Source organism: Marinobacter segnicrescens (assembly GCF_900111555.1).
In the GTDB taxonomy this organism is placed as follows: domain Bacteria; phylum Pseudomonadota; class Gammaproteobacteria; order Pseudomonadales; family Oleiphilaceae; genus Marinobacter; species Marinobacter segnicrescens.
This window is the reverse complement of the sequence record NZ_FOHZ01000009.1, coordinates 113,207-156,014: the sequence shown is the minus strand read 5'-3', so window position 1 is coordinate 156,014 and position 42,808 is coordinate 113,207. Positions and strand designations below refer to the sequence as shown.

At 60.1% G+C, this 42,808-nt stretch carries 38 protein-coding genes, 1 tRNA gene and 1 pseudogene (1 of these 40 only partly in view); 22 read left to right on the top strand and 18 right to left on the bottom strand.

The window, feature by feature from the left end:
- From BM036_RS11130 to BM036_RS11115, 4 genes are all read right to left on the bottom strand, one after another.
- A partial coding sequence (locus BM036_RS11130; protein ID WP_143066597.1) for a transposase occupies nucleotides 1-270 on the bottom strand: 270 nt, incomplete at its 3' end.
- Nucleotides 271-371: 101 nt separating this feature from the next.
- On the bottom strand, nucleotides 372-653 hold the full coding sequence (locus BM036_RS11125; RefSeq protein ID WP_091851828.1) for an Lpp/OprI family alanine-zipper lipoprotein: 282 nt from the start codon (nucleotides 651-653) through the stop codon (nucleotides 372-374).
- 224 nt (nucleotides 654-877) lie between these two features.
- Nucleotides 878-1,336 carry a L,D-transpeptidase family protein gene (locus BM036_RS11120; protein WP_413774441.1) on the bottom strand — a complete coding sequence of 153 codons (459 nt, stop codon included), beginning with the start codon at nucleotides 1,334-1,336 and terminating at the stop codon, nucleotides 878-880.
- Between the two features lie 238 nt (nucleotides 1,337-1,574).
- Nucleotides 1,575-3,290, bottom strand: coding sequence for a potassium/proton antiporter (locus BM036_RS11115; RefSeq protein ID WP_091851822.1), 1,716 nt, complete (start codon nucleotides 3,288-3,290; stop codon nucleotides 1,575-1,577).
- 139 nt (nucleotides 3,291-3,429) lie between these two features.
- Here BM036_RS11115 and BM036_RS11110 point away from each other — a divergent pair.
- Nucleotides 3,430-3,503, top strand: a tRNA-Gly gene (locus BM036_RS11110).
- A gap of 61 nt (nucleotides 3,504-3,564) precedes the next feature.
- Here BM036_RS11110 and BM036_RS11105 read toward each other — a convergent pair.
- The 3 genes from BM036_RS11105 to BM036_RS11095 form a co-directional block, all read right to left on the bottom strand.
- Entirely contained in the window at nucleotides 3,565-4,872 is a 1,308-nt protein-coding gene (locus BM036_RS11105; protein WP_091851820.1) for an NAD(P)/FAD-dependent oxidoreductase, read from the bottom strand.
- A 182-nt stretch (nucleotides 4,873-5,054) separates the two neighbouring features.
- Nucleotides 5,055-6,731, bottom strand: a complete 1,677-nt coding sequence (gene ilvD, locus BM036_RS11100; protein ID WP_091851817.1) for a dihydroxy-acid dehydratase — start codon at nucleotides 6,729-6,731, stop codon at nucleotides 5,055-5,057.
- A gap of 33 nt (nucleotides 6,732-6,764) precedes the next feature.
- Entirely contained in the window at nucleotides 6,765-7,376 is a 612-nt protein-coding gene (locus tag BM036_RS11095) for a TetR/AcrR family transcriptional regulator (protein WP_091851814.1), read from the bottom strand.
- Between the two features lie 108 nt (nucleotides 7,377-7,484).
- Between BM036_RS11095 and BM036_RS11090 the strand changes: the two are divergent.
- From BM036_RS11090 to BM036_RS11080, 3 genes and pseudogenes are all read left to right on the top strand, one after another.
- Nucleotides 7,485-8,043: pseudogene (locus BM036_RS11090) on the top strand (carboxymuconolactone decarboxylase family protein).
- Nucleotides 8,044-8,206: 163 nt separating this feature from the next.
- Nucleotides 8,207-8,884 carry a TVP38/TMEM64 family protein gene (locus BM036_RS11085; protein WP_245742582.1) on the top strand — a complete coding sequence of 226 codons (678 nt, stop codon included), beginning with the start codon at nucleotides 8,207-8,209 and terminating at the stop codon, nucleotides 8,882-8,884.
- Nucleotides 8,885-8,971: 87 nt separating this feature from the next.
- Nucleotides 8,972-9,595 carry a YbhB/YbcL family Raf kinase inhibitor-like protein gene (locus tag BM036_RS11080; protein ID WP_091851812.1) on the top strand — a complete coding sequence of 208 codons (624 nt, stop codon included), beginning with the start codon at nucleotides 8,972-8,974 and terminating at the stop codon, nucleotides 9,593-9,595.
- Nucleotides 9,596-9,682: 87 nt separating this feature from the next.
- On the opposite strand, the gene BM036_RS11075 is transcribed toward BM036_RS11080, so the two are convergent.
- A complete protein-coding gene (locus BM036_RS11075) occupies nucleotides 9,683-9,916 on the bottom strand; it encodes an anti-sigma factor family protein (protein ID WP_091851809.1) in 234 nt (77 codons plus the stop codon).
- Nucleotides 9,910-10,533, bottom strand: a complete 624-nt coding sequence (locus BM036_RS11070; protein ID WP_091851806.1) for an RNA polymerase sigma factor — start codon at nucleotides 10,531-10,533, stop codon at nucleotides 9,910-9,912. Before BM036_RS11070 ends, BM036_RS11075 begins: the two co-directional genes overlap by 7 nt.
- A 264-nt stretch (nucleotides 10,534-10,797) precedes the next feature.
- On the opposite strand from BM036_RS11070, the gene BM036_RS11065 reads away from it, so the two are divergent.
- Nucleotides 10,798-11,589, top strand: coding sequence for a C40 family peptidase (locus BM036_RS11065; RefSeq protein ID WP_091851803.1), 792 nt, complete (start codon nucleotides 10,798-10,800; stop codon nucleotides 11,587-11,589).
- Nucleotides 11,590-11,686: 97 nt separating this feature from the next.
- Here the strand turns inward: BM036_RS11065 and BM036_RS11060 are convergent, their stop codons facing one another.
- A complete protein-coding gene (locus tag BM036_RS11060; protein WP_091851799.1) occupies nucleotides 11,687-12,904 on the bottom strand; it encodes an MFS transporter in 1,218 nt (405 codons plus the stop codon).
- A gap of 161 nt (nucleotides 12,905-13,065) precedes the next feature.
- Here BM036_RS11060 and BM036_RS11055 point away from each other — a divergent pair, with 161 nt between their 5' ends.
- Genes BM036_RS11055 through BM036_RS11045 form a run of 3 tightly spaced genes read left to right on the top strand, consistent with a single transcriptional unit; the run spans nucleotide 13,066 to nucleotide 15,824 of the window.
- A complete protein-coding gene (locus BM036_RS11055) occupies nucleotides 13,066-13,722 on the top strand; it encodes an ArsR/SmtB family transcription factor (RefSeq protein WP_091851796.1) in 657 nt (218 codons plus the stop codon).
- Between the two features lie 14 nt (nucleotides 13,723-13,736).
- The gene (locus tag BM036_RS11050; protein WP_091851793.1) at nucleotides 13,737-14,600 is read left to right on the top strand and encodes a sterol desaturase family protein; all 864 of its coding nucleotides are present in this window, start codon (nucleotides 13,737-13,739) and stop codon (nucleotides 14,598-14,600) included.
- 48 nt (nucleotides 14,601-14,648) lie between these two features.
- Nucleotides 14,649-15,824 (top strand): ADP-ribosylglycohydrolase family protein, encoded by a 1,176-nt coding sequence (locus BM036_RS11045; protein WP_091851791.1) that lies wholly within the window; start codon nucleotides 14,649-14,651, stop codon nucleotides 15,822-15,824.
- A gap of 6 nt (nucleotides 15,825-15,830) precedes the next feature.
- Here BM036_RS11045 and BM036_RS11040 read toward each other — a convergent pair whose 3' ends face one another.
- Genes BM036_RS11040 through BM036_RS11030 form a run of 3 tightly spaced genes read right to left on the bottom strand, consistent with a single transcriptional unit; the run spans nucleotide 15,831 to nucleotide 18,218 of the window.
- Nucleotides 15,831-16,025 carry a hypothetical protein gene (locus tag BM036_RS11040; RefSeq protein WP_091851788.1) on the bottom strand — a complete coding sequence of 65 codons (195 nt, stop codon included), beginning with the start codon at nucleotides 16,023-16,025 and terminating at the stop codon, nucleotides 15,831-15,833.
- 17 nt (nucleotides 16,026-16,042) lie between these two features.
- On the bottom strand, nucleotides 16,043-17,254 hold the full coding sequence (locus BM036_RS11035; protein WP_091851785.1) for a YeeE/YedE family protein: 1,212 nt from the start codon (nucleotides 17,252-17,254) through the stop codon (nucleotides 16,043-16,045).
- A gap of 10 nt (nucleotides 17,255-17,264) precedes the next feature.
- Nucleotides 17,265-18,218 (bottom strand): sulfurtransferase, encoded by a 954-nt coding sequence (locus tag BM036_RS11030; RefSeq protein ID WP_091851783.1) that lies wholly within the window; start codon nucleotides 18,216-18,218, stop codon nucleotides 17,265-17,267.
- Nucleotides 18,219-18,430: 212 nt separating this feature from the next.
- On the opposite strand from BM036_RS11030, the gene BM036_RS11025 reads away from it, so the two are divergent.
- The 13 genes from BM036_RS11025 (at nucleotide 18,431) to BM036_RS10965 (ending at nucleotide 37,252) form a co-directional block, all read left to right on the top strand.
- Nucleotides 18,431-19,276 (top strand): UDP-2,3-diacylglucosamine diphosphatase, encoded by an 846-nt coding sequence (locus BM036_RS11025; protein WP_091851780.1) that lies wholly within the window; start codon nucleotides 18,431-18,433, stop codon nucleotides 19,274-19,276.
- A gap of 259 nt (nucleotides 19,277-19,535) precedes the next feature.
- Nucleotides 19,536-21,023, top strand: a complete 1,488-nt coding sequence (locus BM036_RS11020; RefSeq protein ID WP_091851777.1) for a SulP family inorganic anion transporter — start codon at nucleotides 19,536-19,538, stop codon at nucleotides 21,021-21,023.
- A 76-nt stretch (nucleotides 21,024-21,099) separates the two neighbouring features.
- On the top strand, nucleotides 21,100-21,951 hold the full coding sequence (locus BM036_RS11015; RefSeq protein WP_177186046.1) for a universal stress protein: 852 nt from the start codon (nucleotides 21,100-21,102) through the stop codon (nucleotides 21,949-21,951).
- Between the two features lie 204 nt (nucleotides 21,952-22,155).
- Nucleotides 22,156-23,271 carry an efflux RND transporter periplasmic adaptor subunit gene (locus BM036_RS11010; protein WP_091851771.1) on the top strand — a complete coding sequence of 372 codons (1,116 nt, stop codon included), beginning with the start codon at nucleotides 22,156-22,158 and terminating at the stop codon, nucleotides 23,269-23,271.
- Entirely contained in the window at nucleotides 23,268-26,333 is a 3,066-nt protein-coding gene (locus BM036_RS11005) for an efflux RND transporter permease subunit (protein WP_091851768.1), read from the top strand. Before BM036_RS11010 ends, BM036_RS11005 begins: the two co-directional genes overlap by 4 nt.
- Before the next feature lie 225 nt (nucleotides 26,334-26,558).
- Entirely contained in the window at nucleotides 26,559-28,757 is a 2,199-nt protein-coding gene (locus BM036_RS11000) for an FAD-dependent oxidoreductase (protein WP_091851765.1), read from the top strand.
- Between the two features lie 49 nt (nucleotides 28,758-28,806).
- Nucleotides 28,807-29,763 carry a radical SAM protein gene (locus BM036_RS10995; RefSeq protein ID WP_091851762.1) on the top strand — a complete coding sequence of 319 codons (957 nt, stop codon included), beginning with the start codon at nucleotides 28,807-28,809 and terminating at the stop codon, nucleotides 29,761-29,763.
- 217 nt (nucleotides 29,764-29,980) lie between these two features.
- Nucleotides 29,981-31,390 carry a sodium:solute symporter family transporter gene (locus tag BM036_RS10990; protein ID WP_091851759.1) on the top strand — a complete coding sequence of 470 codons (1,410 nt, stop codon included), beginning with the start codon at nucleotides 29,981-29,983 and terminating at the stop codon, nucleotides 31,388-31,390.
- Nucleotides 31,387-32,352, top strand: coding sequence for a hypothetical protein (locus tag BM036_RS10985; protein WP_091851756.1), 966 nt, complete (start codon nucleotides 31,387-31,389; stop codon nucleotides 32,350-32,352). The genes BM036_RS10990 and BM036_RS10985 overlap by 4 nt, the downstream gene beginning before the upstream one ends.
- A gap of 132 nt (nucleotides 32,353-32,484) precedes the next feature.
- Nucleotides 32,485-33,000, top strand: coding sequence for a diaminobutyrate acetyltransferase (ectA, locus tag BM036_RS10980; RefSeq protein ID WP_091851753.1), 516 nt, complete (start codon nucleotides 32,485-32,487; stop codon nucleotides 32,998-33,000).
- Between the two features lie 156 nt (nucleotides 33,001-33,156).
- A complete protein-coding gene (gene ectB, locus BM036_RS10975; RefSeq protein ID WP_091851750.1) occupies nucleotides 33,157-34,425 on the top strand; it encodes a diaminobutyrate--2-oxoglutarate transaminase in 1,269 nt (422 codons plus the stop codon).
- A gap of 128 nt (nucleotides 34,426-34,553) precedes the next feature.
- Nucleotides 34,554-35,996: an aspartate kinase gene (locus tag BM036_RS10970; RefSeq protein ID WP_091851747.1), complete on the top strand. Its 1,443-nt coding sequence runs from the start codon at nucleotides 34,554-34,556 to the stop codon at nucleotides 35,994-35,996.
- A 272-nt stretch (nucleotides 35,997-36,268) separates the two neighbouring features.
- The gene (locus tag BM036_RS10965; protein ID WP_091851745.1) at nucleotides 36,269-37,252 is read left to right on the top strand and encodes a sigma-70 family RNA polymerase sigma factor; all 984 of its coding nucleotides are present in this window, start codon (nucleotides 36,269-36,271) and stop codon (nucleotides 37,250-37,252) included.
- Here BM036_RS10965 and BM036_RS10960 read toward each other — a convergent pair.
- From BM036_RS10960 to pdxH, 5 genes are all read right to left on the bottom strand, one after another.
- Nucleotides 37,224-37,673 (bottom strand): DUF3429 domain-containing protein, encoded by a 450-nt coding sequence (locus tag BM036_RS10960; protein ID WP_091851742.1) that lies wholly within the window; start codon nucleotides 37,671-37,673, stop codon nucleotides 37,224-37,226. The two genes, BM036_RS10965 and BM036_RS10960, sit on opposite strands and share 29 nt — an antisense overlap.
- A complete protein-coding gene (locus tag BM036_RS10955) occupies nucleotides 37,670-37,975 on the bottom strand; it encodes a DUF6482 family protein (RefSeq protein WP_091851739.1) in 306 nt (101 codons plus the stop codon). Before BM036_RS10955 ends, BM036_RS10960 begins: the two co-directional genes overlap by 4 nt.
- A 68-nt stretch (nucleotides 37,976-38,043) precedes the next feature.
- Nucleotides 38,044-38,655: a DNA-3-methyladenine glycosylase I gene (locus BM036_RS10950; protein ID WP_091851736.1), complete on the bottom strand. Its 612-nt coding sequence runs from the start codon at nucleotides 38,653-38,655 to the stop codon at nucleotides 38,044-38,046.
- 20 nt (nucleotides 38,656-38,675) lie between these two features.
- The gene (locus tag BM036_RS10945) at nucleotides 38,676-39,440 is read right to left on the bottom strand and encodes a 4'-phosphopantetheinyl transferase family protein (RefSeq protein ID WP_245742580.1); all 765 of its coding nucleotides are present in this window, start codon (nucleotides 39,438-39,440) and stop codon (nucleotides 38,676-38,678) included.
- The gene (gene pdxH, locus BM036_RS10940) at nucleotides 39,409-40,044 is read right to left on the bottom strand and encodes a pyridoxamine 5'-phosphate oxidase (protein ID WP_091851733.1); all 636 of its coding nucleotides are present in this window, start codon (nucleotides 40,042-40,044) and stop codon (nucleotides 39,409-39,411) included. Before pdxH ends, BM036_RS10945 begins: the two co-directional genes overlap by 32 nt.
- Before the next feature lie 93 nt (nucleotides 40,045-40,137).
- Here pdxH and BM036_RS10935 point away from each other — a divergent pair, with 93 nt between their 5' ends.
- A protein-coding gene (locus BM036_RS10935) for a DUF748 domain-containing protein (protein WP_091851730.1) crosses the window boundary here: on the top strand, nucleotides 40,138-42,808 show its 5' portion. It continues 50 nt past the right edge of the window; only the first 2,671 of its 2,721 coding nucleotides appear in the window; it begins with the start codon at nucleotides 40,138-40,140; its stop codon lies beyond the right edge, outside the window.

Genomic DNA, 42,808 nt, shown 5'->3' with positions numbered 1-42,808 from the left:
CAGGTTGCGATGACATTCTTTTTCCAGCCGTCGGGTGCTGCTGGTCTGATTGAGGTAGGCGTATATGTATAGCTTGAGCAGATCGCCGGGATGATAAGGGCGTCGGCCTGTGTGAGCCGTCTGCGCTTTCCTGAAACCCATCTCAGACAGGTTCAGTGAATCCACAAAGGCATCAATGACGCGAACCGGGTGATCTTCGGGGACGTAATCTTCGACGCTGGGCGGAAGCAGAAGCGTCTGACTTCGGGGAGTGCCTTCCAGATGTCTCATAAAAAATAACCGCGAGCCATGTCGCGGTTATTTTGCCAGCTTGGGAGGCTGTTTTCACACAGCCTCCAATCGCCGGCCTTTTTCAACGAAGCTATCCGGCCTTACTTCTGGCTGGAACGCTGAAGCATGCGAGCAGCGCGCTCGTTGGCTTCGTCTGCAGCTTGCTTGGCTTCCTTGGCTTCTGCCAGGGCCTGCTCGGCGCGACGCAGGGCAGTGTTGGCCTTGCGGTCAGCGTTGTTGGCAGTGCTCAGGGCGTTGCTTGCAGTCTGCTCAGCAGAGCTTGCAGTTGCATTTGCCTCATCAATGGCAGCCTGGTCAGTAGTGGCACAGCCAGCAGTCAGTGCGGTGGCCAGTGCAAACCCTGCGATCGTCAACTTACGCATGTCTAGAATCCCCTTATTGGTCGTTATACTTCCTGTGGTGCAGAAGTTCTGAATAAATAACATCCTGTTAAATCGGGTCCGACGGCTTACCGCCGGATTCAATGACAGTGTAAAACACTCCCGATAAAAATGTTAACTCGGGATACGTAAAAATTCTTAGGTAATTACATAAACGTAAGTCTGTTGTCAGGAACTTTTTGAATATCTGGGTTTTTCGGCCGATTTCAGGGCAGAATCCGGATGGGCGTGCCCACCTCTACCAGTTGCCAGATCTCATCCATTTCTTCGTTGTTGACCGCGATGCAGCCATCGGTCCAGTCCAGCCCCTTATAGGCGAAGGCCATATCGCCCACGTCATTGGGCAGGCCGTGGATCATGATGTTGCCGCCGGGGCGCAGGCCCCAGGCTTCGGCCAGTTTCCGGTCCCTGGGACTGGGATAGGAAACACGGATCGACTTATAGAAGTCGCTGTTGGGATTGCGGAAGTCGAGGGTGTAGTCGCCTTCGGGTGTCCGGCTGTCGCCCTCGTAGAGCTTGTGGCCTTCCGGCGTCTTGCCGAGGGAAATCCGGTAGTCGCGAACCACCCGCTCGCCGGACAGCAGGTACAGGCGCCGCTCTGCCTTTCGTACTACGACTTCACTGACCGTGCCGATCTTGCTGATGGCCGGTTGGGGCTCTGCCATGGCCAGCGTCCGTAATTCCGCCCCCTGGGTCGTTGTGGCAAGCAGTGCCAGTGTAGCGAGCAACGCTGTTGTCAGGTAGCTGCGCAACATAGTCAGTGTATCCATCATGGTCCGTCAGGTGTTGATTGAAATGATCATAATTTCGCCACTTTATAGCACATTGTTGAGGTTACGCGTAGGTAACATTTGTGGGCATATGTCACAGAAGGTTTCAATGACCCGCAGTCTATTTCCCGGTTCAGGAGTCGGTCATCTTCAGGCCCACCTTGGTGACCCGGTCTGACTCCGTTGCCCGGGCGACCAGTACGACCGGCCCCAGGGTGACCTTGTCACCGACAACAGGGTGGCCCTTGGTGCGCTTTGCAAAACACTCTGCGAGGGAGAGTTCCGGGGGCAGCTCGTCGAATTCAATACCATAGACCTGCTCCACATCCCCCAACAGGGCATCACCATTGAGTACGAAGTCGCCGAAGAAGGCGCGTTCAGCAAGGTGACGCGGCGCCTGCTTGCCCGACAGGGATTTGCCCAGTTCCGACAGGGCGCCGGACACAGCGAATACGGCGACCACGTCACCTTTCGAGATAACCAGGTCGGGGCTCGGGGCGAGGCACTGTCGGTTGCGGAAGACGCCAGCAATCGAGGTGTTGTCAGGCAGCTGTAGTTGCCCCAGGGGGCGGGGATCATTCCACTGGTCGCCCCGTAATGGAAACAGCATCAACTCGTGATTACCGGCGGCGGGAACATCCAGAGGCAACCGGCGGTATGGCTCGCCGGTTGCGGGCACCTCCAGCTTGAGTTTGCGGGCCAGTGGGGCCAGCGTGCTGCCCTGTACTACCAGCGATACCAGCACGATAAAGAATGCGAAATGGAAGATATCCCGGGCTTCCGGCAGTCCCGCCATAATCGGGAATAGCGCCAGAACGATGGGTACCGCTCCGCGCAAGCCGACCCAACTGATGAACAGCAGTTCCCGTCGGTTGAAGCCGAAGGGCCATAACGTACTGAAAACGGCCAGTGGCCGGATCACGAAGATCAGCGTCAGGGCAAGGACCAGGCCACCCCCGATCAGTGGCAGCAAGTCCGATGGGCTTACCAGCAGCCCCAGCATCAGGAAGAGGCAGAGCTGGGCGAGCCAGGCCAGGCCGTCATGAACCTGGAGAATCATGGGCATCATCCGCACTGGTCGGTTACCCACGATCACGCCGGCCAGGTAGATGGCCAGGAAGCCGCTGCCTCCCAGGATATTGGTACCGGCAAATACACACAGGCCTGCTGCACCAACCATCAGAGGGTAAAGGGCCGCCGTGAGGCGTACACGGTTGGCCAGTTCAACGATCAGGAAGCCGCCCAGAATACCCGTGATCGAGCCGATGCCGAACTGGCTCACCAGCATCACCAGCCCATCGGCCAACGACGATGCCCCCCCGGCACTAAGCATGCTGACCAGCATCAGGGTCAGGAAGATGGCCATGGGGTCGTTACTGCCGGACTCGATCTCCAGCGTGGCACTGACCCGCTCGTTAAGGTGGAGGCCGTGCCCCTGTAGCAGCGAGAAAACCGCCGCTGCATCTGTGGAAGAGATGATGGCGCCAATCAGCAGGGCGACCATCCAGTGCAGGTCAAAAACCAGCCAGGCACAGAGCCCGGCGAGCACAGCGGTGATGAACACACCGACTGTCGCCAACAACAGGGCAGGCTTGAGTCCCACCCGGAAGGTTTCAGCCCGGGTGCGCATACCGCCATCAAGCAGGATCACCGCCAGGGCGAGGTTGCCGATGACAAAGGCCAGCTCGAAATCATCGAAGCGGATACCACCAGCCCCGTCCTCGCCCATCAACATCCCCACCCCAAGGAAGATCAGCAGCACCGGCATGCCCACCCGGCTGGAGAGCGGGCTGAGCAGTATGCTCATTACGAGCATGGCGGCGCCGATCAATATGAGGTAGGGATCCATGCACTCTCCGTTCAGGTTATACGATCAATAACAGCTGTCCCGAAAACCCCGGGTACCTTTCGCGTCACAACAGGTGCCACAGGGATGAATGCCGGTGGGTATTGCCTGTTTTCACATGCAGGCCTATATTGAGGCCAACGCGGGTGTAGCTCAATGGTAGAGCAGAAGCTTCCCAAGCTTAAGACGAGGGTTCGATTCCCTTCACCCGCTCCAGAATTTCACACACCCCACCTGGTCGGACCTTCTCTTAAACTGGTGTAGCACTGGTTGGAAATCAGTGCAGCTTCAACCTCGGCTGCATGGCCCGGCTGACCCGGTCCATGGCCCATATGATGGCAGTGCGGACTGGCCCGTGCAGGGCATTCTGGTGCATCCGGTAGAGAGACGCATAGAACAGCCGGGCTACTTTGCCTTCCACGTACATGGAACGCCCGGAGAGATTGCCCATCAGGTTGCCCACCGTGGTGTAGCGGCTGAAGTTAATCAGTGAGCCATGGTCGTGGTAGACAAACGGTACTGGCTCGCCACCATCCAGGCGATGACGCAGTGTCTTGAACAGGGTGTCGGCCTGCTGGTGGGCGGCCTGGGCCCGAGGTGGTACCGGTCGGTCGGAACCTGGTTGCGGGCAGGCCGCGCAGTCGCCAAAGGCAAAGATATCCGGATCGGTGACGGACTGCAGGGTCTGCTTGACGGCGACCTGGTTACCCCGGGTCGTTTCCACGTCCAGCCGGCCCAGCCATTCCGGCGCCTTGATGCCGGCGGCCCAGATGGTCATTTCGGAAGGGATTTCGGTACCATCTTTCATTACCACCACATTCTTCCGTACTTCTGCCACCGGCTGACCAGTGAGCACCTGTACATCCTGATTCTGCAGTTCACGGGTGGCAGCCAGTGAAAGCCGGGCGGGTAGCGCAGGCAGGATGCGGTCCGCGGCTTCGATAACCGACACACGGATATCTCCGGGGCTGAGATGGTTCATGCCATAGACCGGTAATTCACGGGATGCAAGGCGCAGCTCGGCGGCGAGCTCCACGCCAGTAGCCCCGGCGCCGATGATGGTGATGGGCAACTGGTGATCATGGCCCTCCTTCGCATAGTGGTTCTTGCGCAGGAAGGCGTTAAGCATCAGGTTATGGAAGCGCCGGGCCTGGGGCAGGCTGTCCAGGAACAGGCAGTGGTCCTGGGCGCCGGGGGTGCCGAAGTCATTCGCCGTACTGCCCACGGCAAGCACCAGGGTGTCGTACCGGATGTGACGCTCCGGCACGACTTCATTGCCTTCGCTGTCATGGAACGGCGCAATGACGATCCGATGATCCTGCCGGTCCAGGCCAGTCATGCGGCCCAGCTGGAACTCGTAGTGGTGTTTGCGGGCATGTGCCCGGTAGTTGATCTCGTTTGCACTGGCATCCAGCGAGCCGGAAGCGACTTCGTGCAGCAGGGGTTTCCAGACATGGGTCAGACCGGCGTCCACCAGGGTGATACGGGCCTTGCCCTTGCGCCCAAGCCTGTTGCCCAGGCGGGTAACCAGTTCCAGGCCGCCGGCACCACCGCCAACCACCACGATATGGTGTTTGTGTTCCATAGAAAGTGTTCCTGTAAGTGAGGACAGGCAGGCGTCCTTTCGTTACCCGGGCGGGTGACCGATAGCAGGACGCCTGCCTCTCATCACTGGCAGGCAGTTAGTCTGATTTACGGGGCTCTTTGGAGCCAGTGGAGCTTGCTGCCGGGCCGTTGTTTCGCAGGCCCGGCGTATCTCTCTATTTGTCAGGGCAGGTCGGTAACTGCGCCGGTTGAAGCGGAACTGACGGTGCGGGCATACTTGGCCAGCACCCCACGGGCTACCCTGGGGGCCGGGGGCTGCCACGCCTTGCGGCGTCTCTCCAGCTCTTCCTCAGACACGGCCAGTTCTATGGTGTTACTCACGGCGTCGATGGTAATGGTATCACCGTTCTCCACCAGCGCGATGGGACCGCCCTCGGCGGCTTCCGGAGTAATATGACCCACGACAAAGCCGTGGCTGCCACCGGAGAAGCGGCCGTCGGTGATCAGTGCCACGTCACTGCCCAGGCCGCGGCCCATGATGGCCGAGGTGGGGCTGAGCATCTCCCGCATACCGGGGCCGCCCTTGGGTCCCTCGTAACGGATGACCAGCACATCACCGGCAACTACTGAGCCGTCCAGGATACGTTCCTGGGCCTCTTCCTCCGAGTGGAACACCTTGGCCGTGCCGGTGAAGTGAGTGCCTTCCTTGCCGGTAATCTTGGCGACCGAACCCGTTGGGGCCAGATTACCGAAGAGAATCCGCAAATGGCTGTCCGCCTTGATGGGGTTATCGAAGGCATGGATGATGTCCTGGCCTTCCGGGTAGGGTTCCACGCCGGCCAGGTTCTCGGCCAGGGTCTTGCCGGTCACTGTCAGGCAGTCGCCGTGCAGCAGGCCCCGGTCCAGCAGCATCTTCATCAGCGGCTGGATACCGCCAATGGCTACCAGCTCTGACATCATGTAGTGACCAGACGGCCGCAGGTCTGCCAGTACCGGCACCTTTTTACCGATTTGCACGAAATCGTCCAGGCTCAGCTCCACGCCAATGGTGCTGGCCATGCCCAGCAGGTGCAGCACCGCATTGGTGGACCCGCCCAGGGCGATGACGACGGTAATGGCGTTCTCGAAGGCCTTGCGGGTCATGATATCGGAGGGCTTGATGTCCTCCTCCAGCAACTTCAGCACTGCGGCGCCCGCGGCTTCGCAATCCGCCAGCTTGGTGTCAGACACCGCATTCTGGGCCGAGCTGCCCGGCAGGCTCATGCCCATGGCCTCGATAGCCGAAGCCATGGTGTTGGCGGTGTACATACCACCACAGGAACCGGGTCCCGGAATGGCGGTTTCCTCGATCTGTTTAACCTCGATCAGGTCCATGTTGCCCTGGGCATGGGCGCCTACCGCCTCGAATACGGAGATGATGTCGGTGTGATTCTCCCCGGGCTGGATGGTACCGCCGTAGACAAACACCGACGGCCGGTCCAGCCGGGCCAGGCCCATCATGCAGCCGGGCATGTTTTTGTCGCATCCACCGATTGCCACCAGGCCATCAAAGCCCTCGCAGCCGGCAACGGTCTCGATGGAGTCGGCGATGACTTCCCGGGACACCAGGGAATATTTCATGCCCTCGGTACCGTTGGCGATGCCGTCGGACACCGTAATGGTATTGAAAATCAGACTCTTGCCGCCGGACTGGTCGGCGCCCTTGGCGGCTTCCCGCGCCAGGCCGTCGATGTGCATGTTGCAGGGGGTGAGGTTGCTCCAGGTGGAGGCGATGCCCACCTGGGGCTTGCGGAAATCCTCGTCGGTAAAGCCCACCGCCCGCAGCATGGCGCGGCTGGCGGACTTGCCCAGGCCATCAACCACCGGGGCAGAGTGGCGACGTCGCTTGTCGTCGGTCATGGTCTCTCTCCTGAACCGTGGTGTCCCAAGAGGTTAGTGCGTGGTGGGGTGCTGCGTAAAGGCGCCCAGGGCGGTAATGATGTCTTCCGTGAGGGTTTTTATGCTGTCTGTGTCGATGTCCCGCTGGGCCAGCGAGCGCAGTCCCATGATCTGGGCCTGGACCAGCCGGGCGAGCCGGCGGCTGTCTACGCCCGGTTTCAGCTCACCTTGCTCCCGTGCCCGTTCGAACAGTTCGGCCAGGTAGTCTTCGACTTCCCGGAGGCGTCGGTTAACGAGGTCCCGAAGTTCGGGCTGGTCGGAAGTGACTTCCAGGAGGGTCTTCACGACCAGGCAGGCCCTTGCGGGAGAATCCGGGGCGGTAATCTGCTCCGTGAGGGATCTCAGGTAAGTGAAGATGCCCTCCATGATGGTTGGCGACTCTTCCAGTGCTCTGCCCATGGAGTTGGACATGCGCCCTGTATACACCGCCAACGCTTCCCTGAACAGACCGTCCTTGCTGCCAAAGGTGGCATACAAACTGCCAGGCCGCATATCCAGGGCCTTCTCGATCTGTTTCATTGAGGCACCGCCATAGCCCCGCTCCCAGAACAGTCTAACGGCATCCTCCAGGGCTTTATCCCGGTCATACTTGGCGATTCTTGGCATGGAACAACATCCGCCGGTCAGAATTTGTACGATTATAACTTGAATGGTCACTCAAATATAGTTAGGGTGAGGTTGAAATTGAGCGATTATTCAAAAACGGAGGTTCCTATGACTGACTTTGCCTTGCACGATGTCGACTCTGCCCCCGAAGGCGCCAAGCCCCTGCTGGAAGGTTCCAAAAAGAACATGGGCATGATTCCTGGCCTGCACGCCGTCATGGCAGAAGCACCTGGCCTGCTGGAGGGCTACCAGACCCTCCACGGCCTGTTCACCAATACCAGCTTCAACGCCAACGAACAGACCGTGGTCTGGCAGGCGATCAACGTGGAGAACGAGTGCCACTATTGTGTACCCGCCCACACCGGCATCGCCAACATGATGAAAGTGCCGGAAGAGATCACAGAAGCCCTGCGTAACGAAACGCCACTGTCGGATGAAAAGCTGGAAGCGCTGCGCAACTTTACCCTGGCGGTTGTCCGCAAGCGCGGTAACGTCACGAAGGATGATTTGCAGGCCTTCTATCTATGATGCCGGCTACGGGCAACAGCAGGTGCTGGAAGTGATCCTCGGTGTGGCCCAGAAGACCATGAGTAACTATGTCAACCACATTGCCGAGACGCCCATCGACGAGCCATTCAAAAAGTTTGAGTGGAAGAAAAATTCCTGATGCTGCTGTAATCCTGGGGCTCCCTGAGCGTCCAAAAAATGGGGAGTGATCCTCGATTGATGACTCAGGGTTGCAAGCTCTCTGACTCAGGGTACTAAACCCCTTCGGGCGCGTTGCGGTATAGTAGCGCGCCTTTTTTATTTCCCCCGGAGCGGTGTCCATCTTGAAACCCCTGCAACGCCAGACCCTGCTGATCCGATTGCTGGCCATTGCCGGGCTGACCGTGTTGATGGCGGGAATCTGGGTTGTGCTTCAGGCGTTGGGGGCACCAGCTTCCCTCTCTCCATCAGGCCTGTCCTCCTGGTTGCAGGGTGAAGGCCACTGGGGACCATTGTTGCTGGTTCTGCTGATGGTACTGGCTGTCGTAGTGGGCCCCATCCCTACCTTGCCAGTCAGCGCAGCTTCGGGGCTGGCCTTTGGCATGCTTCAGGGAACCCTGATTGCAGTGACGGGCGCGTCGCTGGGCGCCATGGTGGCCTTCTGGAGCAGTCGTATCCTCGCCAGGGACTACTTCCGGCGCAAGCTGTCGAATCACCCTGTCTTTGCTTCTGACGCACCGCAGCGATCACTTTTCTGGGGCATTCTGTTTACGCGGCTGGTGCCGTTATTTTCGTTTGCGCTGATCAGCTATGCTGCCGGGCTTACCTCCGTCACAGCCTTGCGATTCCTGCTGGCGTCAGTGATTGGCATGATGCCCATGACCTTTGTATTCGCCGGACTGGGACACACCCTGGAGGTTCATCCGGTATGGACTGTCCTGGCGGCGGGGGTGCTATTGCTGGCGATGGCGCTGACCCCCTTGTTGTGGCGCCGGCGCAGTCACTCCGGGCCTTCCCGCTGACCTGCATCAGGGTTCGCTGATCTGGACAAGTCCGCCACGCAACTGCTAAAACCGGGGAGTATTTGTGACAGCCAACAGGAGCAAACCATGAAGGTTCAGTTTAACGGCATTACCGAGGGCCAGCCGGTCCCGGAGAAGTTTGCGTTTGGTGTGTACAGCGAAGAAGACCACATGAGCTTCGGTCCCAACCGCAACCCGGAAGTCACCTGGCAGGACGCGCCTGAAGGTACAAAGAGCTTTGCCGTGGTGATGTTTGATTCCGACGTTCCCAGCGTGGCAGACGACGTCAACCAGGAAGGCAAGACAGTCTCGAAAGACATTCCCCGGGTGGATTTCTTCCACTGGCTGCTGGTGGATATTCCCGCTACCACCAGCTGTATTCCCGAAGGCGAGGACAGCGATGGCGTCAGCCCCAAGGGCAAGCAGGCGGGCCCTGGCCCCATTGGCATCCGCGGCGTCAACAATTTCACCCAGTTCCTGGCCGGTAACCCGGACATGGCTGGCACCTACGGTGGCTATGACGGCCCCTGCCCGCCCTGGAACGACGAGTTGGTGCACCACTATCACTACGAGGTCTATGCCCTGGATGTGGAAACCCTCGGCCTGGACGGCGAGTTCGATGGTGAGGCTGTCCGCAAGGCGATGGAAGGACACGTACTGGCCAGCGAGCGGGTTACGGCCACTTACACACTGAATCCGGATCTTCGCTGATCGGTTTTTCCTTCCTGCGGAAAAGCCCTGCTCTCTCCGGACCTGTGTACGAATGTATGCAAAGAGTCCGGGGAGACAACCTCAAGCTCAGCCTTTCAATGCCTCATCGATTGAGCTTTCCAGTCGCCGCAGATACTCCTCGTAGAGGTGGTAGTCCGCGTGGCCTTTCATCAGCTGAGCGCTCTCACGCAGGTTGCCGATGAAGGATCGACAGTGCCTGCACATCAGCAAATGCATTTTCACAGAGAAGTTGTCCGCCGTACTTAGTTGCCCGTCAATGTAGTCACTGCCAATCCTGGCAAGATCTCGACACATCAGCATTCGCCGGTCTCCTGGAAGTCTTCCACCATCAGGTAAATTTTCTGGCGGGCACGGTGCACCAGTACCCTGAGGTTAGACGCACTGATGTCCAGGATATTACAGACATCCTCTGCCTTGTGCTGATGGGCTTCGTAAAGCATAACGGCAGAGCGTTGTTGTTCAGGCAGGGCGGACAGGTGTTTGTCGAGGCAGTCATTCAGCGCACCGTTTTCCATAAGCAACTCAGCATGCTCCTCAAGCCGCAGCCTGGGAGGGGTGGCCCACCGACCTCCCGATTCAAAGCGGCTGGCAATTCCCGGTTCCAGCGCTTCTCCAAATTCGCTGGATACCTCGCGATTGGCAGTACGAAGGCGGTTCTTGCAACGGTTGGCAACGATCCGGTGAAGCCAGGTTTTCAGACCAGAGCGGCCTTCGAACTTCTTGACGGCTTCTACCACATTGACCCAGGTTTCCTGTACCACATCCTCGGCACTGGATGGGTCCAGGTAGTAACGGGCAACAGCCAGCATACCGGGAGAAAACTCCCTGACAGCCTGGTGAAAGGCCTGCTGATCACCCGCCTGGAGGGCGGAGACGAGGTTGCTGTCGTCAGTGATTCTTTCCGTTGGCAATGCCATAACGCGTCTCCGTCACCTGTTCCCGTCAAGTCACTCCAGTCTCTGGGACGGCCTTTTAAGCTCCTGGTTCCCGATTAGCTGAGCAATTGCTCAACTTCTGGCACTTCATGACCCTGGTTCCGGAAATGCGAAAAGTCGGGATAATTTGTTGAACTTGTTCAGAAAAACGCGCGATCATCTGATGTAACGAACGCCTGGCTGGCGTGCCCAAAAGTGACGCGCATCTCGGAATCGTCGCTACCAACAACAAGAAGAGCCGGAACAATGTTCAACTGGATTTCCAGGGCCCTCGCCCACTACCTGTCCAAGCCTGTGGCAGACTTTTCCGTCAGAACCTCAACCTGGGAAGCGCTGGTGGCCACCATCAGGCCTGGAGACGTGTTGCTGGTGGAAGGTAATACGCGGGTCAGCGTGGCTATCAAGTACCTGACCCAGTCCACCTGGTCGCATGCCGCCCTGTACCTGGGAGATTCGGCAGGACTGGGCCACAACGATAACGGTGAGGCCAATACCCTGGTGGAAGCGGACCTTGAGGACGGTATCCGGGCCCTGCCACTGTCTTTTTACCGACACAGCCATACCCGAATCTGTCGTCCGGTTGATCTGGGGCCCGACGATCTCGACGCGTTGACGAGGTATTCCCGTGAAAGACTTGGTCATCAGTATGACCTGAAGAATATTGTGGACCTTGCCCGATACCTGTTGCCAACACCGCCGGTGCCCGTCCGGTACCGGCGAAGAATGCTGGCGCTGGGCAGTGGTGACCCCACCCGGGCGATCTGTTCATCCTTTATCGCCGAGGGATTTCAGCGTATCCCGTACCCCATTCTGCCAGAAGTGATCCCCTTGCCCTCTGATGATCCCCTGTGCCGGGAGTGTGAGCGGGAGCTGTACCGGATTCGTCACCATTCGCTGTTCGCGCCAAGGGACTTCGATGCCTCGCCCTATTTCGAGGTCATCAAGCCCACTATTGCACAGGGGTTCGATTACCGGGCCCTGGCATGGATGCCATCCTCCGATAAGGGCGCTGGCTCGGTGAGGCCGAACTGGCTCTGAGGCAGAAGCACCTGGGCTTTCGGCCTGGGGACAGGATTCTGGATGTGGGCTGCGGCAGCAGTTTTATGTTGATCGCCAGGAACAAGGTCCCGTCCGGCTATGACTCACCTGCCCCCGCAGCCGCGGATACCGGCGCCATTCGCATATTCATCCGTAGCCAGACAGTTGCCAGAACTACCAGGGCTATGGGGGCCAGCATCATGAGGTTGAGTGTCTCCCAGCCCAGGTGGTGCAACAGTGACCCGGACATTAGTGAGCCAATGGCCACCAGTACGAAGATGGCCAGGTCATTGACCCCCTGTACCTTGCCTCGCTCGGCCTCCGCGTGGACGGTCGAAAGCAGTGTACTGCCACCGATGAACAGAAAGTTCCAGCCAACACCCAGCAACACCAGTGCGAACCAGAAGTGGGCCAGGCTTGCGCCCAGCGTAGCGATCAACACGGTGCCTACCAGAAGCAGGCAGCCGGTGAGCAGGATGCGACCCACCCCGAACCGGGCAATCAGGCCGCCTGTAAAGAACGAGGGCACATACATGCCCAGTACGTGCCACTGCATGATCATGGCCACCTGTGCCATATCAAAGCCGTGACTGCGCATGGCCAGCGGTGTGGCTGTCATCACCAGGATCATGACGGCGTAGCCCACGGCACCGGCAATCACTGCCACCTGAAACCGTGGTTGCATTGCGATGGCCGACATGGGACGAGTGGTTTCTCCGGGTTGGGGTTCGCCCGCGGGAGGAACCTTCAGCTGACTCAGCAAACCCATGGCGAGAAGGGCCAGGATGGCGATGATCAGATAGGGGCCACCGGAGGGCACGGCTTCGATGAGCCCGGTCGCCATGCTGGCGTTCCAGGGGCCCAGAAAGGCGGCGGCCACACCGCCGGCCAGCACAAAGGAAATGGCCCGGCTACGGAAGGCCGGGCTGGCAACGTCCACCGCCGCGAAGCGGTAATACATGGCAAATCCCTGGTAAAGGCCCAGAAGAGCGCTGCCAAGGCAGAACAGCCAGAAGGAGTCCAGGGCAATGGCGGTGAAGCTCAGCAACCCACCGGCAGCACCGCCGACGCTGGCACCGGTCATGAACCCGCGACGACGAACGACCCGCTTCATGTACAAGGAGGCCGGCAAGGTCGACACCACGGTGCCCAGCATCATGATGGCAATGGGCAGCGTTGCCAGCCCGGGGTCGGGGCTAAGCTGCTGCCCCACGACGCCGCTGAGGGTCATGACCGTTATGGCAGCCACCATGAAAAAGGTCTGACTGACCACCAGGATGGCGACGTTGCGTTTTTCGAGGTGATAAGGGGCCATCTGAAAGTTTCTCCACGAGTGAGCCGGGCGCGCGTAAATGTACCATACCGCAAGCCTTGCTATTGCCAACATTCTAATAAACGTTAGAATAAAATAATATACCGGTCTGCCAAGTCCGGCCCAGGTTTGGGTACCCCGGCAACTCTGGAGAGAAACGAACGATGACCATCAGACAGGATCTGCTCGACACCCTCGCCCAGGTTGGCAAAGCGCTGGGCAATGGCCACCGGCTTGCCTTGCTGGAGAGACTGGCGCAAGGGGAGGCGGCAGTCGAAACCCTGGCTGAAACTGCCGGGCTGACGGTAGGCAATGCTTCCGCGCACCTGCAGCATCTGCGCCGGGCGGGCCTGGTGACCGCAAGGCGGGCCGGTAAGCAAATGATCTACCGCCTGACAGACCAGCGAACCGTCACCCTGCTGAGCCTGATGCGGGACGTGGCGGAAACCAATCTGGCGGAAATGGAGCGTCTGGTCAGCCGGCTGTTTGCCGACGACAACCCCGATGGCGCCCTGGAGGCCATCTCGCGGGGAGAACTCTTGTCAGGGCTCCGGCACGGCTCTGTTGCACTGCTGGATGTGCGACCGGAAGACGAGTTTGAGTCAGGGCACCTGCCCGACGCCATCAATATTCCACTGGAACAACTGGAAGCCATGCTCGACGAATTGCCCAAGGACCGGGAAATCGTCGCCTACTGTCGGGGTCCCTACTGCGTGCTGTCCCACGAGGCGGTCAAGAAATTGCGGGCGCTGGGCTATCAGGTGCGGCGTTTTGACGAAGGCTTTCCCGAGTGGAAAGCCGCCGGCTTGCCGGTCCAATAAGGCGAGGCACTGCCATGACCGAAACCCTGCTTGCCCATGAACCGGTGATCCAGTTTGGCTTTTTCCTGTCGGTGCTGGTCACCATGGCCCTGTGGGAGGTTTTTGCGGCTCGCCGCCCCCAGGCGGTTGGCCGCCGGACACGGTGGCCGGCCAACCTGATGATCGTGGTGCTGGATACGCTGGCGGTTAGGGTGCTGTTCCCGGTGGCCGCCGTTGGCGCTGCGCTGATGGCGTCAGAAAATGGCTGGGGTTTGCTGAACCTGGTGGCCTTGCCTGCCTGGGTTTCTGTGGTGCTCGCGGTACTGATGCTCGACGCCGCCATCTACTTCCAGCACCGTGTATTTCATGCGGTGCCCTGGCTATGGCGCCTGCACCGGATGCATCACGCGGACCTGGAATTTGATGTCACCACAGCCCTGCGTTTTCACCCGGTTGAGATTGTGCTGTCGATGATGATCAAGGTGGCCATCGTCGTTCTGCTGGGTGCCCCTGTGCTGGCCGTCCTGATCTTCGAGGTTCTGCTGAATGCCACGGCCATGTTCAACCACGGTAATGTCCGGTTGCCCCTGTGGCTCGACAAGTGGTTGCGGCTGATCGTCGTCACACCGGACATGCATCGGGTCCACCATTCAATCATCCGCCGGGAAACCGACAGTAACTTCGGCTTCAACCTGCCCTGGTGGGACCGGCTGTTCGGCACCTACCGGGACCAGCCGGAAAAAGGCCATCTTGGCATGACCATCGGTATTGAGGACTTTCGCACCAGGCGGGATCTGAGGCTGGATCAGATGTTGATCCAGCCGCTGAGAAACAGTGTACTGTCTAGTGGTAGCAAGGTGACGTCGAACGGAACGGTTAACACCGGGAAGGTCGTATGAAACCAGTTTTGCTATCCAGCAGGATCCGGTTTTTCGCGGGAGAGGGCCATGAAACAGCGTATGCCGGCCGGCAGATCAACGGCCTTTATCAATGCCCTTGCCGGGGGCTGGGTTGCCGATGCAGCGAGTCTGGGCCTGCACTGGCTGTATGACAGCGATCGCATTTGGGAGGTTGGTGGCGAACGCCCGGAGTTCCTGCCTCCGAAGCTTGACTACTTCCGTGGCAGCTTTGGTTATTTCGCCCATGAAGGGAAAAAGGCCGGCGATATCAGCCACTATGGTGCCGCGACTGGCGTGCTTACCGACAGCCTGCTGGCCTGTGAAGGGCGCCTGGATATTCGTGACTATCAGCGTCGGTTCCGGGCTTTCTTCGGCCCGGGCGGCCAGTGGCAGGGTTATATCGACAACCCTACCCGTGTGACGCTGAGTAACCTGGATACCATTGAGCGCAAGGCCATTGAACAGGCCCGGGCCACCACGACTGCCAGTCTCACGGATCAGCAAAAACGTATACTGGTCCAGAAAGTGCTGCCCTACACGAGTCGCCTCAGTGGCGAACAGTTGGCAGGGCCGGTCCGAAAGGCCATTGATCTGACCTATCACGAGCCCGAGGTCCAGGAAGCAGGCGTCCACCTGGCTCAGACCATTGACCGTTACCTGTTGCCGGAAAGTGGTGCCGATGACATGCAGTTGCCGGCTGTCTCCAAGCTGCCACCGCTGGTGGCGTGTTATTGCGGTCTTGATGACCTTCTGGAGAAGACAGAAGCGGCTGTGCGGGTGACCAACCATAACGATGAGGCCGTTGCCTGGGCAAGATGCGCAGCAAGACTCCTTGAGGGCCTTTTCCAGGGTAAGCCGATGTCAGCAGCACTGGATGCAGCGGCCTTTGAAGCCCCACACCAGGATGACCTCGCGACGGCACGCACCGGTGACCGGCTGGACCCCACAGGTGCAGGTGGCACCTTTGGCCGCACCTGCTACCTGAATGAGGCAATGCCGGTGATCTTCCATATCCTGGCGCACGCCGGCAGCTTTTCCGAGGCCGTGCGCGCCAACATTCACTGTGGCGGTGACTCCTGCGGCCGGGCGTGGATCATTGGTCCAGCGATGGCGGCGATACACGGCGTTGGCGGGGAGCAGGGAATCCCGCTGAGCTGGCTGGCCCGGGTTACTGATGCCCCTGCTATCCTTGCGGATATTGAAGCGCTGACGTCCCTGTCCTGAAAGCGATTATTCCCGGGTTGACGGACAGGGCGCACCACAGGGTGCGCAGGCGGATTCGTCCCGCTGGCTAAGGGCGGTCTGCACATTGCCCTGCCCGGAATTGAAGGCAAAGGTCGGGCTGCGCAGATGATCTGCCAGGATCAGCGCCAGGATGATGCCCAGCGCGATCAGGATACGGGTACGGTTGTAGGCGCGTTCCATGATTCAGTTCCCCCGTATCAGTTTGGCAGCCGGAACCAGGGCCGCAAGCGGATGCCAATCAGCGAGCCGGCAAAGGCGCAGGCGAACCAGATCCAGGCGTGCAGGCTGGCAGAGGCAATGCCGGAGAACAGGGCGCCGATATTGCAGCCGAAGCCCAGCCGGGCGCCGTAGCCTAGCAACAGGCCGCCCACTACCGCCGCCAGGAACTGGCGACCTTCCGGCCGGTTGCGGCTGGCCTCGTTGAAGCGGTTGGCCAGGCCGGCCGCCAGCATGGCGCCCAGCAGCAGGCCGATGTTCATCACTGAGGGGATGTTGGTGAGTACCGAATCTTTCAGGGCCATGGCCGGGTAATCCCAGGTCCAGAACTCAAACTGGGACATGTTCACACCAACCACTTCCAGGGCCTTGGCGCCCCAGACGTTGAACGCGAAGGTGACACTCCACGGGGCGCCGCCAATAGCCAGGGTCAGGGCGTTACCGGCTGCCAGGATCAGGATGGCCCAGGTGAACGGCCAGCGGCCGCTGACCAGGGTTCTCAGGGGACCGTGAGACTGCCCTTTCCACAGTAATTCATCCCGCTCCACTGAGCCGTGGGCCTTGCGTTCGATGCGGTTGACCCACCAGGCAATCAGTCCCAGCCCGATAAATTGCACCAGGATGGCGCCGCTGACCCCGAAGGTATTAACGAGGGGCACCGGATCAAAGCCGGGTTGGTCCAGCCACCAGGGCAGGTTAATGGAACCCAGTACCGCGCCGGCGATAAAGAAGATCAGCGTCACGACCATGCGGATATTGCCGGCGCCCACCGTAAACAGGGTGCCGGAGCCACAGCCACCGCCCAGCTGCATACCAATACCAAACAGGAAGGAACCAACCACCAGCGACGTGCCAACTGGTGCGATGTTGCCGGTCAGCCCGGGCTGGCCACTGTTGAGCATTGGCACCATGACCAGGGAAGACAGCGCGAACAACAGCAGCTGGGCACGCATGCCGGCTCCGCGCTTTTTTACCACCAGGTTGCGCCAGCCGGCAGTAAAGCCGAAGGCCCCATGGAACAGGGCCATACCCAGCACCGTACCAATGGCAAACAGGGCCACCATAAAGGGGGCGGTTTCCAGCCAGATCAGCAGGCCCAGCAGGGCAAAGCCGGCAATGGCCGTGGAGACGATAAAGCGGTCAATCTGCCAGCCCGGCTGAATGCCAGGCTGGAGAACTGCAGAATTCGACATGGGTGTTTACTCAGTTGAACAGATCAAGAAGCTTGCCCAGGCCTTTCTTGGCAACCTGCATGGGCCGGTCGCTGTCCTGGGACCACTCGGCCATGGAGCCATCGTACATGGCCACTTCCTCGAAGCCGGCCAGTTCGCTCAGCACAAACCAGTCGGTGGCGGCCCAGTGGCCGGTGTTGCAGAAGGCAATGGTACGGGCCTGCGGATCCAGTTCGGCTACGTTGACCTGCTCGGATACCACGGCGTCGTTCAGGTAGAACACCTGGTCCTGTTCGTCGATGAAAGACTGGTGGGGCAGGTTGAGGGCGCCGGGAATGGTGCCGGGGGCCCTGGCGGCAGGAGACTGGTTTTCACCCCGGAAGTAGTCTTCGGGCCGTGCGTCTACCAGTTGGGCCTGGCTGTCACGGGCGGCCTGTACTTCTTGCAGGGTGGCGAGCAGCTCATTCTGCAGTTTGGCGGTGAACTGCGTTACCTCGCGGCGCTCCCCCGGGCCTTCGGCGATTTCCTGGCCGGCGGCTTTCCAGCCAGCGAAGCCACCGTTGAGAATGGTGACGTCATCGTGGCCCAGTACCTTGAAAGTCCAGTAAACCCGGGCCGCGCTACCGAAATCTGTTGGTCCGGTGCCGGCTGGCGCCACAACGACAGTGCTGTCGTTAGCGATACCCAGGCTGCTGATCAGGCGCTCCAGGGAACGGACCGGTGGCAGAACGCCGGTAACGCCGTCACGGTTCTCGCGCCAGCCATCGCCGGTATAGCTGCTGTAGACGGCACCCGGGATGTGGCCCTGTTCGAAGGTACTGCGGTCGCCACCGTTATCGATACCCGAACGCACATCCAGTACCACCAGGTCATCGCGCTCCAGGTTGGCAGCCAGCCAGTCAGCGTCCACCAGTGCTGGTGTGTTGTCGTCGGCCACTGCCAGCGAACTGAAGACAATAAAAAGTACAGACATGAGGCGGGACATGGGGCTTCTCCTGACAGGGAATTCTTGGCGGCCTATTATGAATTTCAGGTAACGGAATTAACAGGCTCTGACCTATTCCGTTTTTACATATATAAATTTCCAAAACTTCCCAATTCCTGGAAGGCGTCACCAAACTGACCGCTAACTGTCACCGGGATTTCACTGAGTCCCGGCAGCCTTGAGTCACAACAGGGCAAGCAACAGGGCGGGCCATGCCACACTACCGCAGTGTTTTTATTTCTGATGTTCACCTGGGAACGGCGGATTGTCAGGCAGAGTACCTGCTGGACTTTCTGGAGCAGGTTCATTGCGACACCCTGTACCTGGTCGGGGATATCGTCGACCTGATTGCCATGCAGCGGCGGGTGCATCTGTCACCGGCCCATGGGGCGGTCATCCAGAAGCTTCTCTCGATCGCTGCCGGCGCCACCCGGGTGGTCTATGTGCCAGGCAACCATGATGAATTCCTGCGACGTTTTTGCGGTCAGACGGTGGCCGGCGTCGAATTGCGCCAGAAGGTGGTGCACACCACGGCAGATGGCCGGCGCTTTATGGTGTGTCATGGCGACCAGTTTGACCAGGTGGTGCGTTGCAGTCCGCTGATGCTGCTGGTGGGAGATCGGGCCCACGGCCTGTTGCTGCGACTGAACCGTTGGTTCAATGCCTGGCGTAGACTGCAGGGTAAGCCCTACTGGTCCCTGGCGGCCTGGATCAAGGGGCGCATCGGGTCGGCACGTACCTTTATCCGGCGGTTCGAGCTGGCGGCACTGACTGCGGCGGAGAAAGGGCATTATGACGGCTTTATCTGTGGCCATATTCACTCCGCCGGTTTTCTGCGCAGCCCGGAGGGCCTGTACTGCAACGACGGTGACTGGGTAGAACACTGCACGGCGCTTGTGGAACAGGCTGACGGCCAGCTGCAATTGCTGCACTGGTCCGAGCAGCCGGCGATCATAGCCACCGAGCCAGAGGCGCCCGCGCCAGAGGTTTGCGGAGACAGGCGCCCGGTAATCGATATCCTGCCGGCGGCCTTCCTGGACCAGGTGAATCGTATATAGCCCGGCCCGGTTACTTTGTGACCGGGCTTCTGGTATGCTCCGCGACCCTTATTCATCAGCCCTGCTGATATTCATCAACCAGACACTACGCTGCCCACTGTGACGATCACTCCGCCCTAGCGCTCAGCCCCCCTTCCGACTTGTTTCGACACGCTGCATTGCCGCGTCGCCGGTCGCCTCCGGCAGACATGGAGTGTTGTTTGTCGCAAGAGCACATGCCTGTGCCTGATGAATCTGCAATCCATGGAATTTCGTTGTTATGGTGAAAACCCTCAAAGCCAACTGGCTCTCCAATATTCGTGGTGACCTGCTCGCCGGCATCGTCGTGGCCCTGGCCCTGGTCCCGGAAGCCATCGCTTTCTCCATTATCGCTGGCGTGGACCCCAAGGTGGGTCTGTATGCCTCTTTCTGTATTGCCGTGGTGATTGCCTTTGTGGGCGGTCGCCCGGGCATGATTTCCGCTGCCACCGGTGCCATGGCGTTGTTGATGGTCACCCTGGTCAGGGAACATGGCCTGGAATACCTGCTGGCTGCCACGCTGCTCACCGGGGTGCTGCAGATCGTCGCCGGGTACCTGAAGCTGGGCGGACTGATGCGCTTTGTGTCTCGCTCGGTGGTGACCGGCTTCGTGAACGCCCTGGCGATTCTTATCTTTATGGCCCAGTTGCCGGAGCTGACCAATGTGACCTGGCACGTCTACGCGATGACCGCCGCCGGGCTGGGCATTATCTACCTGTTCCCGTACCTGCCGGCCGTGGGCAAGCTGATCCCCTCGCCACTGGTCTGCATCGTGGTACTGACCGGTGTGGCCATGTGGTTCGGCCTGGATATCCGCACGGTGGGGGATATGGGTGAGCTGCCCGATACCCTGCCGGTATTCCTGTGGCCGGACGTGCCCCTGAACCTGGACACCCTGATGATTATCCTGCCCTATTCCGTCGGCCTCGCTGTGGTGGGTCTGCTGGAGTCCATGATGACGGCGACCATTGTGGACGACCTGACCGACACAACGTCTGACCGCAATCGGGAGTGCAAGGGCCAGGGCATCGCCAACATCGGCTCGGGCCTGCTCGGTGGCATGGCGGGTTGCGCGATGATTGGCCAGTCCATCATCAATATCAAGTCCGGCGGTCGTACCCGGCTCTCCACATTAACGGCAGGGGTATTCCTGCTGATCATGGTGCTGGTGCTGGACCAGTGGCTGGTGCAGATTCCCATGGCGGCGTTGGTGGCTGTGATGATCATGGTATCCATCGGTACCTTCAGCTGGGGTTCCATCAAGAACCTCAAGGAGCATCCGCTGTCCACCAATATTGTGATGGTGGTGACAGTGATCGTGGTGGTGGCTACCCACAACCTCGCCTTTGGTGTGCTGGCGGGTGTATTGCTGGCCGCGCTGTTCTTTGCCAACAAGGTGGGGCACTACATGGCCGTTACCTCGGCTTACGACGAAGACAGCGCAACCCGCACCTACCGGGTGGTCGGTCAGGTTTTCTTCAGCTCGTCGGAAAAATTCACCGAATCCTTTGACTTCAAGGAGGCGCTGGATAAGGTGGTGATTGACCTGAGCCGGGCCCACTTCTGGGACATTACGGCGGTAGCTGCTCTGGACAAGGCGGTGATCAAGTTCCGCCGGGAAGGGGCCGAGGTCGAGGTGATCGGCCTGAACGAGGCCAGCGCCACCATCGTTGACCGTTTTGGCGTGCACGACAAGCCTGACGCTGTTGACCAGCTGATGGGGCACTGATATGGACCAGAACACACGGATCGACAGCAATCGCGGTCACAACAATAACCATAACGACAACGAAGGCGAGGACACCATGCTACGAGTAGTTGCCTGTATCGACGGCTCCCGTGCAGCCCCGGCGGTATGCGATTACGCCGCCTGGGCCAGCCAGCACATGGAGGTGCCGGTCACCCTGTTGCATGTGCTGGACGAAGAGCGGTACCCGGTAGCACCGGACCTGGCCGGTAATATCGGCCTGGGCAGCCGCGAGCACCTGCTGGAAGAACTGGCAGACCTGGATGCCCGCCGCAGCAAGCTGGCGCTGGAGCATGGCCATCACATGCTGGATGACGCCGAACGACGGGTGAAGGACGCGGGCGTGGAAAATGTCATCAAACGCCAGCGTCATGGTGACCTGACCGAGTCCCTGCTGGCCCTTGAAAACCAGACCCGCCTGCTGGTGATGGGGTTGCATGGTGAAAGCAGTTCCGACCGGGATGTGCACATCGGCAGCCAGCTGGAAACCGTGATCCGCAGCCTGCAACGGCCGATCCTGTTGGTACCGGATGAGTTCACCATACCCAAGAGCGCCATGCTGGCGTTCGACGGCAGCAAGACCGCCTTCCGCAGTGTGGAGTTGCTGGCCGGTAGCCCGGTGTTCCGGGGCATGCCCCTGCACGTGGTCATGGTGGGTGCTGACACGGCGGACCGTCGTGAACAGCTGAAGAAGGCCGAAACCATGCTGTCCGGAATGGGTGTGGACATCCAGGTGGCCATCCGGGCCGGCGATGTGGAGCCGACCCTGCACGCCTACCAGGAAGAACAGGATATCGATATCCTGGTGATGGGTGCTTATGGCCACTCCCGTATCCGTCAGTTCCTGGTGGGCAGCACCACGACGACCATGCTCAAGACCGCCGAAAAGCCCTTGGTTATCCTGCGCTGACGGTACTGGCCCTGACGCCTTGCCGGGGCGTCAGGGGCTTTCCCCTTGCGCGGCTTTGTACAGAAAATAATCTTTAAAACAAGACTGTTTCGCTTGCTTATAAAGTGAAATAATTCCCATCTACTGTTGTACCTTCTCCGTATCCTTGCCCTGGGCATCGGTATCTACGGGGTCCGTTCCGGTTATTGTCAGGGATTACTCGCTATGCGCACGTTTCGCCGCTTCCTCATTGTTCTCGTGTTTCTGGGCATCGTGCTCGGGGGCATATTTGGCTACAAGTTCTATCAGTTCGGGCAGATGAAAGAGCAGATGTCCCAGCCACAGCCGCCGGCCGAGGTATCGGCTGCCGTGGCGACGTTGCAGAGCTGGACCCCGGCGATCAAGTCCGTTGGCAGCGTTGAGGCTGTCAATGGCATCCAGGTGGCCAACGAGGTGCCCGGGGTGATCCAGGAAATCGCGTTTGAGTCCGGTGATATGGTCAAGCAGGGTGATGTGCTGATCCGCCTGGATTCACAGATTGACGAGGCCGCGCTGCGGACCCGCCGGGCAGAGGCGCAGCTGGCCCAGCAGGAATTTAAACGGATTGAAAACCTGCTGCCCCGGCGGGCCGTGTCCCAGTCCCAGTTCGATGAGGCCAAGGCCAACTACGATGCGGCGCGGGCGAGGGTCAACGAGGCAGAGGCCCAGCTCAACAAGAAAGTGATCCGGGCGCCTTTCGACGGCAAGCTGGGTCTGCGGCTGGTAGACCAGGGTGAGTACATCGCCACCGGTACACCCATTGTCGAAATCAACATGCTGGACCCCATCTACCTGGACTACACCTTGTCGGAGCGTAACCTCCCCCGGGTGGCACAGGGCTATGAAGTGGAAGCCACGGTCGCTGCCGTGCCGGAAGAGACCTTTTCCGGCCAGGTCAGTGCCATCAATACCTCGGTGAATCCGGAAACCCGCACTGTGCGCATACGGGCCACCCTGGATAACCCGGAAGGCAAGCTTCGTCCGGGCATGTTCGCCACCATCATGACCCGGCAGCCGGAAGATCGTGAAGTGATTACCCTGCCCCGTACGGCAGTGTCCTACAACACGTACGGTGACTATGTGTTCCTGATCGAAGAGAACGACCAGGGTGAGAAAACAGTGACCCGTCGTTCCGTCACCACCGGTGACGTCAACAATGACCGTGTCGCAATTCTCAGTGGTCTTGAGGAGGGTGACCAGGTGGTGTCCAAGGGATTGTTGCGCCTGCGGGCCGGGCAGCGGGTGACCATCCAGGAAGAGGCTGCTGACAGTGAGCAGGCCGCGGAGGCCTCCGAGTCATGAAATTCACTGATATCTTTGTCCACCGGCCGGTACTGGCCACGGTGGTCAGTCTGCTGATCCTGCTGCTTGGCGCACGGGCCGCCATGGAAATGGAAATCCGTCAGTATCCGCAGTTGGAGAGCACCACGGTTACGGTAACCACGGCCTATCCGGGCGCCAGCTCTGACCTGGTCAAGGGCTTCATCACAACGCCGCTGCAACAGGCCATGGCTGAGGCCAGCGGTATCGATTACCTGACCTCTACCAGTTCCCAGGGCCGGTCAACCATCGAAGCCAAAATGGTACTGAACTACGACGCCAACGCGGCCCTGGCGGAAATCCAGGCCAAGGTGGCCAGCCAGCGTAACGTGCTGCCAGCGGACGCCCAGGACCCGGTGATTTCCTCCACCACTGGCGACTCCACAGCGCTGATGTACATTGCCTTCTACAGCAACGAGCTGGATGTGCCCCAGATTACCGACTACCTGACCCGGGTGGTGCAGCCGCGGCTGCAGGCACTGGCCGGTGTCGGCAAGGCGGAACTGCTGGGGCGGAAGTTCGCCCTGCGGGCCTGGCTGGACCCGGAGCGCCTGGCGGCTGTCGACATGACGCCCCAGGAAGTGGTCAGTGTACTGCTGCGTAACAACTACCAGGCCGCGGTGGGCAATACCGAGGGCAAGTACACCAAGATCAGCATGACGAGTAATACCGACGTGTCGGACGTGGAGAGCTTCCGGGACCTGGTGGTCAAGGAAGCCGATGGCTCCATCATCCGGCTGCGGGATATCGCCCGGGTTGAGCTGGGTTCGGAAACCTACGACCAGCTCGCCCTGTACAAGGGTCAGCCGGCGACCTATGTGGCGATCGAACTGTCTCCTGGCGCCAACCCGCTGACGGTGGCGGGACTGGTCAAGGATGAGCTGCCGGACATCGAGCGGCAGCTGCCATCGGGCCTCGATGTGCGTCTGGCCTACGATGCCTCTAGCTTTATCGAGGACTCCATCGCCGAGGTAATCAAGACCCTGCTGGAAGCCCTGGTGATTGTGCTGGTGGTGGTATTCCTGTGCCTGGGCTCCATCCGGGCCGCGGTGGTGCCCTCCGTGGCCGTGCCCCTGTCCCTGGTGGGTGGTGCGTTCGTGATGCTGATGATGGGCTTTTCCCTGAACCTGCTCACGCTATTGTCCATGGTGCTGGCCATCGGCCTGGTGGTGGATGACGCCATCATCATGGTGGAGAACGTGCATCGCCATATCGAGCAGGGCGAGTCCCGCTTCGATGCGGCCCTGAACGGTGCCCGGGAAATGGCCACACCGATCATTGCCATGACCACCACCCTGGTGGCGGTCTACGCGCCGATCGGCTTCATGGGCGGGCTGGTGGGCTCCCTGTTCACTGAGTTCGCCTTTACCCTCGCCGGAACGGTGGTGATTTCCGGGATCGTGGCCCTGACCCTGTCGCCCATGCTGTCCGGCAAGATTCTCAAACCCCACGGTAACCCGGGCTGGTTCGAGACCCGGGTTGAGCGCACCTTCAATGGCCTGGCCAACGGCTACAAGCGGGCGTTGGACTCCATGATGCAGACCATCAGCGTAGTGATCTTCTTCGCGCTGGTGGTGCTGGGATCAATCTATTTCATGGTGGCCATGAGCCAGAACGAGCTCGCCCCCACGGAAGACCAGGGCATCCTGTTCTACCAGGGGCTGGGTGCTCAAACGTCCACGCTGGACTACCTCCGCGAGCATGGCGATGAAGTCCAGCAGCGCATGACCACGGTGCCGGGTTACGAGGAGGACTTCATGATCCTGGGCATCACCAGCCCCAATGCGGTCTTCGGTGGCTTCAAACTGGCACCCTGGAGCGAGCGTGACATTACCCAGTTCGAGGTCCAGCCACTCCTCAACGCCGAGCTGAACAAGGTCACCGGCCTCCAGACGGCGGTGTTCCCGCGACCGTCCCTGCCGGGCTCGGGCGGCGGTCTTCCCTTCCAGTTTGTGATCACCACCGGCGCCGGGTACGAGCAGTTGAATGAAGTGGCCGATGAGCTGCTTGGCAAGGCTATGCAGAGCGGTAACTTCATGTTCCTGCAGAAGTCCATCGACTTCGACCGGCCGGTTACCCGTATTCAGGTGGACCGTGACCGGGTGGCGGACCTGGGGCTGTCCATGCAGGATGTGGGGCAGGCCATGTCCAGTATGCTGGGCGGCGGTTACATCAATCGCTTCAGTATGGAAGGCCGGTCCTACCAGGTGATTCCCCAGGTGGACCAGGATTTCCGGGTCAGTGAGGAGGCGCTTAATGACTACTACATCCGTACCGGGACTGGTGAGCTGGTGCCCCTGGGCAGTGTGATCAGTTTCGAGAAGGATGTTGAGCCATCACAACGCACCCAGTTCAACCAGCTCAACTCCCTGACGTTGCAAGGGGTTGTGATGCCGGGCGTGACCGACGGTGATGCCATGGCCTGGATGGAGGAAGCGGCTGCTGGTGTGTTCCCGCAGGGCTTCAACCATGATTACACTGGGCAGTCCCGACAGCTGGCCACCCAGGGCAGCGCGCTGATGGTGACCTTTTTCCTGTCGCTTCTGGTGATTTACCTGGTGCTGGCAGCCCAGTTCGAGAGCTGGCGTGACCCGTTCATCATCCTGGTATCGGTGCCCATGTCGGTGGCGGGGGCCATGGCCTTTATTGTGCTTGGCTTTGCCACCATGAATATCTATACCCAGGTGGGGCTGATCACGTTGATTGGCGTAGTGTCGAAAAACGGTATCCTGATCGTGGAGTTCGCCAACCAGTTGCAGGTAGAGCGCGGCCTGAGCAAACGGGAGGCAGTACTGGAAGCGGCGGCGATTCGCCTGCGACCGATCATCATGACGTCCCTGGCGCTGATCTTCGCCATGGTGCCGTTGCTGATCGCCGTGGGTCCGGGCGCCGAAAGCCGGTTTGCCATCGGTCTCACCATCAGTGCAGGCCTTGGCATTGGCACCCTGTTCACCATCTTTGTGCTGCCGGCCTTCTACATACTGCTGGCACGGGATCACAATGCCGGTGGGCATGATGAAGAAAAGGGCACCGCCACTGCCTGAGGGTTGGTAGCACGGAATTAACGAGATCTGTAGTAATGAGAAAGGGGACTTCGGTCCCCTTTCCCGTATGGGCCGGATGCCGGACAATCTGTTGCCCTGACTGGCCCGTATATCGCTGGTTTTCGTATGCCTCAGTACTTCCGGCATCCGTTGCACGCTACCCTGTAACAGATCGGCCGTATCCGTGTCTGATACCCGTCATTTTTCTTCCGGACGTTGTAGACCATGTCAAAACCGAAACTGATTGTCCTCACCCTGATTGCCCTGCTCGTGGCGGCCTTTATCACGCTGGGTGGGCCGGACGTGCTGACCCTGGAGAACCTGAAGCAGAACCAGGCACAGCTGGAGGCGTGGATTGCGGACAACCTGGTGCTCGCGGTGTCGCTTTACGCCCTGGTCTATGTGGTCAGTACGGCCTTGTCCCTGCCCGGCGCCACTGTGCTGACCCTGGCGGGCGGGGCGTTCCTGGGTAACCTGGTCGGGCTGTTGACTGTCTCGGTGGCCTCCACCATCGGTGCGTCCCTGGCCTTCCTGGTGGCGCGCTTCCTGTTGCGGGATACCCTAAAGCGCAAGTACGCCAAAACCATCCGCCGGATTGATGAGGGTATCGAAAAGGACGGTGCCTTTTACCTGGCAACGTTGCGCCTGGTACCGGTGTTTCCCTTCTTCCTGATTAACCTGGCCATGGGCCTGACGGGGATGAAACTGCGCACCTATGCCTTGGTCAGTTGGCTGGGCATGTTGCCGGGCACCTTTGTCTATGTGAACGCGGGCACACAGCTGGGACAGGTGAGCAGTATGGGCGATATTGTCTCGGCCGACCTGCTGCTGTCGTTTGCCCTGCTGGGCCTGTTCCCTCTCATGGCCAAGTTCGTGGTGGGCTTTATCCGGCGTCGTCGGGCATACCGGGGCTTCCGGAAACCGGATTCGTTCGACTATAACCTGCTGGTGATTGGTGGCGGATCGGCCGGACTGGTCTCGGCGTACATTGGAGCGGCTGTGAAAGCGAAAGTGGCGTTGATCGAGCGGGACCGGATGGGCGGTGACTGCCTGAACACCGGCTGTGTCCCGTCCAAGGCGCTGATCCGCAGTGCGAAGGCCGCCGATACCCTGCGCCATGCTGATCGCTACGGGCTGGACTCTGTGCCGGTATCGGGCAACTTTTCGAGCATCATGGGTCGAGTAAAAAAAATCATTGCAAAGGTTGAACCCCATGACTCCCCGGAGCGTTATCGCGGCCTGGGCGTGGATGTTATCGAAGGCGGCGCGGCCTTTGTGTCTCCCTGGGAAGTCGATGTGGTCCGTAACGATGGTCGCCGGGAAAGGCTCAGCGCCCGCAGCATCGTCATTGCCACCGGCGGCAAGCCGTTTGTGCCTCCGATTCCCGGCCTGAACACCATGGACCCGCTCACTTCGGAGAACCTGTGGGACCTGCAAGAGCAGCCAGGGCGGTTGCTGGTTCTGGGCGGGGGTCCCATCGGGTGCGAGCTCTCCCAGGCTTTCGCCCGGCTGGGTAGCCGGGTAATCCAGATTGAGGCCGGCGACCGGATTCTTGCGAAGGAAGACGTCGAGGTCTCGGAGCTGGTGCAGGCGCAGTTCCACCGGGAAGGCATTGATCTGCGAACAGGTCACAAGGCCGTGGAATTTGCTGAGGAGAACGGCGAGCGCATCGCCTGGTGTGAGCACCATGGCGAGCGGGTGCGGATTCCCTTTGACCGGGTACTGGTGGCCGTTGGCCGGGCTGGTAATACCGACGGACTGAACCTCGAAGCACTGGGTATCGAGCCTCGTGAGAATGGCACCGTGCCGGTGGAAGAAGACCTGAGTGTGGGCTTCCCCAATGTGTTCGCCTGCGGAGATGTGGCCGGCCCCTACCAGTTTACCCACGCCGCCTCCCACCAGGCCTGGTACGCCGCGGTCAACGGACTGTTTGGTCAGTTCCGGCGGTTCCGGGTGGATTACCGGGTGTTGCCCTGGGTGACCTTTACTGCGCCGGAAGTGGCCCGGGTGGGCCTGAGTGAGGCGGAAGCCCGGGCGCAGGGTGTTGACTATGAGGTTACCCGCTATGGCCTGGACGACCTGGACAGGGCCATCGCAGAGGACGAGGACCACGGCTTTATCAAGGTGCTGACGGTGCCTGGCAAGGACCGCATCCTTGGCGCGGTAGTGGTGGGCGCCCACGGTGGTGAGATCTTGGCGGAGTTTACCCTGGCCATGAAGCATGGCATCGGCCTCAACAAAATCCTCGGTACCATCCACCCCTATCCCACCTGGAATGAATCTGCCAAGGCCGCTGCCGGGCAGTGGAAACAGGCCCATGCGCCCCAGGGCGTCCTGGCCTGGCTGGAACGATTTCACCGCTGGCGATTGGGTGGTGGCCATACCGGCAAGGCCCAACGTAAACAGGACAGATCTGTAACATAATGGACATTGTCGTGTCTGAGGACTAACAAAACGTTGTGATGGAGCCCCTATGCCCCTGACTGCCGAGAAAATGATACCCGTCACTGAAGTACTGGAGCCGCGAGCCAGGGACAGCTGGACCCACACCCGGGAGGGTGAACACCGTGGGTACATCGACTCTGACCGTCTGCGGGAGTTGTGGATACACACCGGCACCGCCTGCAACCTGGCCTGCCCCTTCTGCCTTGAAGGGTCCCATCCGGGAGATGGGCGTATCCCGGGGATGAAGCTCAGCGATGTCGAGCCCTTTATCCATGAAGCACTGGATATGGGTGTAGAGCAGTTTTCCTTTACCGGTGGCGAGCCCTTCGTCATCCGGGATTTTGTGAATATCCTCGATTACGCCAGCCAGCACCGCCCCTGCTTTGTCCTCACCAATGCGACTGACCCTCTGTTGAAGCGTCGGCACAAGGTGTTGCCGTTGCTGGATAATCCCCATCCGATCCATTTTAGGGTCAGCCTGGACTACCCGGATGCTGCCCGCCACGATGTGGACCGGGGTGAGGGAAGTTTCGACAAGGCGTTGGAAGGCATCCGCTGGCTTGTCGACCAGGGTTTCAAAGTATCCATTGCCCGGCAGAGCGATCCCATGGAGGACCCGCTGCAGGCGGAAAATGCTTTCCGGGGTATTTTCCGGGAATGGGGGATTCCGGAGCCCCTGGCCTTCACGGCGTTTCCGGATCTGGGCACCCCGGGTTCTGACGATGGCAGTCCGGAAATCACCGAAAACTGCATGGAGAAATACCCCACCCGGGAAAGCAGGGCCCACTTCATGTGCACCTACACCCGCATGCTGGTGAAGAAGAACGATCAGGTGCGGGTTTTCGCCTGCACCCTGGTGGACGACGACCCCCAGTACGACCTGGGTGGCACCCTGGCGGAGAGTATGGATGAACGCATTATGCTGCGGCATCACCGGTGCTTTTCCTGTTACCGGTTTGGGGCCAGCTGCAGCGCACCAACATAAACCGCCTGAGTCAGAGCTTGAAGGGCGGCCCGCACAGAGTATGAAGAGCATGTGGTGGGGGCCCCTTTCGCAGCAGCGCCATGGATGGCGCGGTGCAAGGTCGGGCCAGGGAAGGCCCGTGAATTGCAGCGGAGAAAGGGGCCCCCACCGCAGGCTCCGCCCCCCAGCTGTCATGCAGACCAAACAGTTGATACCTGGATAACCGAGGAAAACGGGAATGACCGGCACTGAAGCCACCCTGTTCTGGGGCTTTCTGATCGTCTACGGGGTGGTAATGTATGTCCTGTCACCGAAGAGTCGCAACGCTGAGTCCTTTTATAAAGGCGCCGATGATCAGGGGCGGCCAGTAGGTCAGTGGTCACTCACCGCATCCATCTTCATCAGCTGGATCTTCGCCAAGTCCGTGACCAACGCCGCCAATCTGGGCGCCGCCTACGGTGTTACCGGTGGCCTGGCCTATGCCGCTTACTGGCTGTCCATACCGGTTGCCGGTTACATCATCTACCTGATCCGTACCCAGACCGGTGCCGGGAGCCTGCAGGAATTCCTTACCTCCCGCTTTGGCCGGCTGGCGGCGCTGAGCTTTGCGGCCGCTATCCTGATTCGCCTCTATAACGAAGTGTGGAGTAATACGGCGGTCGTGGGAGGTTACTTCGGCAATGTCGGGGAATGGCCCTACTACACGGCGGCCATGGTTTTTACCGCCTTTACCCTCGCCTACAGCCTCAAGGGGGGCCTGCGCAGCTCCATCTTCACTGATGTCATTCAGGCGGTGCTCTTCGTGTTCTTTGTGGCAGCGGTGCTGTTCCTGATCATTCCTGCCAACGATACCGGAACCCTGCTCACTACCGGTGAGTTCCGGCTGGAGGCTGGCATGGATCTGTTGCTGGTAGCCGGCCTGCAGCTGTTCAGCTATCCGTTCCACGATCCGGTACTGACCGATCGGGGCTTTGTGAACCGGGAAAAGACCATGTTGAAGAGTTTCGTGGTGGCGGGCCTGCTGGGCTTTGTGGCCGTGTTTATCTTCAGCCTGGTGGGTGTGCACGCACGGCTCAATGGCATTGACGCCGGTGGTAATGCCCCGGCGGCAGTAGGCCAGGCGCTTGGGCTGACGGCATTGTTCCTGATGAGTGTGGTGATGATGACCTCAGCCGGATCGACCCTGGACTCCACCTTTACCTCATTCTCCAAGTCCCTGGCGGTGGATCTGCCACGGCTGGCAAAGCGCGCGGCGGAGCGACTGCCGAGTATGAAGGTGGGTGCTGCGGTGATGATCATCTTCGCCATTCTCGGTAACCTGCCCATGTTTGCCGGCACCGACATTCTCAAGGCAACCACCATCTCCGGCACCATGGTGATGGGCCTGGCACCGGTTTTCCTGTTCTACGGCTTTACCCGCTGGTCGCCCTGGAGCTTCCATCTCAGTTTCTGGACCGGGCTTGGGCTGGGAGTATTACTCACCGTCGGCTGGATACCGGATTCCTGGGCCATCGGCGAGGGCGCCTATGCACTGCTGCTGGGTACCAATGCCTGGGGCATCCTGATTTGCACCTTCGGGTTCTTCCTGCCACTGGTGTTGCGCCGCCTTGCGGGTCGTGCGCTGGCCACAACCGGGGCGGGGTCATGACCGAAGGCCGCAGCTGTCCGCTGCAGTATCGGTATCGTCCGGAGCAGCTTACCGCGGAGCCGCAAGCCTGTGATGCCGATGTGCTCTATGTGATCGGCGGCCTCTACGGAAACCCCTTCGCACTGGATGAAATCGAAGCCATGGCGGAGCGGGAGCAGCGAGGCGGTTTGCGTGCAAAACTGCTCTTTAACGGCGATTTCAACTGGTTCAATGCCGACGATGCGCTTTTCCGGGAGATCAATGACCGGGTGCTGTCGCACGACGCCATTACCGGTAACGTGGAATACGAACTTGCCCGTCCCGGCGATGGTGCCGGGTGTGGCTGTGCGTATCCGGACTTCGTGGAAGACGTAGTGGTAGAGCGCTCCAATCGCATCATGGAGCGCCTGCAGCGGGTGGCGGAAAACCACCCGGATCTGCAGCAAAGGCTTGCTGACTTGCCCCGTTATCGTTGTCTGATCTTTGGAGGACTAAAGGTTGTTATTTTGCACGGCGATCCGGAGTCCCTGGCCGGCTGGGGGCTGGCCCATGAGGTCCTTGCGCAGGCGGGTGATGACCAGCTCGCCGAATGGTTCTGGCAAACCGATGCAGATGTGATTGTCAGCACCCATACCTGCCTCCCTGTTATTCGTAACCTGGTCGTGGGAGATCGGGCCCGGCTATTCCTGAATAATGGCGCTGCCGGCATGGGTAATCTGCTCGGTGATTCCCGTGGACTGGTTGCGCGCCTGGCCCTGGCCAGCCCGGCATCAGAGGGCCTGGCGCCTGAATATCCCCTCCCGCTGCACGGCGCACTGGTGCCGGTAGACTTTCCCCTGGTTGACTGGCTCGTCCGGTTTGACCATCTATGGCCACCGGACAGTGACGCTGCCTTGTCATATCGTCATCGTATTCTTAACGGTACCTTGCTCTCCGTGGAACAATTGATGGGTGTTAATGGAATCGGTGAGAAATTGGCCTAATATAAAAGTGTGTCTTTAACGGCTTTTGGGCTCCGGCGGAAGACTGGGTGTTCTGTGGCATGGGTGCCCGGTTGATTTTTATTTCGTGGTCTATATAATTCACCACTAACGTTTGCAGCGAAAAGACTGAACATGACAACCGAAGGTTCAAATACCACCGCCATCACCCTCCGCACTCCGGTCAAGGATGATGGCTTCCGACTCCACCAGTTGGTGGCAGAGTGCCCGCCGCTGGACCCCAACTCCATCTACTGCAACCTCCTGCAGTGCAGCCACTTTGCCGAAACTGGCGTGGCAGCGGAGATGAACGGCGAACTCGTCGGCTTTATCTCCGGTTATATCCCGCCCAGCCAGCCTGACACTATTTTCGTCTGGCAGGTCGCCGTCCATGAAAAGGGTCGCGGCCAGGGTCTCGCCAAGCGAATGCTCAAGGAAATCGTGGCCCGGGATGCGTGCAAGCAGGTTACCCACATGGAAACCACGATTACCGAAGACAACGAAGCCTCGTGGGCATTGTTCCGTTCTTTCGCCCGGGATATGGACGCGGAAGTGAAATACCACGAGCACTTCGAAAAAGAGCTGCATTTTGGTGGTCAGCACGACTCCGAATTCCTGCTGCGTATAGGTCCCTTCACTCGCAAGGGCTGATCGCACCAACATCGCTTTTGTTTGACGGGCCGGCAGGGGGTAAGAGGAACCCCTGCCTTCAGCGCCCCTGAAACTGTGCGTTGTGCCGGTCGCGACCGAACCCCGTCCGGCACCCCGCATTTCCACCTCGAACCTGACATGCTAAGAGGCAAGACAATGGAAATCTTCAAGTCTACTGAATCCGAAGTTCGCGTTTATTCACGGGCCTTTCCGGTCATTTTCAACCGGGCCAAGAACGCGCACCTGTACACCGAAGACGGCAAGGAATACCTGGACTTCCTGGCTGGCGCCGGGTCCCTGAACTACGGCCACAACAACGATGTCCTGAAGAAAGCATTGCTGGAATACATCGAGGCTGACGGCGTAAGCCAGGGCCTGGATCTGTTCACCACCGCCAAGCACGACTTCATTGAGTCCTACAAGAAGTACATCCTTGAGCCCCGCGGCCTGAACTACAAGATGCAGTTCACCGGGCCTACCGGTACCAACTGTGTCGAGGCCGCCCTGAAGCTGGCCCGCAAGGTGAAGGGTCGTACCAACATCATTTCCTTCACTAACGGCTTCCACGGCGTGACCACCGGTGCCGTAGCGGCTACTGGTAACAAACATCACCGTGGTGGCGTGGGTATGCCCCTGGCCAATGTGGACTTCATGTTCTACGACGGCTACCTGGGTGAAGACGTGGATAGCCTGGCGATCATGGACAAGCTGCTGTCTGACGGCTCTTCGGGCTACGAAACCCCGGCGGCGGTGATCGTCGAGGCCGTCCAGGGTGAAGGTGGTCTGAACGCGGCTCGCGCCGAGTGGCTGCAGGGCCTGGAGAAGCTGTGCAAGAAGCACGACATGCTACTGATTCTGGATGACATCCAGGCGGGCAATGGCCGCACCGGTGAGTTCTTCAGCTTCGAATTCGCCGGCATCAAGCCTGATATGGTGACCGTCTCCAAGTCCCTGAGCGGCTACGGCTTGCCCATGGCGCTGGTGCTGTTCAAGCCGGAACTGGATATCTGGGAGTCCGGTGAGCACAACGGTACCTTCCGGGGTAACAACATGGCGTTTGTGACCGCGCGCACCGCCATCGAGACCTACTGGAAGGATGACGCCTTTGCCAATGAGGTGAAGGCCAAGACCAAGGTTCTGGGCGATGCCCTGCAGGCCATCTGCGACAAGTATCCCGGTGAGTTCCACGTCAAGGGCCGTGGCCTGATGCGTGGTATCGAGGCGAAAAACGCCGAGCTGACCGATGCCATCACCGCCCGCGCCTTCGAGAAGGGGCTCATCATCGAGACCAGTGGTCCCAACGACGAGGTCATCAAGTGCCTGATGCCGCTGACCACCAGTGAGGATGACCTGAAAAAAGGTGCTAAGATTCTGTCTGAAAGTGTGGACGAAATCATGCAGGAAGGGATCAGCAAAGCGTCATAAGACGCCAGTGACCCGGCTGGTTGATTTGGTGGTTTCCCGGGCTGGTCCCGGGAAACTGCAAATCTCGCGGGACGGGCACTTGTTGACCTCCCTGGCCATTCATTCTGCAGGATAATGACGGAAACACCATGACTAGCCAATTGCATACCGTCGAGAAGATCGGCGGTACCTCCATGAGCAACTACGAGGCGGTCCGAGATAACATCATCATCGGTGACCGCAAGAAAGATGACCTGTATCAGCGCATCTTTGTGGTCTCCGCCTACGGTGGCGTGACCAATGAGCTTCTGGAGCACAAGAAAACCGGTGAGCCGGGCGTCTATGCCCTGTTTGCCGATGCCGAGTCTGACTGGGCCTGGGGTGACGATCTCACCAAGCTGGTGAAGTTCCTCACCGACATCAACGGCGAACTGTTCGTCGACCCCATGCTCAAGCAGCAGGCCGACCAGTTCATCACCGACCGTATCGAAGGCGTTCGCGGCTGTCTGATCGATCTTCAGCGGCTGTGTTCCTACGGCCAGTTCCAGCTGGAAGAGCACCTGCTGACCGTGCGGGAGATGCTGGCGGGTATCGGCGAGGCCCACAGTGCCTTCAATACCGCTCTCAAGCTTCAGCAGGAAGGCATTAACGCCCGTTTCGTGGATCTGACCGGCTGGCGCGACAATGAATTGTTGCCGTTGGATGAAAAACTCAAGCAGGCGTTCGACGCTGTCGACCTGACCCGTGAGCTGCCCATTGTGACCGGCTATGCCCAGTGCAAGGAAGGTTTGATGCGTACCTTCGACCGGGGCTACAGCGAGATGACCTTCAGCCGGGTAGCGGTGATCACCAATGCTCGCGAGGCCGTCATTCACAAGGAATATCACCTGAGTTCCGCCGACCCCAACATCGTTGGTGCCGACAAGGTGGTGCCCCTGGGTCGGACCAACTACGATGTGGCCGACCAGCTTGCCAACCTGGGTATGGAAGCAATCCACCCACGTGCCGGCAAGGGCCTGCGCCAGAATGAGATTCCCCTGCGGGTGAAGAACACCTTCGAGCCGGAACATACCGGCACCCTGATCACCGGCGACTATGTCAGTGAGAAGCCCCGGGTTGAAATCATTGCCGGCGCCAAGGGCATCTTCGCCATCGAGGTGTTCGACCAGGACATGCAGGGCGAGCCGGGTTATGACCGCAGGATCCTGGAAGTGCTGAGCCGCTTCAAGGTGCGGTTTGTGTCCAAGGATACCAACGCCAACACCATTACCCATTACGTGGACAGCACTCTCAAGCACGTGAAGCGGGTGGTCAAGGCGCTGGAGGAAACCTTCCCCAATGCGGAACTCAATACCCGCAAGGTGGCGCTGGTGTCGGCCATCGGTTCCGACATGAAAGTGCCCGGTATCCTTTCCCGTTCGGTCAAGGCACTGGCGGATGAGGAAATCAGCGTGCTGGCGGTTCACCAGTGCATGCGCCAGGTGGACATCCAGTTTGTGGTGGACGAGGACAACTACGAGAAGGCCATCGTGGCCCTCCACGGTGTGCTGATCGAGCCCCACAACCACGAATACGCCATCGTCGCCGCCTGAGGAGGCCCTTCCTCACGGCAACCGGTTATCGACGGGTGAAACCGGTCGCTTCACCCGTTGGTAAGGGGGGATGTCTTGCCTCCTGATCGGGGTGCCCGGCACTTTGTGCCGGGTGCCTTCCGGTCCCCTGATGACGACTTTTTTCCGCATACCGAACCTTCGTTTAACCGCCGCTGACCTCACTGTTGTGGCAATCCGCGCCGGCTTTCTGTCCGTAAACACTGACAGAACCTGAACCGGGACCGGTATGGTCCGGCCCCTGTGGAGTGCCCATGCGACATGACTCCTTCAACGAGCTTTCCGAGAGCCTCGTTTCCCGGTATTTCCGGGATGTTTCCGATCATGATTTGTTGACCCCGGCCCAGGAACAACGGCTGTCGGCCCGGTTGACCCGCCTGTTCGACAGACTGGCCGCTCTCACCGGCCGGCCCGTACCGGCAACCATCCGCGAGGCCCGCGACTGTTACACGGATCTCCCATTGAGTAGCAGCCGGGGGCAGCGCCTGAGAGCGTTGCTCGAGGGTAGCCGGGAACGGTTAATCCGCAGTAACCTTCGGCTTGCCGTCCACATTGCCCGACGCCATGATTACACAGGCACTGCAATGGGTGACCTGATCCAGGAGGCCAATATCGGTCTGATCAAGGCGGTGGACCGTTTCGACCCGGCCCGCGGGTTCCGTTTTTCCACCTATGCATACTGGTGGATTACCGAGGAGGTGCGCCGGTCCCGGAAGCGGGGTTATCGGGTGGTTCGCACCCCGGACCATATCATCGATGAAATCCGCCAGTTACAGGCCGTCACCATGCGCCTGCATCATCGCCTTGCCCGTCCGCCCCGTCAGAGTGAGCTGGCACAGGAAATGGAGGTGGATCCGGCGCGGATCAGTGAAATCCGGGGTTATGCGGCGACCGAGCTTTCCACCGAGCTGACCCTCGGAGAGGGGACCGATACATCACTGGGAGATACGCTGACGGATGACCGGGCAGATCCCGCTTCCCTGGTGCAGGAAGACGACCATAAGCGGACCCTGGCGTCCCTGATGGACCACCTCAACCACCGCGAGCAGGAGGTGCTCACTCGTCGTTTCGGCCTGGGCATGAACTCCGGGCATACCTTACAGGTCATTTCTGAGGATCTGGGCATCAGTCGAGAGCGGGTACGCCAGATCGAGAAGACGGCCATTCGCAAACTGAAACAACTCACCCTTCCCGGCAACGGGGATAATCTCAGGGGTGAAGGAACATCCAGCCAATGACTGCAAGCTGACAGATAACCACCACGGTGGTCAGCCCCACCCTAAGGCGCCGATACCACAAGGGCCAGTAGTTATAGAGCCAGCGCACGTCTATCAGGCACAACGCGATATACGCCACCGGATACACCAGGGCGCGCCACTCCAGGGGCAATAGCAGGGCCAGCCCACCGGCCAGGAAAAGCACCTGGCTGATCACCAGCGTGACAACCGGTGACAACGGATAGCACCGGTTTTCCAGTTGCATGGCTACCGGCCAGTAGACCCCCGCCATAAAGGCAAGGATGCCGGCACTATAGATATGGAACCATGATATCAGCCAGCTGGCGTGCGCCGGCATTAGAAACAGTCCGATGACGCCGGCCAGGAAAGGGACCAGCCCGGCCACCCCCACCAGGATGGCAAGTCTTTCGACGGAAATCACTGCTGCTGCCCCTGAATCCGGATTCGCAGCGGATCCACCGGTGCAGGCGCCATCCCAACCATCTCATTGTAAGCGGAGCCGTGGACCACATCGGTGCGTTGAATGTCAATTTCCTTTAGGGTGTCGAGAATCTCCCAACTACTGCGGAAGAGTCGGGTTCGGCCACGGGGGTCCGACAGGATCAGGGTCTGCTCACCAAGGTAAATACGGGCCATGTATCTTTGTCCTTCGATGGACAGGATTTCCAGCAGCGTCACCGGGCCGGTTCCGGCCTTGTGCAGTTCAGCAAGGGTAATGCGCACGGGTAGGTCCCCATCGGGTCGAGGTGGTTGTTCGATACCCGACTTTACGCCGTGACCGGGGGGAAGGATCAGTGTGGCGGCAAGAAAAAGCGGCCCGGCGAGCCTAGTTCCCGGCAGGGTTCGTGGGCATGGCACTGCACCAGGTGATCGTTGACCATGCCGGTGGCCTGCATGAAGGCGTATACGATGGTGGGACCGACAAAGTTGAAGCCGCGCTGCTTGAGCGCCTTTGACATGGCTTCGGCCTCTGGCGTGGTGACGGGAACCTCGCTGATGCTTTGCCAGCGGTTCTGGATAGGCAGTCCGCCCACAAAGGACCACAGTAGCCGGCTGAGTGACTCGCCCTGCTCCTCCATGGCCAGCCAGGCCCGGGCGTTGCGGATAATGGACTCCACTTTCAGGCGATTGCGGATGATGCCCGGATCCGCCAGCAGCGCCTCGACTTTTTGGACGCCGTAGCGGGCGATTTTTTCCGGGTCAAAATTGTCATAGGCGGCCCGGTAGTTCTCCTGCTTGCGCAGGATGGTGATCCAGCTCAGGCCGGCCTGCTGGCCGTCCAGGCAGAGCTTTTCGAACAGGGCCAGGTCGTCGGTTTCCGGTCGGCCCCAGACATTGTCGTGATAGTCCACGTAGAGTGAGTCGTTGCCACACCAGGGGCATCGTTCGGCATTATGGTCCATGGTGCTGGTTCTCCTGTTGTTCAGCGCGCCGAGGTCCTCTGGGCCATGGGGCAAATCATCCAGGGCTGCTCGGACAGGCGCTCCAGCTCCGCCGGCACCAGGTGGGCTTCGTCACTGGCGTGGACCAGGTGAAGGGCCGGTGCGGCCTCGGTACTTTCATCCTGCCAGACAACCGCAATCATGTAGCCTTCTGCCTGGGTCAGCGCCGCGTGCCATGTTTCACCGGGGCGGTCACCAAGCAGATCAAGGTTGGCGCTGACTTCCAGGGTTTGCAGGTTATTGGCAATGCCACGGCCTGTGGCCTTGAGCCAGGCCTCCTTGAGGGTCCAGACCTGCAGGAAGGTGTCCTGGTCTGGCTGGGCGAGCAACCAGTCCTGCTCCCGTTCGGTGAACCAGCGGTGCACGATACGCCTCCAGTTGGTATCACGGTACAGCGGCTCGATATCGACGCCGATACCCTGGCGGGAGGACACCGCACAGGCAGACATGCCGTGACTGTGGCTCAGGGAAAGATGCCAGCCCTCGGGCTCGGCCGAGGCCACCGGGCGACCGTGTACCGGGCGGCACAGGTGGGGGGCGTGGCCGCTTACGCCATAAAGGGACTGCCGTACCAGCCAGCGGCTGTGGACAAACTCCATCAACCGGCCCGTGGCCATCCCGGAGGCGACTTCGCGTTCGTAGGTTCCCAGCCAGTCCGGGAAGTCGTATGGCTCGAGGGGCTGACGACCGAGCCAGACGGAAACGGCGGCCCGATCAGGGTTGGAGTCTTTGGATAGTCCAGCCATTGTCGCTCCTGAGGTATTCGAAACGGTCATGCAGGCGGCTCGGGCGACCTTGCCAGAATTCGATGCGATGGGGAACCACCCGGTAGCCGCCCCAGAATGACGGCAGCGGAATTTCGCCATCACCGAACTTGCGTTTGATCTCGGCGACTTTCTGCTCCAGCAGGCCCCGGGAACGGATCACCTTGCTCTGTTCCGACACCCAGGCGCCGAGTTGGCTGCCCCGGGGGCGGCTGGCGAAGTAACGTAGCGATTCGGTCTGGCTGACCCGGGTTACCGAGCCCTGCACGATCACTTGCCGGTTCAGGCCGATCCAGGGAAACAACAAGGCGGCATTCGGGTTTTCCTCAAGCTCCCGGGCCTTGCGGCTGCCATAATTGGTATAAAATACGAAGCCGTCCTGGTCGAAGTATTTCAGTAACACCGTACGCAGGTCAGGTCGGGAATCCGCGCCGGAAGTCGCCAGCGACATGGCATTGGGCTCGAGGATACCGGCTGTCCTGGCATCGTTGAACCAGAGTTCGAATTGCCGGAAGGGGTCATCGTCCAGGTGCTCGCGGTCGAGGCCTTCGCTCTCGAAATCGCGGCGCATATCACCTATATCCATCGGGGATTCCTGATATAAAGGTTGGGTTCGAATCTACGCTTCTATATTCTTTCAGGATCACGTGCGCTTGAGAACCTCTAAGGAGTGAACGAAGTGACCGAAACCGTCCGACGCAAACCTGCCTACCGCCGTTGGTGGTTCTGGCTGCTGGTGCTGGCGTTGGCCTGGCTGGTCACCGGGTTCGGCCTGGTTCCCCTTTACCTTGCTTCCGCTATCCCCGAACGGGTGCAGCAGTACCTCGGCTGGACGGCCGACACCGGGGACGTCAGTTTCAACCCCTTCACCTTTACCCTGACCGCAGAAGACGTCAAGGCCAAAGACGGTGAGGGCGCCCCGGTCTTCGAAGCAGGTGCCGTCACGCTGAACCTGGGATTTTTGCAGCTGATCCGGGGCTCCCTCAATGCACAGCAGCTTACGCTGGACAACCCGTTCCTGCGGGTCGACCTGCTGGGCGATGGCAGAACAAACCTGGTCAAAGACTGGCGCGAGCATGGTGCGACCGGGAGCAACGAGGGCGACCGCTCATCGGTTCAGTGGATGCTGGGCGAAGGTGTGGTCAACGGCGGCCGACTGCAGCTGCGACGACTGCCAGCGGGGGATGACAATGAACCTCACACCCTGACCCTGGAAGCCCTTGGGCTGACTGTGACCGATGTGGCCACCACAGATCAGGATAAGGCGGGCAGCTACAGCCTGCAGGCCGTCATGGGTGAGCAGGTACTGGAGTCCGAGGGGACCCTCAGCCTGTCACCGGTGTGGTCCAATGGCCGTCTTTCACTCGATAATGTCAGCGCCGACACACTGCGGGCCTGGCTTGGTGACCACCTGCCCTGGTCGGTCAAGAGTGGCCGCCTGACCTTCGAAACCGCCTACCAGTTTGCCCATGATAACCAGGGTATCGCCCTGGCGACCCGGGATGGTCAACTCAGCGCCACGCGGCTGGAACTGGCCGACCACGAACAACCGGACCAGGTCCTGGCCAGTGCCGATACCCTGGCCATGCAGGGGGTGGCTTTCAACCTGGATGGGCCGGAGCTGGTGATTTCCGCCGTAACCGGTGAATCACTGCACCTGGACGCAGTGGTATCCCGGGACGGCACCCTGAATCTGACACGTTCGCTCAGGGGCAGCGGCGAAACCAGCTCGGAAGGTGATAGCGGGGATGGACGTGGTCTGCGCTGGTCGGTGGGCCGGCTGGATATCAACAAGAGCACGATCGCCTGGCTTGACGAACGCCCGGAAAGCGCGGTCCGGCTTGCCCTGCAGAACGTGGAGCTGAGCCTGGGGGCAATGACTGAGCAGTTGGAGGAGGCCATTACCTACCAGGCCCGCGGGGAGCTTGAGCAGGGCGGGACAGTTTCGGCCAACGGCCAGTTCACCCTGGCCCCACTGACGTTTGAGGGAGGGTTGAACCTTGATCAGCTGATGCTGGCTCCGTTCAACGGTTATCTGAGGGAAGTCAGCGAACTGGAGGTCCTGGAAGGGCGCCTTAATCTGTCGGGCAATATCGACATTGATGTGCAGGACGATCCGCTCACCGGTACTTTCAGCGGTCGTGGCAGTATCAGTCAGTTTGACGGCCGGCTGCCCGATGAAGACGACAGCATCCTGGCCTGGCGAGAATTGCGCCTCGACCCCATCGAATACAATTTTTCCCCGGCCCGGCTTGAACTGGGTACCGTGACGCTCTCCGAGCCGGAACTGGGGGTGGTCCAATACCCGCACCAACCCCTGAACCTGGTCCGTTTCCTTGGTCCGGCCAGCGGTGAGCCAGCAGGCAGCGCTGACAGCGAAGCAGAAGGCGCGCCCCCGCTTATCTTCAGGCTCCGCCAGCTTGACCTGGCCAACGGAGAGGTCCGCTACACCGATCATACACCCCGTCCTTCCTTCACCAGTCGCCTGCATGACCTGGAGGCCTCGGTTTCCGGCCTCAGCAATATCACGCCCCAGCAGGGCCGCTTCAGCCTGCGCGGTACGCTGGACGATTCCGGCGATTTCCGCGCCGACGGTACTATCGCCACCCTGGGAACCGATGGGCGTTCAGAAATTAACGCCACCCTGGAAGAATTGTCCATGCCGGCGCTCAACTCGTATTTCGGCTTCTATCTGGGGTACCGGGTCGATAGTGGCAAGCTTTCCGGTGAGGGGCGTTACGAGTTGCAAGGCACGCAGCTGGACGCCACCAACCACCTGGTGCTGGAGCGGCTCGAACTCGGGGAGGCGGTCCAGAGCGATGCCGAGATTACCGCCCCGGTCCGCCTTGGCCTTGCCTTGCTGCGGGATGAAGACAACCGGGTAAGCCTGGAAATTCCGGTCAGCGGAGACCTGGCAGACCCTGAATTCAGCCTGGGGCCGGTTATGATGCGCACCCTTCGGGCATCCCTTGTCAAGGCTGCCATGTCCCCCTTCAACCTGCTGGGCTCCATCGCTGACCTGGGTGATTACTCCCCGGAGGAGCTGGGTGGCGTTGCGTTCCTGGCTGGTGAGACGACCCTGGTGATGGGTGAATACACCAAGATGGAGAGCGTGGCAAAGGCCCTTGAAGCCCGGGAGGAAATTGTCCTGACCATCCGCGGTGTTGCGCTGGAGTCGGTGGACAGACCTGCCCTTGAAGCCAGGCTCGGAGACGACGAATCCCTGCCGGATAACGCACTGGAGTCGCTGGCATCCCAGCGTGGGACCAGTCTGAAAAGCCTGCTGGTAGAAGAGTACGGCGTTGCCGACGGCCAGATATTCCTGCGGGAACCGGAGGTACGTCCCGGCG

What these genes read in the sequence shown, in the direction of transcription:
- BM036_RS11125 (WP_091851828.1), bottom strand. Translation starts at nt 653, where the DNA reads ATGCGTAAGTTGACGATCGCAGGGTTTGCACTGGCCACCGCACTGACT.
- BM036_RS11120 (WP_413774441.1), bottom strand. Translation starts at nt 1,336, where the DNA reads ATGGCAGAGCCCCAACCGGCCATCAGCAAGATCGGCACGGTCAGTGAA.
- BM036_RS11115 (WP_091851822.1), bottom strand. Translation starts at nt 3,290, where the DNA reads ATGGATCCCTACCTCATATTGATCGGCGCCGCCATGCTCGTAATGAGC.
- BM036_RS11105 (WP_091851820.1), bottom strand. Translation starts at nt 4,872, where the DNA reads ATGGAACACAAACACCATATCGTGGTGGTTGGCGGTGGTGCCGGCGGC.
- ilvD (WP_091851817.1), bottom strand. Translation starts at nt 6,731, where the DNA reads ATGACCGACGACAAGCGACGTCGCCACTCTGCCCCGGTGGTTGATGGC.
- BM036_RS11095 (WP_091851814.1), bottom strand. Translation starts at nt 7,376, where the DNA reads ATGCCAAGAATCGCCAAGTATGACCGGGATAAAGCCCTGGAGGATGCC.
- BM036_RS11080 (WP_091851812.1), top strand. Translation starts at nt 8,972, where the DNA reads ATGAAGGTTCAGTTTAACGGCATTACCGAGGGCCAGCCGGTCCCGGAG.
- BM036_RS11075 (WP_091851809.1), bottom strand. Translation starts at nt 9,916, where the DNA reads ATGCTGATGTGTCGAGATCTTGCCAGGATTGGCAGTGACTACATTGAC.
- BM036_RS11070 (WP_091851806.1), bottom strand. Translation starts at nt 10,533, where the DNA reads ATGGCATTGCCAACGGAAAGAATCACTGACGACAGCAACCTCGTCTCC.
- BM036_RS11065 (WP_091851803.1), top strand. Translation starts at nt 10,798, where the DNA reads ATGTTCAACTGGATTTCCAGGGCCCTCGCCCACTACCTGTCCAAGCCT.
- BM036_RS11060 (WP_091851799.1), bottom strand. Translation starts at nt 12,904, where the DNA reads ATGGCCCCTTATCACCTCGAAAAACGCAACGTCGCCATCCTGGTGGTC.
- BM036_RS11055 (WP_091851796.1), top strand. Translation starts at nt 13,066, where the DNA reads ATGACCATCAGACAGGATCTGCTCGACACCCTCGCCCAGGTTGGCAAA.
- BM036_RS11050 (WP_091851793.1), top strand. Translation starts at nt 13,737, where the DNA reads ATGACCGAAACCCTGCTTGCCCATGAACCGGTGATCCAGTTTGGCTTT.
- BM036_RS11045 (WP_091851791.1), top strand. Translation starts at nt 14,649, where the DNA reads ATGAAACAGCGTATGCCGGCCGGCAGATCAACGGCCTTTATCAATGCC.
- BM036_RS11040 (WP_091851788.1), bottom strand. Translation starts at nt 16,025, where the DNA reads ATGGAACGCGCCTACAACCGTACCCGTATCCTGATCGCGCTGGGCATC.
- BM036_RS11035 (WP_091851785.1), bottom strand. Translation starts at nt 17,254, where the DNA reads ATGTCGAATTCTGCAGTTCTCCAGCCTGGCATTCAGCCGGGCTGGCAG.
- BM036_RS11030 (WP_091851783.1), bottom strand. Translation starts at nt 18,218, where the DNA reads ATGTCCCGCCTCATGTCTGTACTTTTTATTGTCTTCAGTTCGCTGGCA.
- BM036_RS11025 (WP_091851780.1), top strand. Translation starts at nt 18,431, where the DNA reads ATGCCACACTACCGCAGTGTTTTTATTTCTGATGTTCACCTGGGAACG.
- BM036_RS11020 (WP_091851777.1), top strand. Translation starts at nt 19,536, where the DNA reads ATGGTGAAAACCCTCAAAGCCAACTGGCTCTCCAATATTCGTGGTGAC.
- BM036_RS11015 (WP_177186046.1), top strand. Translation starts at nt 21,100, where the DNA reads ATGCTACGAGTAGTTGCCTGTATCGACGGCTCCCGTGCAGCCCCGGCG.
- BM036_RS11010 (WP_091851771.1), top strand. Translation starts at nt 22,156, where the DNA reads ATGCGCACGTTTCGCCGCTTCCTCATTGTTCTCGTGTTTCTGGGCATC.
- BM036_RS11005 (WP_091851768.1), top strand. Translation starts at nt 23,268, where the DNA reads ATGAAATTCACTGATATCTTTGTCCACCGGCCGGTACTGGCCACGGTG.
- BM036_RS11000 (WP_091851765.1), top strand. Translation starts at nt 26,559, where the DNA reads ATGTCAAAACCGAAACTGATTGTCCTCACCCTGATTGCCCTGCTCGTG.
- BM036_RS10995 (WP_091851762.1), top strand. Translation starts at nt 28,807, where the DNA reads ATGCCCCTGACTGCCGAGAAAATGATACCCGTCACTGAAGTACTGGAG.
- BM036_RS10990 (WP_091851759.1), top strand. Translation starts at nt 29,981, where the DNA reads ATGACCGGCACTGAAGCCACCCTGTTCTGGGGCTTTCTGATCGTCTAC.
- BM036_RS10985 (WP_091851756.1), top strand. Translation starts at nt 31,387, where the DNA reads ATGACCGAAGGCCGCAGCTGTCCGCTGCAGTATCGGTATCGTCCGGAG.
- ectA (WP_091851753.1), top strand. Translation starts at nt 32,485, where the DNA reads ATGACAACCGAAGGTTCAAATACCACCGCCATCACCCTCCGCACTCCG.
- ectB (WP_091851750.1), top strand. Translation starts at nt 33,157, where the DNA reads ATGGAAATCTTCAAGTCTACTGAATCCGAAGTTCGCGTTTATTCACGG.
- BM036_RS10970 (WP_091851747.1), top strand. Translation starts at nt 34,554, where the DNA reads ATGACTAGCCAATTGCATACCGTCGAGAAGATCGGCGGTACCTCCATG.
- BM036_RS10965 (WP_091851745.1), top strand. Translation starts at nt 36,269, where the DNA reads ATGCGACATGACTCCTTCAACGAGCTTTCCGAGAGCCTCGTTTCCCGG.
- BM036_RS10950 (WP_091851736.1), bottom strand. Translation starts at nt 38,655, where the DNA reads ATGGACCATAATGCCGAACGATGCCCCTGGTGTGGCAACGACTCACTC.
- BM036_RS10945 (WP_245742580.1), bottom strand. Translation starts at nt 39,440, where the DNA reads ATGGCTGGACTATCCAAAGACTCCAACCCTGATCGGGCCGCCGTTTCC.
- pdxH (WP_091851733.1), bottom strand. Translation starts at nt 40,044, where the DNA reads ATGGATATAGGTGATATGCGCCGCGATTTCGAGAGCGAAGGCCTCGAC.